Below are 55,235 nucleotides of genomic sequence, written 5' to 3' on the forward strand. Positions count from 1 at the left end.
TTGGCACCTCGATGTCGGCTCATCACATCCTGGGGCTGAAGCCGGTCCCAAGGGTATGGCTGTTCGCCATTTAAAGTGGTACGCGAGCTGGGTTTAGAACGTCGTGAGACAGTTCGGTCCCTATCTGCCGTGGACGTTTGAGATTTGAGAGGGGCTGCTCCTAGTACGAGAGGACCGGAGTGGACGAACCTCTGGTGTTCCGGTTGTCACGCCAGTGGCATTGCCGGGTAGCTATGTTCGGAAGAGATAACCGCTGAAAGCATCTAAGCGGGAAACTTGCCTCAAGATGAGATCTCACTGGAGCCTTGAGCTCCCTGAAGGGCCGTCGAAGACTACGACGTTGATAGGTTGGGTGTGTAAGCGCTGTGAGGCGTTGAGCTAACCAATACTAATTGCCCGTGAGGCTTGACCATATAACACCCAAGCAATTTGCTCACGCAGATTGCGGTGGTGAAGACGAAACGAACCGAAAGTTCGCGACGAACCACAAAGATCACATATCCGAATTGGCTGGCATGTCTGCAAGGACGTACTGGCAACCGAATTTCTTGACGACCATAGAGCATTGGAACCACCTGATCCCATCCCGAACTCAGTAGTGAAACGATGCATCGCCGATGGTAGTGTGGGGTTTCCCCATGTGAGAGTAGGTCATCGTCAAGATTCATTTCGCAAAACCCCTATCTGCGCGAGCAGGTAGGGGTTTTGTCTTTGCGCGTTTGGCAAGTCAACCTCCTCCGTTGTGGGAACGAGCTTGTTGGAACGCCGCTCCCACGAATATTCAGGCCGGGCTTCATCGCCTTGTCAGTGACGATCTCCAAGCAGCGCCACCAACTCATTGAAGGCAGGACGGGCCAATACGTCGGTCTGCTGGCAGCGTTCAGCCAGTCGCTTCAGTGTTGTGTCCTGCTCGTCGCAGCACGCCAGCAATTCCTCCACAAGAATGCCAAATGCCCTCGCTTCCAGTCGTTCGAGGGCCGATGCCGCAAGACTTTGCTCCTGAGGGTGGAACGAGGCGGCACCGAAGTCGCCCAGCAGGCACTGGCCATCTTCGTCGAACAGGATGTTGTGGGCGTACAGATCACCATGGCTCAAGCCACGCCCATGCAGGTGGGCACAGACCGAGGCAATACCTCTTATAAGGCGACTTAGGGCCGACTTGGTCAACTGCCGGTCCGCCGGGTAGCGGTCGCGGGTGCAACTGTCGAGGCTAGGCGGGCCGCCCAGGTTCGACCAATGCGCGTCGATCAGTTGCATCACCAAGGCGGGTAGCTGATCTGGATGATCGTCAATGCGCCCAGCCAGGCGCACCAGCTGTGGATGGTGGCCGGCAGCGATACAGGCGCTCATCTCCGCCAACGGCGAACCATCGCTGGTGATCGCACCCTTGTACAGCTTGACCGCAACCGGCGCTTCCTGACCACGCCAGTGGGCACGGTGAATCACCCCTGAGGCGCCACGGCCGAGTTCTTCTTCTAGGTGGATATCCTGCCAGTGAAGGGTAGGGCAATGGTCGTCCGTGGCAGGTGCGACAAAGCCATGGGGTAATGGATTGTCCGCATAGGCCAGCCAGGCTAGGCGTGGCATGAGCAGCAACCAATCAGGTAGGGCGCCCAGGCGGTTGCTGGCGATGCGCAGCAGTTCCAGGCGGTGGCAGCGCGCCAGGCTTGCGGGCAGGTCGGTGAGGCGATTGCCGGCAAGCATGAGCTTTTGCAGGTGTGCGCAGTCCCCCAGTGCCTCGGGCAGTTGCTCCAATACGTTGTCGGTGAGCACCAGTGAGCGTAGCGAAGGTGGCAGGGCCTGGGCATCGACCCGGCTGATGCGGTTGCTTCTGAAGCCTACGGTTTCCAGGGCCTGGCAGCTGCCGATGGCGTGGGGCAGGTGGGTGAACTGATTGTTGGAGCAGAACAGCACCTTGAGCCGGTTCAGGCGGTGCAGGTCCTCGGGCAGTTCGCTCAGCCTGTTGCCGCTCAGGTCCAGCACTTCGAGGCTGTCGCCAAGTGTGAAGATCTCCTGGGGAAAATGGGTCAGGTTCTGGCAGAGATTCAGTCGCGTGATGCCGTGCAGGCGACCGGTGCGCAGGTCTTCGAGGGTATGCATGGGATTGTTCGCTTAACGTGACCGGCCATTGTAGGTGCTTGGGTGCGGCAAATCTGCATATGGGTTGCGACTTAAGTCCGATGGCGGCTGGCCGGCCCCGGTCCATACTCAAGATTCGCCCTTCTATAACAACAAGTACCGGGTTGCGAACCAATGACCTATGAGCACAGCTACGCCCATTCCATTTCCGAACCCGTCAGCTTCTGGCAGGCCCAGGCCGAACAGCTCGCCTGGCAGCGCAAGCCGACCGTCACCTTGCAGCAGAATGCCGATGGTACCCACCGTTGGTTCGCCGATGGCCGTCTCAACAGTTGCTACCTGGCCCTTGACCATCAGATCGAGCAGGGGCGTGGTGAACAACTGGCGCTGATCTACGACTCGCCAGTGACTGGCGTGCAACAGACGTTCACCTATCACCAACTGCGAGATGAAGTGGCCCGTTTGGCGGGGCTGTTGCGTTCGTTGGGTGTGCGCAAGGGTGACGGCGTGATCATCTACATGCCGATGGTGCCCCAGGCCGCCATGGCCATGCTCGCCTGTGCCCGCATTGGTGCGGTGCATTCCGTAGTGTTCGGTGGCTTCGCCGCGAACGAGCTGGCCTTGCGCATCGACGATGCGCGGCCGACCTTGCTGCTGACGGCTTCCTGCGGCCTGGAGTTCGACCGCGTGATCGAGTACAAGCCGTTGGTCGATCGCGCCCTGCAACTGGCCCGCCACCAGCCGCGGCATGTGCTGGTGTTGCAGCGCCCGCTGGTTAGCGCCGAACTGCAGCCCGGGCGTGATCTGGACTGGCAGCAGGCCTTGCTCGGGGCGGCGCCGGTCGCCCCCGTTGAGCTGGATGCGGGCGATCCGCTGTACATCATGTACACCTCCGGCACCACCGGCAAACCCAAGGGTATCGTCCGCGAAAACGGCGGCAACGCAGTGGCGTTGTGTTATGCCATGCGTCATGTCTATGGCATGCGGGCAGGGGATGTGTGGTGGGGGATCTCGGACGTCGGCTGGGTGGTGGGCCACTCGCTGATCGTGTACGGGCCACTGATGAACGGGTGCACCACGGTGTTCTACGAGGGCAAGCCGATCCGCACGCCGGACGCCTCGGCCTACTGGCGGGTGGTGGAACAATACCAGGTCAATGGCTTGTTCTGCGCGCCCACCGCCATGCGCGCCATCCGCAAGGAAGACCCGGAAGGCGCGCTGATCCGCCGTCACAATCTCGATTCGTTGCGCCAGCTGTTCCTGGCCGGGGAGAAACTCGACTCCAGTACCCATGAATGGCTTGAGCGGGTCAGCGGCAAGCCGGTGCACGACCATTGGTGGCAGACCGAAACCGGCTGGCCGGTGACTGCGCCCTGTGTCGGGCTCGAAGGCAGCGCGGCGCGGCCGGGCTCGAGCAACCGGGCGGTGCCGGGGTACCACGTGCAGGTGCTGGATGACGAAGGCAAGCCGTTGGGGCCCAATCAGCAGGGTGCCATCGTGATCGCCCTGCCATTGCCACCGGGTTGCAGCCAGACGCTCTGGGGCGATCACCAACGTTACCTGCAGGCCTACCTGCAGAGCTACCCCGGTTACTACCACACCGGCGACGGCGGCTACCTGGATGAAGACGGCTTCGTCTACATCATGGGGCGCACCGATGACGTGATCAATGTCTCCGGGCATCGCTTGTCGACCGGTGAAATGGAGGACCTGGTGGCGCGTCATCCGGCGGTGGCCGAGTGCGCGGTGATCGGTGTGCACGACGAGATCAAGGGTCAGGTGCCATTGGCGCTGGTGGTGCTCAAGGACGGGCAGGGCATTGGCGAGGCGCAACTGCAGGGCGAATTGGTGGCGGATGTGCGCGAACGAATCGGCGCACTGGCCTGCTTCAACCGCGTGCGCCTGGTCAAGCGCCTGCCCAAGACCCGCTCTGGCAAGATCCTGCGGGCGGTGCTGCGCAAGATCGCCGATGGCCAGGACTACACGGCGCCATCGACGCTGGATGATCCGGCGGTGCTAGGGGAGATCGAAGGGGTGTTGGCCGATTTGCCCAGAGCGGGCTGACGTCATCGCGAGCAGCATTGCCTGTGGGAATCGGCTTGTCGTGCCGACGAGCCGAGGCAAAAGGGCCGCCTGGCGGCCCTAGGCTGGATGCCTTACGACTTGAAGCGTCCCACCAACCCGTTCAGCTCATCCGACAGCTGTGCCAGCCTGCCAGAGTCGGCCTGTGCAGAGCTGGCCAGCCCCTCCACCAGTCTTGCCTCGTCGTAGATCTGCTGGATATGCCGATTGATCTCCTCGGCCACGCTGTGCTGCTCCTCGGCGGCCGCTGAAATCTGCAGGTTCTGGTCGCGGATCTCGTTCACCGAGAGCTGGATGCCTTCGAAGCTGTCGCGGGCATTCTCGATCGACGACACGCTGGCCCGCGACAGGTCCAGGCAGCTTTCCATCTTCTGCGAAACTTCATGGGTCTTGCCACCAAGGGTATTGAGCAACTGGTCGATCTCGCCGGTGGAGTCGGCGGTGCGTTTGGCCAGCGCCCGTACCTCGTCGGCCACCACGGCAAAACCACGGCCCTGGTCGCCGGCCCGGGCGGCCTCGATGGCGGCGTTGAGCGCCAGCAGGTTGGTCTGCTCGGCGATGGCGCGGATGGTGCCGAGGATCTGGTTGATGCTGCGGCTGCCTTCCTCCAGTTCGACCATGGCCTGGGATGACTCGCTCAGGCGTCGGCCCAGGCGATTGACGTTGTCGGTGGTCGCTTCGATCTGCTGCTTGCCCTCGGCCACGCGACGGTGGCCCTGTTCGGCGGCGTCGGCGGCGCTGCTGCACGAACGCGCCACTTCGTTGGCGGTGGCGACCATCTCGTTGAAGGCGGTGGACACCAGCTCCACCGCCTCGCGCTGGCGCCCGGCGGCCTCGTTCATGTTGCCGGCCATCTCGCTGTTGCTACGCGAGGCTTCGTGCAGGTTGGTCGAGGCCGCGCCGATGCGCTGGATCAGTTGGCGGATGGCGGCGAGGAACTTGTTGAACCAGCCGGCCAGCTCGGCGGTCTCGTCCTTGCCCTGGACCTGCAGGTCGCGGCGCAGGTCGCCTTCACCCTCGGCGATCGACTGCAGGCCGGTGCTCACCTGGCCGATGGGTTTGACGATCACCCGCGAGAACGCTGCCGCCATCCCGGCGAAGATCAGCGCCAGCAGCACCACGATCACTGCCGTGACATAGGTCATGCGCGTGGCTGCGGCCATGACCTCGTCGTACTCGATAAGCCCGACGAAGCGCCAGCCCAGGCCTGGAGAGGTCCATACATTGGCCATGTAGCGCACGCCATCGATCACCACCTCGGTGGCGCCTTGCTCGGTGGCGGCCAACGCCGCGTACGGCGCGCCGAGGTCCTTGAGCTGCTTGAAGCTGTGCCCGGCGTTGCGCGGGTCGACCAGCACGGTGCCGTCCTCGATCAGCATCACGTAGCCGCTGTCGCCCAACCTGATGCTCTTGACCAGCTCGGTGAGGTTCTTCAGCGACACGCTGACCACGAACACGCCCTTGGCCTTGCCGGCCGCGTCGAGCAGCGCGCGGGCGGTGCCGACCAGGGCCACGTCGTCCTTGTCGTAGTAGTACGCGGCGGTGCGCACCGTCTTGTCCGGGCTGGCCATGGCGGCCTTGTACCAGGGGCGGGTGCGCGGGTCGTACTTGGCCAGCTGTGGGTCATCCGGCCATTTCGCGTAGCTGCCGTCTTCCAGGCCGATTGAAAGGATCGCCGCTGCCGGGTGCGTGGTGCCGTAGCGTGCGAAGGCGTCGATGACCCGCTGCGCAGCCTCGGGCATCGGCTGGCTGGCGGCATCGGCGCCGGTGTAGTCCTTGAGCGAGGTGACCGAGGTGTATACAGGATCCTTGGCCATCTGATCGACGTTCTGCAGCGTGCCATCAAAGAACTGGCGCATGTTGCCGTCGATCTGGCGAATTTCCCGGGTGCTGCCGTCGAGGAACTGATCGACCGCCTCGCTGCGGATGTTCAGCACCGAGATGCCGCCAACCAGGGCGACCGGGATAAAGGCCACCAGTACAAAGGCCAGGATCAGTTTGTTTTTTATTTTCATCGTGACGCCCATCCGTGAGTGTGAAGGGTGTACATGGCCGCTTCGCTAGGGTGGTGGCCACTTGCTACCTTTTCTGTTTCGGCGGGCGGAATATAAACCTTTAGTGGATATTTCGTGTACAGGAAATTCAGAAATTGTCCTGACTTGCGGGCAAAGTGCAACTGAGGCGTGGGAGCGGGCTTGCCCCGCGATGAGGTGAGAACTGTTGTTTCAAGCGGATTACTAAGACTTTCTCTATTTCATGTAGGACGTTTCCCAATCATGCTTTCACGGCCTTTCAGCTGTTGTTCTGGCCAGCCGCATTCCTTAGTCTGGACCTGTCGTTGCCAATTCAACGACCGGGTGTGCAAGCCCGAGGATGTGGTCCAGGTCGCTCAATGGCGGCTATACGTGGGAGGCCTTCGGGCCAGCCGGGTTCCTACTCCACGGTCTTGCACACCCGCGTATAGCTGCCTCCCTCGCGCTGAGCGAAAGCGGATATCGAAAGCTCCCATGGCTAGCTTCAGCGATCGAGCACCTTGTGATAGGTCACGAATTCCTGCTCGGCCTCATACCCCAGCGATTCATACAGCGCCTGGGCGGCAAGGTTGCTCCTGGCGGTGTCCAGGCTCAACCGCTGCGCGCCCTCGGCCTGGAAGATCCCGATCAGTTGCTGCATCAGGTAACGGGCATGACCGCCCCTGCGGGCGTGGGGGACGACGAACAGGTCATACAGCCAGTAGAAGCGCTTCATTGCCAGCGAGCAGGTGGCCGGGTACAGCTGGGCAAAGGCGATGGCCTGACCCTCGTCGTCCAGCAGCAGGTAGATCCGCGAGTTGCCGGTTTCGAGGTTGGCCTTGAGGAATGCACGGGAAGCGGGGAGGTCATCCGCCTCCTGGTAGAACATTCGGTACTGGTTGAAGAGGTCCGCGGCGGCGTCCAGGTAGTGCAGGTCACAGGCGATGACGTTCATGTCGTGGGCTCGCTATCAGGCTGTCCAGCGCCCTTGCTATGGGGGCAGTCCTGCAGGATTTCATGAAACACATCCGCTCGTACAGATGCCATATGCAGCGGCGTACGTGCGGCTTCCGAAGGTGTGCGGCGGCCTTGTTTCCTGTGTGCCGCAAAGCCGGAAAATCAGGCCTTTGTCACGAGTGTTTGCCGACCAATGGGGCTGCGGCTTGCTGGCGTCTATTCAGGGCATTAGCATCCGCTTTCCTCACTCACGGCCATGCGCAACCTTTGGCCGACTCCAGGATCAAGGACGAATGTTGCCGCTGCTTTCCCGCTTCCTGCTGCACGCACTGGTGTGTGTGGCTTTTCCCTTTATCTTGAGCCTTGGCTTCGATCTCTACCGGCAGCATGTCGGCCAGCCGATGGCGCGAGGTGTCAGCGTCGGCTTGGCGACGATGCTGGTGTTCTACGCCTTCGTGCTCTTCAACCTGTTGATGGTGGCCATTCCAAGGGCGGCAGTTCGCTACTGGCTGGCGCTGGTGCTGGTGCTGCTGGTACTGGCGTTCTTCAATACCTTGCACCCGTTGCGGGCGCTGGGCTTTGCGCTGTTGTGCGGTGGCTTGTGCGCGGTGGCCATCGCGATGACGCCACTGGTAACGTCGCTGTTGCACCAGTGCCGTCGGTGAAGGAGTTCAGCAGGCCAGCACCCGTCGTTTTTCGAGCCACCTCTCGAAGCAGGTGAAGGTGTCGACAGCGGCTTCTACCGTCCGGGCCTGGGCGGCAGGCTCCGGAGCGGCGGCAGCCAGCCGTTCGAGGAAACTGCGCCAGCGTGCGCCGGTCAGCGGGCCGTAGACGTCGAGGAACGCGCCACCGTTGTCGGCGTCGATACCCAGACGTTCGGCCATGGCCCGCTTGAGCACCTGGCCACCGAGCGTGGAGCCTTCCAGTACATACATCACCCCAAGCGCGCTGGCTTCGTCATCGATGCGAGGCAGGGCGTGGCACCGGGGCAGCGCTTCGATGTCGATGGCCAGGGCGCCCAGGTCGCGTGACAGGGTGGGTGTCTTGTGGCGTTCGGCGCTCTGGTAGGCGCCCAGCAGTAAATCCAGCGGGGCATGAAAGCCATGGTAGGCCCCGAGCAGATCGGCGTAGGCCGCGCGGTCGAAGCCCTCGCTGAAGAAAGGCAGCCGCGCTTCCAGCCTCTGGTGGCAGGCGCGGGTACCTTCGCGCAGGGCAAGCAGCAACGGGCTGACGGTAGCGGACATGATGGCGGCTCTGGCGTTAGGGCATTCGATACTGCCAGATCAGGCGGCGCAATCACCACTGCCGATTTTGCGCACCTGGCCCGTGAACTGTGGAATCATTGCGCCGCCTCTGGAACGAGGCTTTCACAGCCAAGACAGGAATGCAGCACGATGCGCGCAACAACATGGAACTGGCTGGCCCTGGGGCTGGCGTTGCTGCCGGGCCTGGCCACCGCGGCGGAACCAGAGCCGGTACCGGTATACCGGGAGATCAAGGACTGGATTGTAGGCTGCGACAACACGCGTTTCTGCACCGCGGTCCTGGCCGATCACCCGGAGCGGATGCGAGTGGGCATGCTGGTGCAGCGTGAGGCGGGCGCCTGGGGCAACCTGCACCTGACCCTGGTGGGGAGCACCGACTGGTCGGGCGAGCCCATGCTCGACGGCCAACTGCTGGTCGCCCCCTGGCGCATGACCCGCGGTGTCGAGACCACCCTGGAACTGGAGGGCGCCGATGCCTATGCCGTGTTGCGGCAATTGCGCAATGGCCAGCGCCTGGTGGACGACACCCGGCCAGGGGAGCGGGTGAGTTCGCTGCAGGGGCTGAGCGCCGCCTTGCTGCTGATGGATGCGGTGCAGGGCCGGGTCGGCCACTACAGTGCTCTGGTGCGCCCTGGCGACAGCGTTGCCGATGCGCAGTTGCCGACTCCGGCCAAGCCACAGGTGCCGGCCTTTGTGGCAGCTACGGCCCTTGGCGCGCAGGAGCAAGCGGGCATCACCCAGGTGGTGATGGCCAAGGCGGCCGCCGAGAACCAGTTGATCAACGAATACGATGTCGCTCCCAAGCTAGAGCTGCATGCCCTGGACGACCAGCATGCGCTGGCATTGCTCAGCTACAACTGCAACGACTTCCATTGCCTCTACGCACTGTACAAGGTGTCGCGTGAAGCGCCTTACACCCTTGGGCCCCTGGAGTTCGAGGCGCCATCGAGCCCGGTGGTGATCAGCCGGATGCGCGACGCCATCGAGTTCTACCCTGGCAAAGGCGAGCTCCACAGCTATGCCAAGGACGACTATCCCGGCAGTTGCGGGGTGGAGGAAAGCTGGCGCTACGATGGCATGCGCATGCGCTTGCTCAAGCTGTCACGGATGGACCGCTGTGCCGAAGTGGGCACCGACAGTTGGCCGGTACTCTGGCGCAGTCAAGGCTGAACGCATGAAACGGACTTCAGGGATAACGCCATGCAATGGATGAAACACCCGCGTGCGGCATTGCTGCTGGCGCTCATGACGCCATCTGTCGTGCAGGCCGAGAACGCCCAGGCACCGCTCGAAGCAGTGCCGATGTACCGGCAGATCAAGGACTGGGCGGTTGGCTGCGACAACACCCGTGCCTGCACGGCGGTAATGGCGATCGACGACGACCTGATGGCCGGGCTACAGACCATCATCAGGCGCGAGGCGGGGCCACAGGGCGCGCTTGAGCTGACCCTGCGCGTGGGCCCGGCGTTTGCGGAACAGGTGCTGCTCGATGGGCAGGTACTGTCGGCCAACTGGCAGCGCATCCAGCTTGAATACGACTTCGACCTGCTGTTGGAAGACGATGAGGCGCTGGCGCTCATACGTCGGTTGCGCAACGGTGCACGCCTGAGTTCATTGACCGAGGATGGCGAGCTGGTCGCGTCCTTGCAGGGGCTCAGTGGCGCGCTGTTGGCCATCGATGCCGTGCAGGGCCGGGTCGGGCATGCCGATGCCCTGGTCAGAGTGGGAGATGCGCCCGCTGCCGATGTGCCTGGCGCTCCCGATACCGTGGTGCTGCCACAGTTCGTCGCCGCGTCGCGCATGAACGACGAGCAGGCCCATGAAATCGGCAGGATGGTAAAACGCCAGGCGAATGTCGAAGGCGATGTGCCGGGGATGAGCAACAGCCATTACGAGGTGCACCCGCTGGACGCTGCCAATGTCCTGGTCATTCTCAACGTGGGGTGCAGTGGCGAGTTCTGCGCCAATTTCCTGTATCGGGTGTCCCGCGCCGCGCCCTACCAGATCAGCGAAATGGCCTTCGAGGCGCCGACGCCGCTGCTGGCGCCGCGTCTGAGTGGCTATGTAGCGTTCGATGCGCAGAGCGGTCAATTGTTTGCCGCTGACAAAAGCCAGGTAGAGCGTGGTTGCGGGGTGATCCAGCAGTGGCGTTACGACGGTGAGCGCATGCGCCTTGAGCGCGTGGCGCGGCTTGATCGCTGCGGGTATGTGAAACCGCAGTTCTGGCCGGTGCTATGGCGTGTGCGGGAGTAGGTCGAGGCGAGCCGAGTGCCCATAGGCGCCGCTGACGCGCCGCATCGCCGGCTTGCCGGCGATGGGCGCGTAGCGCCCTCTGTCAGTGAGGTGTGGCTCAGAACGCCAGCTTGTAGCCGATCAATAGCAGCATGGTCGCCAGGCAAGGCCGCAGCACGCGGTCGGAGATGCGCCCGGTCAGGTGGCTGCCCAGGTAGATCCCCGGCAGTGAGCCCAGCAGCAGGTAGCCCAGCAGCGACCAGTCCATGTTGCCCATGCCGGCATGACCCAGGCCGGCCACCAGGGTCAGCGGCACGGCGTGGGCGATCTCGGTACCGACCAGGCGGCGGGTGACCAGGAACGGGTAGAGCAGGAACAGCGCCACGGTGCCCAGCGCACCAGCGCCGATAGAGGTGAGGGTGACCATCACGCCCAGCACCACGCCGGTGATCACGGTTAGGATGTTCAGGGTACGGTCGCTGAGGTGGTAGTGATCGCCCGCATGCTTGCTGGCGAAGGCCTGCAGGCGCGACTTGAACAGGATCGCCAGGGCGGTGAGGATCAGCACCACCGCCAGGCCCTGCTTGATGATGGCGTTGAGCGCCGAGGTGTCGGTGTGCAGTGTGCTGAGGAACCACAGGGTCAGCGCGGCGGCCGGGACGCTGCCCAGGCTCAGCCAGCCGGTGATCTTCCAGTCGATGTTCTTGTTGCGGCCATGCACCCAGACGCCGCTGGCTTTGGTGATGGCGGCGTAGAGCAGGTCGGTGCCCACGGCAGTGGCCGGGTTGATGCCGAACCACAGCAGGATCGGGGTCATCAGCGAACCGCCGCCGACGCCGGTCATGCCGACGATGAAGCCCACAACCAGGCCCGCAATGGTAAAACCGAAAGAACCTACATCCATACGCTACTCGACGCCCAGCTTGCCCGTGATCGGATGAGTGCCAGCATATAGATTTTTTTATAGCCAAATAGACTTGTTCGTTATTAGGTTATAACCACCCAGTGGCGGCACGCTCCTGTAAACTCACGGTCAACCAGAGTGGGTTTACCGGGAGCTAGCCCGCTCGACTGTCCCGGGCACGATTCGGCCAACCATGAAAGGAGCGTTCCATGAGCAATGACATCCAGCGTTTTCCCAGCAGCCTGCCGTTTCCATTTTCTCGTGCAGTGAAGGCCGGGGGCTTCCTGTTCCTGTCCGGCCAGGTGCCGATGAGCGCCAGTGGCGAAGTGGTACGCGGTGATATCCAGACACAGACACGAGCGGCCTGCGAACGTATCGCCGAGAGCCTGGCAGTGTGTGGGGCGCGTTTCGACCAGGTGGTGAAATGCACGGTCTGGCTGTCGGACATGAGCCATTTCGCCGGCTTTAACGAGGTCTACAAAGAGTTCTTTGGCGCAGCGCTACCGGTGCGATCGACGGTGGCATCGGCGCTGGCGCTGGGGGTCGATGTGGAGATCGAGGTGCAGGCGTTCGTCGGCGAGTGAGGAGTAGCTGAAGAATGCTTGCGTAATCGCCGATGTGATCGAAGGCGTGATCGCGCAGGGAGCCCGCTCCTGCAACACGTACAGGAGCGGGCGGCAGGTCAGATGCGGAAGCTGCCCACCAGTTGCTTCAGGCGCCCGGCCTGCTGGCTCAGGGCGTCGCAGTGGCGCAGGGTGTCGTTGAGGTTCTCCACCCCTTGCTGGTTCAGCGCGTTGATCTGGGTGATGTCCAGGTTCAAGCTCTCGACCACGGCGGTCTGCTCTTCGGTGGCGGTGGCCACCGACTGGTTCATGCCGTCGATCTCGCCGATACGCTGGGTGACACTGGCCAGGCGCTCACCGGCCTCGTTGGCCACCTGCACGGTCTCTTCGCTGGAGACCTGGCTGGTGTTCATGGTGTGTACCGCCTCACGCGAGCCGACCTGCAGGCTGGTGATCATGCGGTGGATTTCTTCGGCCGATTCCTGGGTGCGGTGGGCCAGGTTGCGCACTTCGTCGGCAACCACGGCGAAACCACGCCCGGCTTCACCGGCACGGGCGGCCTCGATGGCGGCATTGAGCGCCAGCAGGTTGGTCTGCTGGGAGATGCCCTTGATCACGTCGAGGATCTTGCCGATTTCGTCGGTGCTGGCGTTGAGGGTCTCGATCTGCTCGCAGGACTCGCTGATGCGCTGGGACAGGGCGGTCATGGCGCTGATCGCCTCTTCCACCACCTGGCGGCCACCGTTGGCCTGTTCGCTGGCGCCGCTGGCGTGCTGCGAGGCGTCGGCGGCGTTGCGGGCGATTTCCTGAGTGGCGGCGCCCAGCTCGTTGATCGCCGCGGCGACGCTGTTGGTGCGCATGCTCTGCTCTTCGGAGCCGGTGAGCGAGGCATTGGAGGCGACCACGACCTTTTCCGACAGGTCATGCACCAGGCGGGTGGCCGAGGACACTTCGCTGATCGAGGCGTGGATACGCTCGACGAAACGGTTGAACGAGGTGGCCAGCTCGCCGAACTCGTCCTTCTGCTCGACGGTCAGGCGGCGGGTCAGGTCGCCTTCGCCTTCGGCGATGTCCTGCATGGCGCGGCCCATGGTGGTCAGCGGGCGCATCAGTACCGGGATCAGCAGGCCGAGCAGTCCGGCGATGACGGCCACCGCGATGAGCATGGCGATGATGGCCGAGGTACGGAACTGGCTCAGCGGGGCGTAGGCTTTTTCTTTATCGATCGACAGGCCGATGTACCACTGCGCCGACGGCAGGCCGTCCACCGGGGCGAAGGAGATGATGCGGTCCTTGCCGTCGAGGCTGACTTCCTGGATGCCGGATTCGACACGCAGCGGGGAGCCTGGGTAGATGTCCTTGAGGTTCTTCATCACCCGGTCCTTGTCCGGGCTGACGATCACCTGGCCATTGCGGTCGACCAGGAAGGCGTGGCCAAGGCCGCCGAAGTCCACGGCATTGATGATGTCCACCAGGGTGTTCAGGCTCAGGTCGCCGCCGACCACGCCGATCAGCTCGCCGCTGGATTTGGCCTTGACCGGCATGGCGATGGTCACCACCAGGCCACCCACTGCAGCCATGTAGGGCGGGGTCAGCATCGTCTGGTTGGCGGCCACGGCCTGGGTGTACCACGGGCGCTGACGCGGGTCGTAGCCGTCAGGCATCTTGGCATCGGGGCGTTGGGTGAACAGGCCGGTGTTCTGGCCGAAATAGGTGAATTGGAAGTTGCTGGTGTACGACGGCTGGTCGACCAGGCCCGGCACGTTGCTGCCGGCGCCTTGCTGGGCGATGTCCTGGGCCAGGTTTTCCAGGACCAGGATGCGTCCGCTCATCCAGTTCTGCACGCTGCTGGCGGTCTGTGCGCCGGCCTGGCGCACCGAAGACTCGATGTTCTGGCGGATGGTGTTGCGTTGCAGGTAGTCGTTGTACAGGGTGAACAGGGCGAAGGCCAGTACGACGACGGCGCAGGCACTGAGCAGGATCTTGTGGCGGAATTTCAGGTTCATGTTTCGAGACCTTGAGCCAGTGAAAGGAGGGCGCCGCGTGCTTGTGGCACGAGTGGCGGAGCCTGTTGCAACGGTATCGGCCGATTCTGAAAAATGTTGAAAGACTAAATGTCGCAATAGTTGGCCGAATCGACCTCACAGGGTGACAAATCATTTCGAAGCCAACAGGCCCACCAATGTTCTGGCCGCTTGGCCGAGGGGTTGCTGTTTAAGCCAGAAGGCGTTCACCGGCAGTTGCAGTTCATTGCGGGTGTTCTGGAATCGCAGTCGCACCAGGCGTCCGTCCGCAAGCAGCGGCGCCACCCGCGCCAGCGGCAAGTCGCCCCAGCCCAGGCCGGCCTCGACCATCTGCAGGGCCAGGTCCAGGCTATCGGTACGCCAGTGCGAGGTGCCGATCAGCGAGCGGGGATCGCTCAGCGGCAGGTCGCGGCTGCACACCAGGATCTGCCGCAGGTTGACCAGGTCTTCGAGGTTGCGGATGCGCCCTTCGCGTAGTGCGGGGTGATGCGGCGACAGGGTGGCCACCAGCGATTCCAGGGCGATGTGCTGGAAGCTGCGTCGCGGGTCCACCTGCAGCCCGGCGAAGGCCAGACACAGGCGCACCCGACCACTGTCGAGCAGTTGCAGGGCCTCTTCCTGCGGGGCGGCGAGCAGTTCGATGTCCAGCAGCGGGTAGCGCTCGCCCAGGCGGGTGATGGCCCCGAGCAACGGGCGCTGGTCGATATCCGGCACCACGGCGATGGCCAGGCTGCTTTCCAGCCCTCGCGACAGCTCCAGCGCATGCACCTCCAACAGCCCCAGCTGTTCGGCGATCAACCGGGCATGGGGCTCCAGGGCCTGGGCCTGGGCGGTCGGGCGTGCCTCCCGCGACCCACGCTCGAACAGCGTGTAGCCAAGCTCCGCCTCGAGGTTGCCGATGGCCATGCTCACCGCCGAGGGCACGCGCCCGAGCGCCCGCGCGGCAGCTGAGAACGAGCCGCGGTCGAGCACGGCGAGAAACAGCAGGATGGTATCGCTGGAAAAGTTCATGGCAGTCTCCTTTCAGTAAATCTGAAAGCTGCCGACTTTTTCTGTCAAGCATGTTGATGCATTCTGCGCGCCTTCGTCATATCCGCAACAAGGTAATCCCGTGCAAGGACTCAAACGCAAACTGGTCTACGTGACCTTCTATGAACTGATCGGCCTGTGCATGTCGACCCTGGGCCTGGCCTACCTGTCCGACACCCAGGCTTCGCACACCGGCCCCCTGGCAGTGATGATCACCACCATCGCCATGGCCTGGAACCTCATCTACAACAGCCTGTTCGAGTATTGGGAGAGCCGCCAGGCCACCCGCGGGCGCAGCCTCGGGCGGCGGGTGGCGCATGCCATCGGCTTCCAGCTGACCCTGGTGGTGTACCTGATCCCGCTGATCGCCTGGTGGCTGGACATGACCCTTGTGGAGGCGTTGATGGTGGATCTGGCGTTCATCGTCCTGGTGCCGTGCTACACCTTCGTCTACAACTGGGCGTTCGACCGCATCTTTGGGCTGCCGACTTCGGCGCTGGCGACCGCCTGAACGTGCTGCGTGCGCGGGGTCATGGCGGCAGGCGAATCAGCAACGGTTCCTGTGAGCGGCTTCCGAGCAAGCTGTCCTCCACCTGCCCCGACAGGTAATACACCCCGGCCATGGCGCCGCTCTGGCGATTCTCCATCAGCTCCTGCCATTCCTGGTTCAGCGCCACATTGAGGATCACCCGCAGCTGCTCGACCATCTGCGGCTGTTCACGGTCGTGGGTGATGATGCCGTAGCCGGTTGCCGCCACCGAGATCAACGCCCCTGCCGCCTTGCCCACCGCCGCCGCGATGGCACTGGCGGCACCGCGTGGCGCCAGTGTGGCGCCGAGTTTCTCGCTGGCCTGGGTGGCCACTGACGACAATCCGGCCTCGGTCTGCCCGGGGGCCTTGGCGGCCTGTTGGTGCAGGTGCTGGCGCAGGGACTGCCAGGCCAGCTGTTGGTCAAGCGACTTGGCCCGCAGCAGTTGGTAAAGCGAGGCATTGCGTGCATCCGGCGGGCCCAGGGCGATGATCGGGATGCGGTTGAGGCGCTGGCTGAACTGCTCGGGCGGGGCGTTGTAGCGCTGGATGATGGTCGCCAGTTGCTGGCCGAGCAGTTGCAGGTACAGCTCGCTGGCGCGGTCGCGGATACCCTCGGGGTTGATCTGTTCGGCCACCGGGTCGATGACCCGTTCGCGATACTGTTCCTGCAGGTACAGGCCCAGGCGCTTCTCCGCGGGTTCCTGGCCATTGCCATTGTGCATCTTGTACCAGGCTACCTTGAGCGTGAGCCACTGCTGAGTCCAGTAACCGGTGAACCAGGGGATGAAGTCGTTCTCGGTGCGTTGCTGCACTTGCTCCTTCCACACGCGCATGGAGCGGCGGGCGTAGTCGTTGGCCGATCCCGCAGCGGCGACCGAGGCCTCGATGATGTCCTGGTCGATGCGCTGCCAGACGGTCGGTGGCAGGTTCTGCGGCGGGGGCGGGGCGGGTGGGCGTTTGCCGGCGCAGCCGGCGAGGGCCAGCAGCAGGCAGAGCGGAACCATCGCGAGGATCGATTTCACGCGGATTGCCCCCTTGGCCAGAGGCTGGGTGATTTACCGAAGTATAGGTTTGTCTTGAGGGCATCATCGCGGGGCAAGCCCGCGGCAGCGCGTCAGCCCACCCGTTTCAGGTGCAGCAACGGGAATGGATCGCCTTGTCCATCCACCTCGCTGCGCCCGACCTGGACGAAGCCGTGTCTGAGGTAGAACCCCACGGCCTGTGGGTTCTGTTCGTTGACATCGACTTCTCGTACGCCCAGCTCATCGATCACATGGGCCAGCAAGGATTTGCCGATGCCCTGGCCACGGCAGGCCGGGTCGACGAAGAGCATTTCCAGCTTGCCCTCATGCACCCCGGCAAACCCTTGTATGTACCCTGCGATGTCCGACCAGGCACGCAGCTGGACAAAACCCAGGTACTGCTCGCGCACCAGCGGGCGCAGGTGCTCGATGTATCCCGCCGGCAGGAAGTCGTGGGTCGCCCGCACCGAGGCTTCCCACAGATCGGCCAGCCGATCGTAGTGTTGCGCGCCGACTGGCGCGATAGTGAAGTTCATAGGCCCTCCAAGGCATTTTGGTAATCGGCGACAGGGTACGGCATTGCGCTATGCTCGGCATTGCGTCCGCGAACAGGAGAGCTGCTGATGAAGGGTGCCAAGGCCGATGCCTTGCTGCTGGTGGATGTGCAGTGCGCTTTCATGGAGGGCGCCGATGCGGTGCCTGGCCACCTGGCCCTGCAGCAGAGCATCGCCCGCTTGCTCGGCCGCGCCCGCCAGGCCGGGGTGGCGGTGATCTTCCTGGAGAACGACGGTGCGCCGGGCAGCCCGGATGCCCCGCACAGTGCCGGCTGGCAGTTGTATTTTCCGCCTGCGCGGGGCGAGCACGTGCTGTTCAAGACCGAGGACGATGGCTTTCTCGAAACCGCTTTGCAAACCCTGCTCAACGACCTCGGGGCCCGGCGCCTGGTCCTGTGTGGCGTGCTCTCGGAAATGTGCCTGGCTGCCACTGCCCGTGCCGCGCTGCACAGGGGCTTCGATGTGTTGCTGCCCCACGATGCCCACGCCACCTACGACGTGCCCCCCGGCCCTGGCGGCTCGCCGGGTGTGCCCGCCGCCCTGGCAGCCCGGGCGGCGGAGTGGTCGCTGGGGGACGAAGTGCAGATCCTGCCCGGCGTCGAGGCCGTGGCGTTCGCTTGATTCAGCCGGCCTGATCCAGATCGAGTTTGGCCTCGAGGCGGTCCAGATGTTCATGCATCAGGCCCAGCGCTGCCTGGCCGTCGCCGTTTTCCACCGCGTCGATGATCGCCGCATGTTCCTGCCAGGCGCAGTGCTCGCAGCAGGGCGCTTCGTAGCGGGCGATGATCAGCGAAGTCATGGGTACCAGGCCATTGAGGAAACGCGCCAGCGGCGCGTTGGCGGCCATCTGCGCCAGCTTCATGTGGAACTCGCCGCCCAGGCGAATGGCCGTGCAGCGTTCGCCGCGTTCATGGTGCTGGCGTTCGCGTTCGACCAGTTGGCGTAGTTGGCGGATCTGTGCCGGGCGCGCGCGCTGGGTGGCCAGGCCGATCAGCGTGGTCTCTGCCAGGCGCCGGGCGCTGAGCACCTGGCGCGCCTGCTCAGGGTCGGGAGCGGCCAGGTGCGCGGTATGGCTGGGGCGCTGCACCACCACCTGCTGGTCGGACAGGCGCCCGAGCACCCGGCGGATAACGGTGCGGCTGACGCCGAAGGCATTGCCCAGCGCCTGCTCGGGCAGGGCGCTGCCCGGTGGCAGGCGCTGTTCGAGGATGGCATCGAACAGGCGGGGGTAGATCTGTTCCGCCGACAGGCGGGTCTCGCCGGCACCGAGCAGGGCAGGCAGGCGGGGGGCGGCTTGGGCGCAGGCGGTCATGGTCGCTCTCCTTCTTTGTTCAGTTGCCTGGTTGGTCGTCCGGGATATTCAGGGCGATGCCCATGCGCTGGCCCTCGGCGAGGATGTGCTGGCGCATCTGCTGGCTGGCCTTGGCGCTGTTGCGCTCACGGATGGCACGCACCACCGCCTCGTTTTCGCTGAGGCGCGCGGCCAGATGCTCGGGCGAATTGCGCAGCATGTCGGCACTCTGCTTGAGGGCATTGCCGGTCTGCTGCACGACACTCTGGAAGATCGGATTGGTGGTCAGCGCGAACAGCGCCTCGTGGAAGGCGATATAGGCATTGATGCCGGCCTCGCTGTCGCCGGCGTCGAGGGCTTCGCGCATGTCCATCAGGGTCAGGCGCAACTGGCCGATGTCCTGGCTGCCGGCCGATTGCGCCACCAAGCCGGCAATGAAGGGCTCGAGGGTGTAGCGCAGCTCGAGCACGTCGGCCAGGCTGGCCTCGGCGATGGTGTCCGGTTCTTGCGCCTGGCTGGCGTCGGCATCGAGCACCAGTACGCCCTTGCCCGGCATCGAGCGCACCAGGCCCAGGGTTTCCAGCACGATCACCGCCTCGCGCAGGCTGGGCCGGCTGATGCCCAGCTGTTCGGCCAGCTCGCGCTGGCCGGGCAGCATGTCACCGCTGCGCCACTGGCCACGGGCCAGGGCCTGGCGGAGTTTCTCCACCACTGAATTGACTACGGTCGAAGAGCTGATCACGGTTCGCTCCTTGGTTGACGCTGCATCTTGGCCCTTGGCGGGCCGGCGCGGGGCGCCGGCGGCCTTGGGCTTAGAATTCCTGTTGATGGGGTTGGCCCTGCTTGCGGGTGGCCGGGGCGAAGCCGGGTTTATTGGCCAGCACATTGTTGGCGCGTTCGAGGTCGATGTCCTTCTCCCAGCGGGCGATGGCCACGGTGGCGACGCAGTTGCCGATCAGGTTGGTCAGCGCCCGGCCGATACCCATGAACCAGTCGACTGCCAGCACCAGCACCAGGCCGACCACCGGGATCGCCGGGACCGCGGTCAGGGTGGCGGCGAGGATCACCAGGGCCGAACCTGGGATGCCGTGGGCGCCTTTGGAAGTCACCAGCGACACCAGAAGAATGGTCAGCAGGTCGGTCATGGCCAGCGGCGTGCCGGTGGCGTTGGCGATGAACACGATGGCCAGGGTCAGGTAGATCGAGAAACCATCGAGGTTGAACGAGTAGCCCGTGGGGATCACCAGGCCGACGGTGGAGCTGCCGATGCCGAGGTGCTCGAGCTTGCGCATCACCTGGGGCAGCACGGCGTCAGAGGACGCAGTGCCGAGGACGATGGACAGTTCTTCGCGCAGGTATTTGATGAACGGCAGCAGCTTGAGCCCGGACAGACGCATTACCGTGCCGAGGATGATCAGCACGAAGCCGGCGCAGGTCAGGTAGAACAGTGCCACCAGGCCGCCCAGGTGCTGCAGCGAGCTCAGGCCGTATTTGCTGGTGGTGAAGGCGATGGCGCCGAACACGCCGATGGGGGCCAGGCGCACGATCATGCCCATGATGCGGAAGATTACATGGCTGAGCTCATTGATCAGCCGCGAAATGCCCGAGGCCGACTCACCGACCAGGTTCAGCGCGCTGCCGAACAATACCGAGAACAGCAACACCTGGAGGATGTTGTTGTCGGCGAAGGCGCCCACCACCGAAGTGGGGATCAGGTCCATGAGGAAAGTGGTGGTGCTGTGGATATGCGCGCCACGGTCGGCCAGGGCGCCGGCGTCCGCGCTGGACAGCTGGTCGAGGTGGATGTTGGCGCCGCTGCCGATGCCGGTGGAGAAGGCGAACACCAGGCCGATGACCAAGGCCAGGGTGGTCAGCACCTCGAAGTAGATCACCGACTTCAGGCCGATGCGCCCGACCTTCTTCAGGTCGCCGGCGCCGGAAATGCCGCTGACCACCACGCAGAACACGATCAGGCCGATGAGCATCTTGATCAGCTTGATGAAGCCGTCACCCAGGGGTTTGAGTTGCAGGGACAGGTCGGGGAAGCTCAGGCCGCAGATCACGCCGAGAGCGAGGCCGAGCACAACCTGGAGGAAAATCGAACGCGAACACCATTTGAGCATGGGAGGAGTCTCTGGTCGGTGTCCTTGCCCCCCAAGCCACACGGAGCGAAAGAGTGCAGGACTTAATTATTGTGGTCTTACCGGTTTGTTCACTGCGTGGGCTATAAAACGCCGATTTTCCGCATAATGCAAGGTTTTTTGGCCTTACCGGTCTGACCAGTTATGGTGCAGTGATAGGCAATCTGCTCTAGGGTGGTGCGCGGGGGATTTCACAGCTTGGCGAGCACCTGATCGACGGCTGCGATCAGCTTGCCGAGGTCCTTGGGGGGGCACTGTGGATGACGCCGAAAAGATAGGCGCGTTGTTCATCTTCGTCATCGGGGTCGCTGAAGAACACTTTCGGCTTGACCCCCAACGCCTCGGCAAAACTTATCAGTGACTCGATGCTGGGGGTATAAGTGCCGGTTTCGAAACGGCTGATGGTCTTGGGGTCGAAGCCGGTTCGCTCGCCCAGTTGTGCCTGAGTGAAGCCTGCCAGTTTGCGGTAGCGGCGCAGGGCAGGACCTAGACCTGTTCTCGTCATCGCTTAATTCCCATTTAGAATCAAGCACTTAACGATATATGTCGATATAGCGCAACGCCATGATTCATCACCTTTATTTGCAAAATGTGATGGAATTCGTAGAATTCGCCACTTTGATTGATCAGTCATTCAAGTAGTCATCCAGGGTGATCCGGTCATCCACCGGCCCGCGTGCAAGCGGTGTCGGAAATTGGAACTGATCCAGGATGAACGGTTCCGGCGCCGCTGGCCTTCTGTCAGGCCGCGTGTCGGGCGGTGTATGAAGGGAGTCTTGTCGTGCGTCAAAACCTGCCGGTGAATCCGGTCGAGCAAAGTTTTCCCGAGCACCAGCGGCTCATTTCGGCCACCGACACGGCCAGCCTGATTACCTATTGCAACGCCGAGTTCGCCGCCATCAGCGGCTTTAGCCAGGAAGAGCTGATCGGCAGCCCGCACAACCTGGTGCGCCATCCGGACATGCCAGAGGCGGTGTTCGAACGGATGTGGCAGTACCTCAAGGCGGGCCACAGCTGGATGGGCATCGTCAAGAACCGTTGCCGCAACGGCAACTTCTATTGGGTCAACGCCTACGTCACGCCGATGCTCGAGAATGGCCAGGTGATCGGCTACGAGTCGGTGCGTGTGCGCCCGACCCGGGAGCAGGTGGCCCGTGCCGAGGCGTTGTATGCCCGGCTGCGCGACGGCAAGGCAGCGCTGTCGCCGGCCCGGCGTGTGGCATTGCTCGGCCGGGCCATGGTGCTGCCAGTGTTGGCTGGGACCCTGGCCATTGCCGGCCACCAGCTGCTCCCAGATCTACCTGCACAGGGCTTGACCTTGGCGTTGTTCGCCGGCGTCGGGCTGTGGGCGCATGGCCGCATGGGGCTGCACTTGCAGCGCATCGTCCGGGTGGCCGACAACGCCTTCAGCGACCCGGTTGCGGCCTTGACCTACAGTGACCTGCCGGGCGCCGCCGGGCAGTTGGAGTTGATCCTGGTCAGCGAGGAGGCGCGCCTGAAGACCGCGCTGACTCGTTTGAGCGACCTTGCCGCGCAGATGGCCGGCGCCGCCCAGGATGCCGGGCGGCTTTCACGCAGCACCGAATCGGCGTTGCTGGAACAGCGTGCCGAGACTGACCTGACCGCCACCGCCATGACTGAGATGGCGGCCTCGATCGGCGAGGTTGCTGGCCACGTTCAACTCACCGCCGAGCAGGCGCAGACCGCGCACCTGCTGGCCGGGCAGGGCAGCCAGGTGGCCGACGCCACGGGGGCTGCGATCCAGAGCCTGGCCGGTACGGTCGGGCAGATCAACCAGGCGGTCAACGATCTGGCCGGTCAGACCGGCGCCATCGCCGAGGCGGCCGGGATGATCCGCGCCATTGCTGAGCAGACCAACCTGTTGGCGCTCAACGCCGCCATTGAAGCTGCCCGCGCCGGGGAGCAGGGCCGTGGCTTTGCGGTGGTCGCCGACGAAGTGCGGGCCCTGGCTGACAAAACCCGCCAATCCACGCTGCATATCCAGTCGATCATCGACAGTTTGCGCGGTGGCGCCGAGCAGGCGGTGAGCATCGCCAGCCAGGGTATCGAGGGCGCGCAACAGGGCGTGACCCAGGTCGCCCTGACTCAGGAAGCGTTGCAGGGCATCCGCCACGCCGTGCAGCGCATCAGTGACATGAGTCAGCAGATGGCCGCTGCTTCGCATGAGCAATCCAGCGTTGCCGAGGATGTCTCGCGGCAAATCAATGGGGTGGCGGGCACGGTCCAGCAGAGCGCGCACCGCGCCAATGCCGCCGCCGTGCGCGGCGCGGAGCTCGAGCAGGTGTGCGCCGGGCTGCGCGCCCTGGTGGAACGCTTCAACCGCTAGGTTGCGAGGCTTATGGACGACAATTACCGCGCGGCTGTCGATGCGGCCGCGATCTTTTCCGAAACCGATTTGCGCGGTTGCATTACCTACGTCAACCAGCAGTTCTGCAGCATCTCAGGCTATAGCCGCGAGGAGCTGCTGGGTGCCAACCATCGCATCCTCAATTCCGGGCTGCACGAGCCGACCTTCTTCCTCGAGATGTGGCGCGCCTTGGCAGCTGGCCGGGTATGGAAGGGCGAAATCTGCAACCGGGCCAAGGACGGCTCGCTGTACTGGGTGGACAGCACCATGGTACCGCTGATCGACCCGCAGACCGGCAAGGTGCGCAAGTATGTGTCGATCCGCTTCGACGTCACCGAGAAGCGTCAGTTGTTGCACACCCTGCAGTGGCGCGTGGGGCACGACGTGCTGACCGGGCTACCCAACCGCGCCTATTTGTCCGACCTGCTCAACCAAGCCCTGGCGTTCTCTCGCCGCGAAAGCATTCCCCTGGCGGTATGCATGCTCGACCTCGATGGTTTCAAGGCGGTCAACGATGGCTATGGCCATGCCACTGGCGACCTGCTGCTGGTGGAGGTCGCCCAACGCCTGCAGCACATCCTGCGTGGCGGTGATGCCGTGGCGCGCCTGTCAGGGGACGAGTTCGTGCTGATCCTGCGGCATATCGAAGGTCCGCAGCAGCTGGATGCCGCGTTACGGCGCATTCTCCAGGCGCTGGCCGCGCCCTACACGGTACGCGAGCAGCCGTTGAGCCTGAGCGCGAGCATTGGTGTCACCCTGTTCCCGCAGGACGACGAGGATGCCGACACCCTCGTGCGCCACGCCGACCAGGCCATGTATGTGGCCAAGCAGCGCGGACGCAATCGCTACCACCTGTTCGACGTGTCCCAGGAACTTGAGCTCAAGGCCACCCACCAGACCGTGGCGCGGGTGCGCCAGGCCCTTCGCCAGGGCGAGCTGTGCCTGCACTACCAGCCGAAGGTGAACATGCGCAGCGGACAAGTGATCGGTTTCGAAGCCTTGCTGCGCTGGATGCACCCCTCCAAGGGGCCGGTACCGCCGGGGGAGTTCCTGCCCTTTGTGGAGCAGACCGACCTGATCGTCGAGCTGGGCGAATGGGTCATCGACCAGGCTTTGACCCAGTTGCAGCAGTGGCAGCTGTCCGGACGCGATTGGTCACTGAGCGTCAACATCGCCGCCCGCCAGTTGCAGCGCGGTGACTTCGCCCAGCGCCTGGAGCGCTTGCTGGCGCGCCATCCCGGGGTGTCGCCAGCGCGCCTGGACCTGGAGATCGTCGAGTCGGTGGCGATCGACAACCTGCCGCGGGTCGGCCGCTGCCTGGATGCCTGCCGTGCATTGGGCGTGCGATTTTCCCTGGATGACTTCGGCACCGGCTACTCCTCGCTGAGCTACCTCAAGCGCCTGCCGGCGCAGACCATCAAGATCGACAAGTCCTTCGTGCGCGACATCCTGCATGACCATGACGACCTGGCCCTGACCGGCGCGGTGATCGGGCTTGCGCGGGCGTTCGGGCGTGAGGTGATCGCCGAAGGGGTGGAGAGTGTCGAGCATGGCCGGATACTGATGGAACTGGGGTGCGAGCTGGCTCAGGGGTATGGCATTTCCCGCCCCATGCCGGCGGATGAGTTGGCAAGGTGGGTGACCGATTACCGCCCACCTGTACAGTGGCAAGAGTTCTCCTGAGCGAAGGCGCCGGTCTGTCTATCGGCGGCGGAAGGCGGTTTGATGATTCTCGTGAAATTGGTCATTGGCGAACCCGTGCTTTCAGCAGAGCGCCGTCAACCCGTTCGAGCGCGACCGGTACGCGGTGGTTGAAGCGTCCGGCGCTCAGGTCGAACCTTTACGCAATGCCACCCAGGCGAGGCGGGGGAAGCAGTTAGCGAGGGATCGCTGCTGCTTCATGCATGAAAAGAATAGCGAGCCTGGTGGTGCGCGCCTGGCCGGGGCTACATGGATAGCACCCGTTCAGGTCATGGGCGCCGTGCTCTTCACCGCCGCCAGCTCCGGATGCGCCACCAGTTTGTCGATATGCAGCTCGTCGTTGTTCATCCAGGTCTCGGTCAGCACCCGGTAGTGCTCCATGTCGCGGCAGCGCATGCGCAGGCTGTAGTCGAGGTGCCCGCTGATCAGCTGGCACTCGTAGACCTGCGGGCAGGTGCGCACGGTGGCTTCGAAGGCCCGCTGCGCCGAGCGCCCGCTCTGGTTGGACAAGGCCACCAGTACCAGCAGCGACAACCCCGGGGAGACCTGCTGCAGGTCGATGATTGCCCCATATCCGCGGATCACTCCGCGCCGCTCCAGCTTGCGCACACGCTCCAGGCAGGGCCTGGGGGTCAGGTGCACGAGGGTGGAGAGCTTTTCATAGGTGATCCTTCCGTGGTGGCGCAGCACGTCGATGATCGCTTCATCGATGCGATCCAGCGGTGTGGCGGCAGGGGTGATGGCCTTGGTATCCATATGCGGCGTGACTTCACTTGAGGCGGTTGGAGAGGAACTGCCGCAGGCGCTCGCTCTGTGGCCGGTCGAGGATCTCGGCGCTGCCGCTTTCCTCGACCAGGCCCTGGTGCAGGAACAGCACCTGGCTCGATACCTGGCGGGCAAACCCCATTTCATGGGTGACCATGAGCATGGTACGTCCTTCCTCGGCGAGCGTCTGTATCACCTTGAGCACTTCGCCGACCAGCTCCGGGTCGAGTGCCGAGGTGGGCTCGTCGAACAGGATGATTTCCGGCTCCATGGCCAGCGCCCGGGCGATGGCCACGCGCTGTTGCTGGCCGCCGGAGAGAAACGCCGGATACTGCTCGGCGGCGCGGGCCGGCAGGCCGACCTTGTCCAGGTACTTGCGCGCCCGCGCCTCGGCTTCGCTGGCGCTGATCCCCAGCACCTTGCGTGGCGCCAGGCAAATGTTTTCCAGCACGGTCAGGTGGCTCCACAGGTTGAAGTGCTGGAACACCATGGCCAGACGCGTGCGCAGGTTCTGCAACTGGGCCGGTGGCGGGGTGCGGGTGCCGGGGTGGATCTCCAGGGTCTGGCCGTCGAGGGTGATGCTGCCGGCATTGGGCTGCTCGAGGAAGTTGATGCAGCGCAGGAAGGTGCTCTTGCCCGAGCCGCTGGCGCCGATCAGGCTGATCACGTCGCCCTTGCGCGCCTGCAGCGAGACGCCCTTGAGCACCTGGTGCTCGCCGTAGTGCTTGTGCAGGCCCTCGACGCTGAGCTTGATCGCGCCAGTATGGGCGTGCGCCCTTGGAGCCTGGGCGAAGGTGGAAAGTGGTAGTGCGGTAGCAGTCATGTTTTCAGCCTCGTACAGGGTCAAGGAAGCGCATCCAGCGCCGTTCGGCCACGCGGAACAGGCCGACCAGGGCGAAGGACAGCAGCATGTACAGCAGGGCGGCCACGCCGAAGGCCTGGAAGGTCAGGAAGGTCGCGGCGTTGGCGTCACGGGCCACCTTGAGGATGTCGGCGACGGTGGCGGTGAAGGCCAGCGAAGTGGCATGCAGCATCAGGATCAGCTCGTTGCTGTAGGTCGGCAGCGAGCGGCGCAGGGCGGCGGGCAGCACCAGGAACAGGTTGAGCCTCCAGCCGCGCAAGCCATAGGCCTGGGCCGCCTCCAGCTCGCCGGCGGGCAGGTTGCGGATGGCCCCGGCGAAGATTTCCACGGTGTAGGCACAGGTGTTGAGCACGAACGCCAATAAGGTGCAGTTGAGTGCGTTGCGGAAAAACTGGTCGAGCAGGGCATGGTCGCGCACCACCTGCAGGCTGTAGAGCCCGGTGTAGCAGATCAGCAGCTGGATATAGAGCGGCGTGCCGCGGAACACGAAGGTGTACAGTTGTACCGGCAGGCGCAGCCAGGCATGACGCGAGGTGCGCGCCAAGGCCAGGGGTAGCGACAAGGCGAAGCCCAGCACCATGCTGGCCAGGAACAGCCAGAGGGTCATGGCCAGGCCCGAGAGGCCGGTGCCATCGCTGTAGAGATAGGCCAGGCCGTATTCCTGAAGGAGTTCGATCATCGCGCCAGCTCCTTGATGCCGGTGTTGTAGCGCCGCTCGAGGTGCTTGAGCAGGCGGTTGGACAAGGTGGTGATGACCAGGTAGACCAGGCCCGCCAGGCACAGGAAGAACAGCATGTCATTGGTGGTCTTGCCGGCGTTCTGCGCGGCCTTGACCAGGTCGGCCAGGCCGATGATCGACACCAGCGCGGTGGACTTGAGCAACACCAGCCAGTTGTTGCCCAGTCCCGGCAGGGCGAAGCGCATCAGCTGCGGGAACAGCACCAGTCGAAACCGCTGTGCCCGGCTCAGGCCATAGGCGGTGGCGGCCTCCAGTTGCCCGGCGGGTACGCTGAGGATGGCGCCGCGCAAGTTCTCGGTGAAGTAGGCGCCGTAGATGAAGCCCAGGGTGACCACGCCGGCGCTGAACGGGTCGATTTCGACATAGTTCCAGCCCAGCATCTCGGTCAGGTCGTTGAGCCAGATCTGCATGCTGTAGAAGATCAGCAGGATCAACACCAGGTCGGGAACGCTGCGGATCAGCGTGGTGTAGAGGGTGGCCGGAAGACGCAGCAGCCTTGATCGCGACAGCTTGGCGCTGGCGCCGATCAGACCCAGTGCGAGGCTGAGCGCCAGTGACAGCAGGGCCAGCTTGAGGGTCATCCAGGTGCCCTGGGCCAGCAGCGGGCCGAAGCCTTGCAGGCCGTGAGAGAGGAGGTCGTTCATGACAGGATCTCGCGGGGAGGCCGTCGCGGGGCAAGTCGGGTCGCCGCATCGCCGCTCCCACGCAGTCGTCAACCCGTGGGAGCGGGTTTGCCCCGCGATCGGCGCATTAGGTCACTCGTTGTAGATATCCACGTCGCCGACATACTTCTTCTGGATCTCGGCGTAGGTGCCGTCGGCATGGATCATGGCGATGCCCTTGTCGAGCAGGGCCTTGAGTTCGGGATCGTTCTTGCGCAGGCCCATGGCGATGTCCAGCGGCAAGGTTGGGTCCTTGATCGCCGGGCCGCTCTTGAAGTCGGCACCTTCGGGCTTGGAGAGGAAGTTGAGCTGGGCTTCGAGCTTGTCGGTGACGGTGGCGTCGAGGCGGCCATTGATCAGGTCGGCGTAGTTCTGGTCCTGGCTCTGGTAGGCCTTGACCTGCGCGCCCTGCGGCGCCAGCACGGCGCGGGCGTAGGCTTCCTGCAAAGAGCCCTGGAGCACACCGACCTGCTTGCCCTTGAGCGATTCGGTGGTGTCGCCGAAGTCGGCCGACTTGCGCACGATCACCGAGGTGGGGCTGAGGAACAGGCGGCTGGTGAAGTCGATCTGCTTCAGGCGTGCCGGGGTGACGGCCATGGACGACATGATGGCGTCGAACTTGCGGGCGCGCAGGGCCGGGATCATGCCGTCGAACTCGTTGTGCACCCAGGTGCACTTGACCTGCAGCTTGGCGCAGATGGCATTGCCCAGGTCGATGTCGAAGCCTTGCAGGCTGCCATCGGCGGCGACGGATTCGAAAGGTGGGTATTCGGGGAAGACGCCGAAGCGGATCTCGGTCCACTCCTTGGCCTGGGCAACGCTGGTGGCACACAACGAGAACAGCAGCACGCCGAGGCGTTTTCGCATGGAGAACATGGTCTTGGGTCCCTGGGTGTTGTTATTGGTAGTAGGGCGGTTGATGCGTGTAGGTCCGTCAGTGACTCATGGGTCGCGCTCAGAATGCGCGAGATAGACAGGTTTTTTGTGTCGTTTGCCAGCGCGTGGGAGGCCGGATTCGGCTGTTAGTGGGCCACTTGCAGCCGAAACGGCTGTTCCGACAAAGATTTATGGATGTGCGACAGCCGTTTCGGTCATTGGGGCCGCCAAGCGGCCCCGCGTGTAAGGTCAGGCAGCACTGGCCTTGCGCTCACGCCCTTTTGGCTGCAGCAAGGCAAACAGGTCCTTCGGGTTCTCGAGTTCAGGCACCAGCGCAATGTCGTGCCCGATGTCCAGGGCGCGGGCCACGTCGAGTACATAGCGCAGCGCCGAGTAGTCCTCCAGGGCGAAGCCGACCGAGTCGAACAACGTGACTTGCCCGACGTTCTCGCGGCCTGCGGCGCTGCCCTCGACCACCTGCCAGAACTCGGTGGTCGGTGAGTTGGCGGGCATCTGCTGGATCTCGCCTTCGATCCGGCTCTGCGGTTCGTACTCGACGATCACCCGGGCACGCTCGACGATGTCGCGGTGCAGTTCGGTCTTGCCCGGGCAGTCGCCGCCCACGGCATTGAGGTGCATGCCCGGTTCGATCAGTTCCGGGGTGAGGATGGTGGCGTAGGCCTTGTCGGCGGTAACCGTGGTGACGATGTCGGCCCCGCGCACTGCCTCGGCCACGTTGCCGGCGATGGTCAGCTTCAGTTGCGGGTAGCCGGCCAGGTTGGCTGCCAGTTTCTCCGAAGCCTTGCGGTCGATGTCGAACAGGTGGATCTCCTCGATGCCCAGCAGGGTATGGAAGGCGATGGCCTGGAACTCGCTTTGCGAGCCGTTGCCGATCAGCGCCATGCGCTTGCTGTCCGGGCGCGCCAGGTAGCGGGCGGCCAGGGCCGAAGTGGCGGCGGTACGGATGGCGGTGGTCAGGGTCATCTCGCTGAGCAGCACCGGCGCGCCGGTATCGACATCGCCCAGGGCGCCGAAGGCCATCACGGTGAGCAGGCCGTTGTGGGTGTTCTTCGGGTGGCCGTTGACGTATTTGAAGGCGTACAGGCTGGCGTCGGACACCGGCATCAGTTCGATCACACCGTCCGGCGAGTGGTTGGCCAGGCGCGCGCATTTCTCGAAGTCGTGCCAGCGCAGGTAGTCCTGGCGGATGTATTCGGCCATCTCGGCCAGACAGGTGGGCAGGCCCTTGCGGTTGACCAGGCGGGCGAGGTCATTTACGTCGATGTAGCGGGTCATGATGGTTCTCCTTGACGGGTCAGTGGCGCGAGGGCAGGTGGATTTCGGCGAGCATGCAGCGGGCGCTGCCGCCGCCGATGCGTTCGATATGGTCGATGTTCACCACCAGCGGATGGCTGTGGCGTTCGACCTGGCGGCGCTGCTGCGCATCGAGCGAGCGCCAGGCGCTGCGCGACATCACCAGCAGCGAGCGGCCGTCACGGTCGTGGACCTCGAGCATGTTGCCGGCGAAGTTCTCCAGCTGATCGAAGTTCAGCGCCAGCACTTGCTTGTCGGTGTCGCGCAGCGAGTGCTCCAGTGCACGGCGTTCGTCTGGGTGGGGCAGGGCATCGAGGCAGGCCACGGCGAGCTGGCGGCCGACATTCATCATCACGTTGCTGTGGTAGATCGGCGCCTGCTGGCGGTCCACGGCGTGGAACAGGCACAGGCGGTAGTCCAGGTGCTCGGCGAACTGGCGCAGGGCGCGTTCGTGGGTGCGCCCGGAGTGACAGGCGTAGCTGATGCGGTGCTCACGGTCCAGGACCATGCTGCCGGTGCCTTCGAGGAACAGATTCTGCTGTTCCAGCGGGCTCAGGTCGACGGTGCGCTGGATGGCGAAGCGCTCGCTCAGCACGCCCAGTACGCCCTTGCTGCGTTCCAGGCGGCGGTTCTTGCCCTCCATCGGGTAGAGCACCAGGCTGCCGTCGGCATGGCTGCTCCAGCAGTTGTTGGGGAAGATCGAGTCAGGGGTATGAGGTTCGGGGGTGTCCTGTACCACCAGTACGTCGACGCCGTGCTGGCGCAGGCAGTCGACGTAGCCGTCGAACTCTTCCAGGGCCTTTGCGCTGGCGGTCTCTGGGTCCAGCGGCGCTTGCTGGAAGCGGTTGTTGGCGGCGGTGTCGGGGTTGAAGGCGAACCGCGCCGGGCGAATCATGAGGACGGTATTTGTTGTTTGCATTGGGCACGCATCCGCGGGTGGGCTGTGTGACCATTGTCGGGGGGATCGGGAAGAAATCCCGGCTGAAGCGTGAGTGGGGAGCAGCCAGAAACAGCTGAAGTGGATGGGATGGCAGCCGAATCGGCTGTATGCAGCTATGGTGGGGGAGTCAAAGAGAAACGGCGCCTCGAAGGGCGCCGTTTTCTTTATTGCCGGAACACAGTATTACTTGTGCAGCTCTTCAGCCGCATACAGGGTGTTCTCCAGCAGGCATGCCCGGGTCATCGGGCCCACGCCGCCCGGCACCGGGGTGATCCAGCCGGCCCGGGGCAGGGCGGTCTCGTAGACCACGTCGCCAACCAGCTTGCCGTCTTCCTGGCGGTTGATGCCGACGTCGATGACGATGGCGCCTTCCTTGACCCACTCACCCTTGACCAGCCCCGGCTTGCCGGCAGCGACCACCACCAGGTCGGCACGGCCGACATGGCCGGGCAGGTCCTTGGTGAAACGGTGGCAGACGGTGACGGTGCAGCCGGCCAGCAGCAGCTCCATGGCCATTGGCCGGCCGACGATGTTGGATGCGCCGACGATCACCGCGTTCATGCCGTACAGGTCCTGGCCGGTGCTGTGCAGCAGGGTCATGATGCCTTTCGGGGTGCAGGGGCGCAGCAGCGGGATGCGCTGGGCCAGGCGGCCGATGTTGTAGGGGTGGAAACCGTCCACGTCCTTGTCCGGGCGGATGCGCTCGAGCAGCAGCGAGGCGTCCAGGTGCTCCGGCAGCGGCAGTTGCAGGAGAATACCGTCGACTGCCGGGTCGTCGTTGAGCCGGTCGATCAGATCGGCCAGGGCTTGCTGCGTGGTATCGCTGGGCAGGTCGAACGCCTGGGAAATGAAGCCGACCTCTTCACAGTCCTTGCGCTTGTGCGAGACATAGACTTGGGAGGCCGGGTCGCTGCCGACCAGGATCACCGCCAGGCCTGGCGTGCGCAGGCCCTGCTGGCGGCGCTCGGCGACACGTTGGGCGATCTGCTGGCGCAGGTTGGCGGCGATCGCCTTGCCATCGATAAGGTGTGCAGTCATAGACGCGTGATTAACCATCGAGAAGGGAACATATATAAGAAGCCCACATTCTCGCACGACATGGCCCAAGGGCAAAGGCGGGTGGTCGGGCAAATCCCCTAACCCCTTCAATAATTTAAATTTTTTTGCGAAAGGTGTTGACGCCTCTCAGGGTCGCCTATAAGATTCGCCGCACTTGTCGGGCACTGCCTGGCACGGGTTGGCAAAGCCGGGCAGAATAAGTGATTCGCTTGTTCGGTTTGGCTGGAAGCTTAAGCGCCCGTAGCTCAGCTGGATAGAGCATCCGCCTTCTAAGCGGATGGTCGCAGGTTCGAGTCCTGCCGGGTGCGCCATTAGGCTCGGGCAAGTAAGCAGTAACGCGTTATGGTGGGCGTAGCTCAGTTGGTAGAGCGCCGGATTGTGATTCCGGTTGTCGTGGGTTCGATTCCCATCGTCCACCCCAGATTTTTCAGGGGCGCCTCGATTGAATGATCCGGCGCCCTTGTTCTAAGCGTTTTATGCGGACGTGGTGAAATTGGTAGACACACTGGATTTAGGTTCCAGCGGCGCAAGCTGTAAGAGTTCGAGTCTCTTCGTCCGCACCATGTTTCTGTAAGGCTGTACCGCAACACTGCATTATGGTGGGCGTAGCTCAGTTGGTAGAGCGCCGGATTGTGATTCCGGTTGTCGTGGGTTCGATTCCCATCGTCCACCCCATATTTTCAGAAGGCGCCCGGATCGAATGATCGGGCGCCTTTTTTGTTTCTGTCATCCGGTGCCTGTGGCTACTGGTGGTCAGGCGATAAAAGCTGTTAGATTTCAGCCGGTTGAATGCCTGGCCGAACAGGCTGCCAGAGGAGTAGCGCAAATGATTGCAAAAGAGGCGCGCCAGGCCCTGGCGCTGCAGCGTTTTGCCGAGGCCAATCCGCAGTTGCTCGAAGAAATCCGTGAGCTGGATGCCCGCGAGCAGGCCCAGCAGATCGAGTGGGCGTTCGAGGATGCAGCCCAGGAGCAGGGTGTCCAGCCCTGGGAGTACGCGTTGCAGTTGATCGCCGAGTCGCCGGAGCAGTTGCAGGCCATGCGCCTGGAAGTGCACCGCGAGGTGGCCGAGGCGTTGGGCCTGGCTTGGGAAGAATACTGCCAGTTCAACGATATCGAGCCGCAATAAAACTGGCGATCGCCCAGGCTGTTGTTTGTTTGACAAGGTTTTACAACTGCGCGGCATTCGAGGTGGCGCGCGGTCGTTATATGAATAGGCTCGACGCCCCGTCGTGCGGGCCTTCCAGGGAAATCGACCGGCGTGTTTCGCCGACAATCCGGGTGGGGTGACTTCTGGTGCGCGAGTCACTAGAATGTTCGCCCTTGATTCTGGAGTCGGGTTATCGCCGGCTAACGTCTGTGCAACGAGGAATATCCATGCAAGTTTCTGTTGAAAACACTTCCGCTCTCGAGCGCCGCATGACCATCGCCGTTCCGGCCGAGCGCGTCGAGAACGAAGTCAACAAGCGTCTGCAGCAGACTGCCAAGCGCGCCAAGATCGCGGGCTTCCGCCCGGGCAAGGTGCCGATGAGCGTGATTCGCCAGCGTTTCGAGGCCGATGCCCGTCAGGAAGCCTTCGGTGACCTGGTCCAGGCGTCCTTCTACGAAGCCATCGTCGAGCAGAAGCTGAACCCGGCCGGCGCGCCTGCCGTCGAGCCAAAGTCGTTCGAAAAAGGCAAGGACCTCGAGTTCGTCGCCATCTTCGAAGTCTTCCCTGAGTTCACCGTTGCCGGTTTCGACTCGATCGCCGTCGAGCGCCTGAGCGCCGAAGTGGCTGACGCCGACCTGGACAACATGCTGGAAGTCCTGCGCAAGCAGAACACCCGCTTCGAGGCCGTCGAGCGCGCCGCGCAGAACGACGACCAGGTCAACATCGACTTCGTCGGCAAGATCGACGGTGAAGCCTTCGCCGGTGGTTCGGCCAAGGGCACCCAGCTGGTGCTGGGCTCCGGCCGCATGATCCCAGGCTTCGAAGAAGGTCTGGTTGGCGCCAAGGCTGGCGAAGAGCGCGTGGTCAACGTGACCTTCCCAGAGGACTACCAGAACCTGGATCTGGCCGGTAAGGCTGCTGAGTTCACCATTACTGTCAACAGCGTTTCTGCCCCTGTGCTGCCAGAGCTGAACGAAGCCTTCTTCGCCCAGTTCGGCATCAAGGAGTCGACCCTGGAAGGCTTCCGCGCCGAAGTTCGCAAGAACATGGAGCGTGAACTGCGCCAGGCCATCAAGACCAAGGTCAAGAACCAGGTCATGGACGGTCTGCTCGCCGCCAACCCGGTCGACGTGCCGAAGGCCCTGGTGGAAAACGAAGTCAACCGTCTGCGCGTGCAGGCCGTTCAGCAGTTCGGTGGCAACATCAAGCCTGAGCAACTGCCAGCCGAGATGTTCGAAGAGCAGGCCAAGCGCCGCGTGGTCCTGGGCCTGATCGTTGCCGAAGTGGTCAAGCAGTTCGACCTGAAGCCGGACGAAGCCAAGGTTCGCGAAGTCATCGAAGAGATGGCCTCGGCCTACCAGGAGCCTGAGCAGGTCATCGCCTGGTACTACAAGAACGACCAGCAGCTGAACGAAGTGCGTTCGGTTGTACTGGAAGAACAAGTTGTAGATACTGTCCTGCAGAAAGCGACTGTGACCGACAAATCGGTCTCGTACGAAGAAGCCGTGAAACCAGCCCAGGCAGCTGCCGACGCTGAGTAACAGGCTACTCTCGTAGGAAACCCCCACAAGCCAGCCTTCGCGCTGGCTTGTGCGTATTCAAGCCATGACTATTTGGGAGTGAGCGCAGGACATGTCCCGCAATTCTTATATTCAGCAGAGCTCTGACATCCAGGCCGCGGGCGGCCTGGTCCCGATGGTTATCGAGCAGTCCGCCCGTGGCGAACGCGCCTACGACATCTATTCGCGCCTCCTGAAGGAGCGCGTGATCTTCCTGGTCGGCCCTGTAGAGGACTACATGGCCAACCTGGTAGTGGCGCAACTGCTGTTCCTTGAGGCGGAAAACCCGGACAAGGATATCCATCTTTACATCAACTCCCCAGGCGGCTCGGTGACCGCTGGCATGTCGATCTACGACACCATGCAGTTCATCAAGCCGGACGTCTCGACCATCTGCATTGGCCAGGCCTGCAGCATGGGCGCCTTCCTGCTCGCGGCAGGTGCCGCCGGCAAGCGCCACTGCCTGCCCAACTCGCGGGTGATGATTCACCAGCCGCTGGGCGGCTTCCAGGGCCAGGCGACCGATATCGAGATCCACGCCCAGGAAATCCTCAACATCAAGGCGCGCCTGAACGAGCTGCTGGCCCATCACACCGGCCAGCCGCTGGAAACCATCAAGCGCGACACCGAGCGTGACAACTTCATGAGCGCTGCGCGCGCGGCCGAGTACGGCCTGATCGACTCGGTCTACGACAAGCGGCAACTGGCATCCTGAAGCAATGCGCCAGGGCGGGTGGGTGCAGAATGCGCCTACCCGCGGACTTGAAAAAGCCAGCGATTGCCTTCATCTTGTGTTTCAAGCCTACCGGATTGGATCGATCGAATGACTGACACCCGTAACGGCGAGGACAACGGCAAATTGCTCTATTGCTCCTTCTGCGGCAAAAGCCAGCACGAAGTGCGCAAGTTGATTGCCGGCCCCTCGGTATTTATCTGCGACGAGTGCGTCGACCTGTGCAACGACATCATCCGTGAGGAGGTGCAGGAAGCCCAGGCCGAGAGCAACGCGCACAAGCTACCCTCGCCGAAAGAAATCAGCGGTATCCTGGACCAGTACGTCATTGGTCAGGAACGCGCGAAAAAGGTGCTGGCAGTAGCGGTGTACAACCACTACAAGCGCCTGAACCAGCGTGACAAGAAGGGCGACGAAGTCGAACTGGGCAAGAGCAACATCCTGCTGATCGGGCCGACCGGCTCGGGCAAGACGCTGCTGGCCGAGACACTCGCGCGCCTGCTGAACGTACCGTTCACCATTGCCGATGCCACCACCTTGACCGAAGCCGGTTATGTTGGTGAGGACGTCGAGAACATCATTCAGAAACTGCTGCAGAAGTGCGACTACGATGTGGAAAAGGCCCAGATGGGCATTGTCTACATCGACGAGATCGACAAGATCTCGCGCAAGTCGGACAACCCGTCCATCACCCGTGACGTCTCGGGCGAGGGCGTGCAGCAGGCGCTGTTGAAGCTGATCGAGGGCACCGTTGCCTCGGTACCGCCGCAAGGCGGTCGCAAGCACCCGCAACAGGAGTTCCTGCAGGTCGATACCCGCAACATCCTGTTCATCTGCGGTGGCGCGTTCTCTGGCCTGGAAAAGGTCATCCAGAACCGCTCCACCAAGGGCGGCATCGGTTTCAGTGCCGAAGTGCGCAGCAAGGAAGAGGGCAAGAAGGTCGGCGAGTCGCTGCGTGAGGTCGAGCCGGACGATCTGGTCAAGTTCGGCCTGATTCCGGAGTTCGTGGGCCGTCTGCCGGTTCTGGCGACGCTGGACGAGCTGGACGAGGCTGCGCTGATGCAGATCCTCACCGAGCCGAAGAACGCGCTGACCAAGCAATACGCCAAGCTGTTCGAGATGGAAAGCGTCGACCTCGAGTTCCGCAGTGATGCGCTCAAGGCCGTCGCGCGCAAGGCCCTGGAGCGCAAGACCGGCGCCCGTGGCCTGCGTTCGATCCTCGAGGGCGTGCTGCTCGACACCATGTACGAGATCCCTTCGCAGAAGGATGTCAGCAAGGTGGTGATCGACGAGAGCGTCATCGAAGGCTCTTCGCAGCCGCTGCTGATCTACGAGAACAGCGAGCCGCAAGCCAAGGCCGCTCCCGACGCCTGATCGGGAACGGGGTAGCAACAGGAAGGGGCCTTTTGGGCCCCTTTTTGCATTTCATGGCCTGGGCGCTTGTAATTTCCCAGGGCTGCCCCCACATTAGCCCCAAGCACCATTTCCAACGGTTTCCGGCCACATGGCCGCTGTAGAGGCGAAATCATGAAGACCACCCTCGACTTGCCTCTTTTGCCATTGCGTGACGTTGTCGTCTATCCGCACATGGTCATCCCACTGTTCGTGGGGCGTGAGAAGTCCATCGAGGCCCTCGAGGCCGCGATGACGGGCGAGAAGCAGATCCTCCTGCTGGCCCAGAAGAATCCTGCCGACGACGATCCAGGCGAAGACGCCCTGTATCGCGTGGGCACCGTCGCCACCGTCTTGCAACTGCTCAAGCTGCCCGATGGCACCGTCAAGGTGCTGGTCGAGGGTGAGCAGCGTGGCGCTGTCGAGCGCTTCAACGAAGTCGATGGCCATATCCGTGCCGAAGTCAGCCTGATCGACGAAGTCGAGACCGCCGAGCGCGAGTCCGAGGTCTTCGTGCGCACCTTGCTGTCGCAGTTCGAGCAATACGTGCAACTGGGCAAGAAAGTCCCGGCCGAAGTGTTGTCGTCGCTCAACAGCATCGAAGAGCCTGGCCGCCTGGTCGATACCATGGCCGCGCACATGGCGTTGAAGATCGAGCAGAAGCAGGAGATCCTCGAGATCGTCGAGCTGCAGGCGCGTGTCGAGCACGTGCTGGCGCTGCTCGATGCGGAGATCGACCTGCTGCAGGTCGAGAAGCGCATCCGTGGTCGCGTGAAGAAGCAGATGGAGCGCAGCCAGCGCGAGTACTACCTGAATGAGCAGATGAAGGCCATTCAGAAGGAGCTCGGCGATGGCGACGAAGGTCACAACGAAGTCGAGGAGCTGAAAAAGCGCATCGACGCCGCAGGCCTGCCCAAGGATGCCCTGGCCAAGGCCCAGGCCGAGCTGAACAAGCTCAAGCAGATGTCGCCGATGTCGGCCGAAGCCACCGTGGTGCGCTCGTACCTCGACTGGCTGGTGCAGGTGCCGTGGAAGGCCCAGAGCAAGGTGCGCCTGGACCTGACCAAGGCCGAGGAGATCCTCGACGCGGACCACTACGGCCTGGAAGAGGTCAAGGAACGCATCCTCGAGTATCTCGCCGTGCAGAAGCGGGTGAAGAAGATCCGTGGCCCGGTGCTGTGCCTGGTCGGTCCACCTGGCGTGGGCAAGACCTCGCTGGCCGAGTCGATCGCCGCCGCCACCAACCGCAAGTTCGTGCGCATGGCCCTGGGGGGCGTGCGTGACGAAGCCGAGATCCGTGGTCACCGTCGTACCTACATCGGTTCGATGCCCGGTCGTCTGATTCAGAAAATGACCAAGGTCGGTGTACGCAATCCGCTGTTCCTGCTCGACGAGATCGACAAGATGGGCAGCGACATGCGCGGCGACCCGGCCTCGGCGTTGCTTGAGGTGCTCGACCCCGAGCAGAACCACAACTTCAACGACCACTATCTGGAGGTCGACTACGACCTCTCGGACGTGATGTTCCTGTGCACCTCGAACTCGATGAACATCCCGCCGGCGCTGCTTGACCGCATGGAAGTCATCCGGCTGCCGGGCTACACCGAGGATGAGAAGATCAACATCGCGGTCAAGTACCTGGTGCCCAAGCAGGTCAAGGCCAATGGTTTGAAGAAGGATGAGCTGGAGGTCGACGTTTCGGCCATCCGCGACATCATCCGTTACTACACCCGCGAGGCCGGCGTGCGTGGTCTGGAGCGCCAGATCGCCAAGGTCTGCCGCAAGGTGGTCAAGGAGCACACCGGCGCCAAACAGGTGAAGGTCAAGGTGACCGGCGAGCAGCTGGAGCAGTTGCTGGGCGTGCGCAAGTTCCGCTATGGCCTGGCCGAGCAGCAGGACCAGATCGGCCAGGTCACCGGCCTTGCCTGGACCCAGGTCGGTGGCGAACTGCTGACCATCGAGGCCGTAGTCATTCCCGGCAAGGGGCAATTGATCAAGACCGGTTCGCTCGGCGACGTCATGGTCGAGTCGATCACTGCCGCGCAGACGGTGGTGCGCAGCCGCGCTCAAAGCCTGGGGATCGCTGCAGACTTCCACGAGAAGCGCGACGTTCACATACACATGCCCGAAGGTGCCACGCCCAAGGATGGCCCTAGCGCCGGTATTGGCATGTGCACCGCGCTGGTGTCGGCCCTGACCCAGATCCCGGTTCGCGCCGATGTGGCGATGACCGGTGAGATCACCCTGCGTGGCCAGGTTCTGGCCATTGGCGGGCTCAAGGAAAAACTCCTGGCGGCACACCGTGGCGGCATCAAGACGGTGATCATTCCGGAAGAGAATGTTCGGGACTTGAAGGAGATTCCGGAAAACATCAAACAGGATCTTCAGATCAAACCGGTCAAATGGATTGACGAAGTCCTCCAAATTGCGCTGCAATACGCCCCGGAGCCCTTGCCAGATGTGGCTCCGGAGATTGTCGCGAAAGATGAGAAGCGCGACGGCGATGCTAAGGAAAGAATCAGCACGCACTAGTACGTATTTCGCTGGGGGGCTTTGGTTGACAGCATTTTCGGCCCCTTGCTATAAAGCGGCACGCCAGTGTCAACAGGCCACCCAGCGCTCGTTTCATAAGCTTTTCATTACATACTTAGAAACAAACTCAATAGAGAAATAAGGGGACTTAGAGTGAACAAGTCGGAACTGATTGACGCTATCGCCGCATCCGCTGACATCCCGAAAGCTGTAGCCGGCCGTGCGCTGGACGCAGTCATCGAATCCGTCACCGGCGCCCTTAAGCAAGGTGACGATGTAGTACTGGTAGGTTTCGGTACTTTCTCGGTCAAGGAGCGCGCTGAGCGCACCGGCCGCAACCCGCAAAGCGGCGCAGCCATCAAGATCGCTGCCGCCAAGGTTCCTGGCTTCAAAGCTGGCAAGGGCCTGAAAGACGCCGTCAACTAAGTCGTCTTTCAGCCGGCCCAGGCGTCGCCAGGGCCGACCGCGTGACGGCGGGTCGCAAACGTTCCCGCTGGCACGCTCGCTTCGAAAAGGCGCATCCACTGGATGCGCCTTTCTTCTATCAGGATTCTACCCACGCTCCGCGGTTGTCGACGCAGTGGTACAGCCGTTTCTGGGGGACGCATGCTGCAGAATATCAGGGACAATTCACAAGGTTGGATTGCCAAGACCATCATCGGCCTCATCGTCGTACTGATGGCGTTGACCGGTTTCGAGGCCATTTTCCAGGCCGCCAGCCATAGCCAGGACGCCGCCAAGGTGAACGGCCAGACCATCAGCCAGAACGAGCTGAGCCAGGCCGTGGACATGCAGCGCCGCCAGCTGATGCAACAGTTGGGCAAGGATTTCGACCCTGCGCTGTTGGACGAGAAGATGCTGCGCGAGGCCGCGCTCAAGGGGCTGATCGATCGCAAGCTGCTGTTGCAGGGTGCCGAAGACGCCAAGTTCGCTTTTTCCGAGGCAGCGCTGGATCAGCTGATCCTGCAGACGCCTGAATTCCAGGTCGATGGCAAGTTCAGCGCCGAGCGCTTCGATTCGGTTATCCGCCAGATGGGCTACGGCCGCATGCAGTTCCGCGAGATGCTCGCCCAGGAAATGCTCATCGGCCAGCTGCGCACCGGCCTTGCCGGCAGCAGCTTCGTCACCGACAAGCAGGTCGAGGCCTTCGCCCGCCTCGAGAAGCAGACCCGTGATTTCGCCTCGCAGACCTTCAAGGCCGATCCGGCCGCGGTCAAGGTGAGCGATGACGAGGTCAAGGCGCACTACGACCAGCACGCCAAGGAATTCATGACCCCGGATCAAGTGGTCATCGATTACCTCGAGCTGAAGAAGTCGGCCTTCTTCGACCAGGTCAAGGTCGACGACGGCGAGCTCAAGGCCCTGTACGAGAAGGAAATCGCCAATCTGGGCGAGCAGCGCCATGCCGCGCACATCCTGATCGAGGTCAACGACAAGACTGACGATGCCAAGGCCAAGGCCCGCATCGAAGAGATCCAGCAGCGCCTGGACAAGGGTGAGGACTTCGCCAAACTGGCCAAGGAATTCTCCCAGGACCCGGGTTCGGCCAACACCGGTGGTGACCTCGGCTTCGCCGGCCCTGGCGTGTACGACCCGGCCTTCGAGGACGCGCTGTACAAGCTGAACAAGGACCAGGTATCGGCACCGGTGCGCACCGAGTTCGGCTACCACCTGATCAAGCTGCTGGGCGTGCAGGCGCCGGATGTACCGAGCTTCGCCAGCCTGAAGGACAAACTGACCCACGAGCTGAAGACCCAGCAGGTGGAGCAGCGCTTCGTCGAGGCCACCAAGCAGCTTGAAGACACCGCCTTCGAAGCTTCCGACCTGGCCCAGCCGGCCCAGGATCTGGGCCTGAAGGTACACACCTCCGCTGCCTTCGGTCGCGAGGGCGGCGAAGGCATCACTGCCAACCGTGCGGTGATCCAAGCCGCGTTCAGCGAGCAGGTGCTGGAAGAGGGCGCCAACAGCAACGCCATCGAACTCGACCCGGAAACCGTGGTGGTCGTGCGCGTCAAGGAGCACCGCAAGCCCGAGCAGCTGCCGTTGGAGGCCGTGGCCAAGAACATCAGCGAGCACCTGGCCAAGGAGAAGGCGATTGCCGAACTCAAGGCCAAGGCCGACAAACTGATCGCTGGCCTGCGCGATGGCTCGGTCAAGGCCGAAGGTCAGGGCTGGAAGCTCCATGAAGCGGTCACTCGTGGCCAGGACGGCATCGATCCGGCCGAGCTGCAGGCGGTGTTCCGCCTCGGCAAGCCAGCGGCCAAGGACAAGCCGGTCTACGGCAGCGTGGTGCTGGGCGATGGCAGCCTGGTGGTCCTGCAGTTGAAGGGCGTCAACGAAGGTGCCGCCGCCACCGATGAAGAGAAAGCGCAGATCCGTCGCTACCTCGCATCGCGTGCCGGTTCGCAGGACTTCGCGGCCTATCGCAAGCTGCTGGAAGGCAGTGCCGACATCACCCGCTACTGAGTCGTGTGCTGATCGCGAAACAGGCCGCTTAATGCGGCCTGTTTCGTTTGTGTGCTTGATGGCGCCATCGCGATGGCCTCAGGAGCGCCGAACCCCTTCATGATTGTCCAGCGTGTCCCGGGCAATCTCCCGCCCCAGGGCGATCAGCTCCGGCGCCTTGTAGAACTCGAAGAAGCGGCATACCCGCTTGGGAACGTTGATCAGCACATCCGGCGGATACCCGGCGATCTTGTACTGCGCCAACGACGTCTGCATCACTTCGAAACTCTGGTTGATCAGGTCCAGCAAGGACGCCGGGCCGACGTTGTCGACGATGAACGAGCCGGTGGCCGACTTGGGCGCGCCTTCGCTCTGCGGCGCCGCCGCCGGCTGCTGGCCTTGCGGTTCGGCGCTCTCGCCTAGCCAGGGGTTGGATGCGGCGAGCCCTTCGGCGACGATCTCCTGCTCCAGGCGGATCAGCTGTTCGGCCGGCTTGCGCCGGAACGGCAGGCGCGACCCTAGCGAGCTGATCAAGGCGTCGAAACGCATCTTGAACGCCGCCGGACGCTCGATCACCGGCAACTGATACTGCATCTGGTTGGTGGCGTTGAGGTTGACGGCGATGATCAGGTCGCAGTGGCTGGACACCACCGGGACGATCGGCAGCGGATTGAGAATGCCGCCATCGACCAGCATGCGATTGCCTTGCACCACCGGGGTGAACAGGCTGGGGATGGCCGCCGAGGCGCGCATGGCCTGGTGCAGGCAGCCCTCCTGGAACCATATTTCCTGCTGGTTGGTCAGGTCAGTGGCGACTGCCGTGTAGGGAATGCGCAACTGTTCGATGTTGATCTCGCCGACGATCTTGCGAATCTGCCCGAATACCTTGTCGCCACGAATGGCGCCCAGGCGAAAGCTGACATCGACCAGGCGCAGCACGTCGAGGTAGTCCAGGCTCTCGATCCAGCTGCGGTACTCGTCGAGCTTGCCGGCGGCGTAGATGCCGCCTATCACCGCGCCCATGGAGCAACCGGCGATGCAGGCGATCTCGTAGCCGCGCCGTTCGATTTCCTCGATCACGCCGATGTGCGCATACCCTCGGGCGCCACCGGAGCCCAGTACCAATGCCACGCGTTTGCCCATGACTATTCCCCCTGCAGCTGTGCAACCATGGTCCAACAATGCACCTAATGGCACCTGTGCTTCAATGTAGCCCGCGCTGAACTACGCTGAGCAGGGCACTTTTCGTTTGCTGTGCCGTCGAACGGCCACCTTAGTTTTTCACCCTCGAGGTATTACCGATGAAAGCCTGGATCACCCTTCCTCTGATTGCCCTGGCCCTGGCCGGCTGCGCGGGCAAGACGGCCTATCGCGACAGTTGCGCGACCCAGCTCGATGCCGCCTGGAAGGAACTGGATCTGGCCAAGGCCGAAGGCTTTGCCGGCACCGTGAGCTATTCCAAGGCGTTGTCGCTGCTGACCGGCGCCAAGACCCAGCAGCAGTTCGAAGGCTTTGAAGGTTGCACCCGCAAGGCCGAGAAGGCGCGTTTCTACATTCGTGAGTCCCGCGCCGGGCGTTGAGTGAGGAGCGTCACATGCCGAGCATGATCGACCATGTGGTTTCCAGGGTCCTGGCCCTCCAGGTGGGAATGCTGGCCTGCCGCGAGCGTCTCGCTGCCGATACCGACAGCGAGGCGCTGCACGACCTGCGCACCACCCTGCGCCGGCTGCGTAGCTTGTTGCGGCCCTTGCGTGGCTTGCCGGGTGTCGAGCAGTTGGAGGAAGCGGCGGGGGCACTGGGCACGCTCACCACACCGTTGCGTGACCGCGAAGTGCTGGCCGCGCAACTGGTCGGGCGCGGTCATGTGCGGGCCGGCGAGCGCCGCCAGGAGGGAAGGGCACGGACCTTTGCCGGCGTCGCGTCCAGTGCCCAGCTTACTCGGGTACTGGCGATCCTCGACGCCTTCCCGCTGTTCTTGCGTGCTGCCGACCGCGAAGGCTTGATGCAAGGCATGCGTAGGCGCATCGACAAGCGCCTGGAGAAGCAATGGCGCAAGCTGGCCAAGGCGCTGGATGATCCGGCCCATGATCGGCATCGTCTGCGCCTGCTGATCAAGCGCGTTCGCTATGGGGACGAGGCCTACCCGCAACTCGAGCATGCCGGCAAGAAGCTGCAGCGTCTGTTGAAGAAGGCGCAAGGCGATCTTGGCGACTGGCATGACCGCGTGCAGTGGTTGCTGCAGGTGCGTGAGCACAGCGACCTGGCGGGCTGCAAGGTGGCCTGGGAGCATGAGCTGCATGCTGCCGAGGGGCGCTCTGATCTGACTCTCGAGGCATTGCAAAAAGCCCTGGCGCGCCGTTAGTCCCGGTAAATGACCGAAATGCGGGCTGTGGCTGGCGTGATCGCTGGTTACTATCGGTTCTTTTCGCGCAGGAGCCCTGGCACATGAACTTCACAGAATTGCTGACAGCCGCGCGCGCTCACCCCGAGGCGGTCAGCGTGCCGGCTGGCTGGGCCCAGGGGCGGGCGGTGTTCGGCGGCCTGATGGCGGCGATGGTGCTCGAAGCGATGCGCCAGAAGCTCGACGACAACCGCCCGGTGCGTTCGCTGGCCATCACCTTCGTTGGCCCGGCGGCGCCGGATGTACCGATCAGCCTGGAGGTGGAAGTGCTGCGCGAGGGCAAGGCGGTCAGCACCTTGCTGGGACGCGCCGTACAGGATGGCCAGGTGGTGACCCTGGTGCAGGGTAGTTTCGGTGCCGGTCGTCCTTCCGTGGTGGCGGTCGACGCGCCAGCCGCGATGCCGATGAAGCCGCTGCACGAGGCGGCACCGGAGCTGCCCTTCATCAAGGGCATTACACCGGAGTTCATGCAGCACGTGGCGTTTCGCTGGGCGCTGGGCGGCCTGCCGTTCAGTGGCAATGACTCACGGCATATGGGCGGTTGGGTACGCCTGCGTGATGTCGCCGAGGAGCCGGTCGGGGTGGCGCACCTGCTGGCGCTGGTCGATGCCTGGCCGCCCAGCCTGCTGCCATATCTCAAGCAGCCCGCCGCCGGCAGCACGCTGACCTGGACGATCGAGTTCGTGCAGCCCACGCCGCAGCTGTCGACCCTCGACTGGTGCCGCTATGTGGTCGAGACCGAGTACGCCAGGGATGGCTATGGGCATGCGGCCGCTGCGTTGTGGACGGCGGAAGGGGAGTTGCTGGCGTTGAGCCGGCAGACGGTGACCGTGTTCGCCTGAGCCATCTTCATCAAGTCAATCGCGGGGCAAGCCCGCTCCCACGCCGTTCAATGGCGCTTGCGGGCTTGCCCCGCGATGTTTTCTGTCAGTGGCGATGCTTGTGCCGCTCGCGCCAGGCCCGCCACCAGGCGCCGCTCAGCACGAAGCGCGGGAAGGTGATGAACTGCTCGGTGAGTAGCCGCTGCACGGCATCCTGGCGATTGGTGAAAGGCTCGGGCTGCTCGGCTTCCAGGCGGTGCCCCTGGCGTTGCAGGCCGAGGCCGGCTACCAATGCGATGATACCCACGGCGATCTGCGACAGGTCCAGCCCGAACAGCCCCGACAACACCAGCAGCGCGCCCAGGATGAACAGCGGCACGGCGATCAGATGCAGCACCAGGTTGGTGGGATGGCGATGATTGTGGTGGTAGCCGCGCCATTGCCAGGCGGGCAGGTTGGGCAGTCGTTTGCTCATGGACAGATCCTCGGGGGCCTGTGCAAAGCTTAGTGCGGCCCCCGCATGGGGGCCAATCGAGGCTGGCTATGGTGACCATAGCCAGTGAGGGTCAGAGCTTGAGCTGGCCGATGGCCTTGTTCAGTTCGCCGGCGAGGGTCGCCAATTCGCTGCTGGTGGTGGCCGAGCCCACGGTCTGCTGCACGGTCTCTTCGGTCACGTCGCGGATACTGACGACGGCGCGATTCATCTCCTCGGCCACCTGGCTCTGCTGCTCGGCGGCCACGGCGATCTGCGTGTTGCTTTCGCGCATCTGCGCCACGGCGCTGGTGATCTCGGCCAGGGCCTCGCCGGCCTCGCGCGCCTGCTTGACGCAATCGTCGGCCTTGTACGAGCTTTCCTGCATGAAATCCACTGCGTCGCGGGTGCCGGCCTGCAGGTCGGCGACCATGGTGGTGATCTCGTCGGTGGAGGTCTGCACACGCTTGGCCAGGTTGCGCACTTCGTCGGCGACCACGGCGAAGCCCCGGCCCAGGTCGCCGGCCCGGGCGGCCTCGATGGCGGCGTTGAGGGCAAGCAGGTTGGTCTGTTCGGCGATGCTGTGGATGACCCCCACCACGCCATTGATCTTCTGGCTGTCGTCAGCCAGCTGGCGGATCATCTCGGCAGTCTGCTGCACACCGCTGGACAGCCCGGCAATCGAGTCCTGCACGCGGCTGACCACCGCCTGGCCGCTGCCGGCCAGGGTGTCGGCGGTCTGCGACAGGTCGCGGGTGGCGCCGGCGTGCTGGGCGATATGGTGCACCGTGGCGGTCATCTCGTTGATCGCGGTGGCCGCCTGGTCAGTCTCGCTCTGTTGGCCGATCATGCCGTGGCGCACCTCGTCCATGCTGCCGGCAAGGCGCGCGGCGCCCGAGTCGAGCTGCGCGGCGGTGCGCGCGACGGTGCTGACCACGCGGTGGTAAGTGGTCTGCATGGCGTTGAAGGCACCGGCCATCTGGCCGACTTCGTCGCCGCAGGCCAGCGGTACCCGGGCCGACAGGTCGCCGGTTTTTTCCACGTGCAGCATCACGTCCTTGAGGGTGTTGAGCTGGCTGAGCAGGAAGCGGATCAGCAACTGCGAGGCGCACAGCATCGCCAGCATCAGGATCAGTACGCACACGGCATAGTTGCTGAAGCGATCGAAATAGACCTGGCGCAGGCTGGGGGACTGGGCAAGCACGGCGATGTGCTGCTCGTCCCGGCGCAGCACCTGGGCGCCGCGCAGCGGGTTGTCGCCGAGGATCCAGGCACTGGGCAGCTCGACCCAGCCCTGGGCATCGCGCAGAGCCTCGAGTGGTTCGCCGGCAAACTGCGGCGTCTGGCCGTTGCGCCAGGTGATCAGGTTGGCCTGCGTTGGCAGCGCCTGCCCGGCGGGCCAGGCCGCGAGCAGTTCGGCCTGGGCCTGCGCTTGCGCCTGGGCGCCGCCGGCGCGGGCCTGCTGCTCCAGGTGCACGGCATAGAGCACCAGCATCAGCGTGGTGACGAAGGCCACTGCGTTGACGGCCCAGAACTTGTATTTGAGGGAAACGTTGCTAAGCCAGGCACCCATGGTAGGTCTTCTCTGAGTTGGCGGAAACATTATTGGCAAGGTGCCATCATTGTGCCCGCCAAGGCCAGGGACCTCGTTGATATGCGTCAAGAAACCTCAGGCAGGCCAAAGAACGCGCGGGCGCAGGCGCTGGTGTGGGCAGCGGTGTGTTCCACCGTTTCGCCGCGGTGCAGCGCCACCTCGCGGAGCACTTCGGGCAGGAACGCGGGCTCGTTGCGGCCGTTCTTCGGCTTGGGCCTGAGGCTTCGTGGCAGCAGGTAGGGCGCGTCGCTTTCCAGCATCAGGCGGCCTTCCGGGATGTTGCCGACCAACGGGTGCAGGTGGGTGCCACGGCGCTCGTCGCAGATCCAGCCGGTGATGCCGATGTGCAGGTCCAGGTCGAGGTAGGCGAACAGTGCCTGGCGTTCACCGGTGAAGCAGTGCACCACCGCCGCGCTCAGGTGGTCGCGGTAGTTCCTGAGGATCGCCAGCAGGCGTTCGCTGGCCTCGCGCTCGTGAAGGAACACCGGCAGGCGCAACTCGACCGCCAGCGCCAGCTGCGCCTCCAGGGCCTTTTCCTGGGCGGGGCGTGGGGAGAAGTCGCGGTTGAAGTCCAGGCCGCATTCGCCCACGGCCACGACCCGCGGTTGGGCGAGCAGTTCGCGCAGCTGACGTTCGCTGTTAGCGCTCCAGTGGCTGGCATCGTGGGGATGCACGCCGGCAGTACTGAACAGACGCTGGCCAGGCTCGTCCAGGCGTTGGCAGAGTTCCAGCGCTTCGGCGCTGACATCCAGACTGGTGCCGGTGAGGACCATCTGTGCCACGCCGGCTTCCACGGCACGCTCGACGATAGCGGCCTGCTGGTCGCGGAAACTGCTGTTGGTCAGGTTGACGCCGATATCGATCAGTTGCATGGTGCTACCTCTTGCCGCGGGGCGGCCAGCATAGCAAAAACCGCGATATCGCGAAAAAACCAAGAACTTCAAACGTTTGCCGTGGTCTGTTGCGGTCATTTATCACGGATCGATCACAGCGCATGGTGCCTGCCAACCGCCCTCGGACCCTTACCGCCATGGTGCGAACCCTTTTCACCAGCCTGTTGCTGTTCGGGTTGCTGGCCTCCGGGCCGGTCGCTGCCGGCGAAGCGGGGCCGCAACAGCATGTGCCTGCCAGCCCGGCCCGTGACCTGGCGCAGATCCGCTCGAGCAAGGTGCTGCGGGTGCTGGTCAACCAGAGCCGCAACAGTTCCGGCGAGGTAAAGGGTGAACCGGTCGGGATCGAGTATTACCGCCTGCGTGCCCTGGAGCACGCCCTCAATGCCCGGGTCGCCGACGGCCAGGAAATCACCCTGAAGATCATCCCCCGCGCCAAGGAGCAGTTACTCGGTGCGCTGCAGCGCGGCGAGGGCGATCTTGCCGCGCCCGGTGAACTGCTCGACCCTGGCGTGGTGCGCGGCGTCGAGGCCAGCGCCCCGGTGCTCGACCAGGTTCCCCTGCAACTGGTCGGGCGCAAGGGCGAGCGCGGCTACAACCGTGCCGAACAGCTGTCCGGGCGCACCATCGCCCTGACCACCGCCAGTGCCGCGGGGCCGGCGATCGAGGCGATCAACCGGCAGTTGGCGCTGCGCAAGCGGGCACCGATCAAGGTGGAGTGGGTTGACCCGACGCTGGCGGTGGAGGATGTGCTGGAGATGGTCCAGGCGGGCATCTACCCGCTGACCGTGGTGGAGCGTCCCATCGCCCAGCGCTGGGCGCGGGTGATGCCGCGCCTGCGGGTCGACAGCAAGCTGCAGCTGGCTCCGCCCCAGGCCATGCGCTGGTATCTGCGCAAGGATGCGCCGATGTTGCGCACGGCGGTGGACCGCTTCCTGGCCACCTACCGCGCTCCCGACAACCAGGACGCGGCGTTCGAGCGTATCTACCGGCGCCAGTACCGGGTGCACAACCCATTGGCCCGTCAGGACCGCCAACGCCTGGCCGCGTTGCGCCCGGTGCTGCAGAAGCATGGCGGCGACCAGCAGTTCGACTGGCTCAACCTGGCTGCCCTGGCGTTCAAGGAGTCCACCCTCGATCCCAAGGCGCGAGGCACCGGCGGTGCCCACGGGCTGATGCAGATCACGCCGTCGGCGGCCCAGCGGGTAGGCGTGAGCAACACCGCCACGGTGGATGGCAACGTCCAGGCCAGCGCCCGCTACCTGGCGCTGATCCGCCGCAAGTTCTTCGCCAGCCCCCGGCTCAACGAGCGCGAGCGCATGGCGTTCATCCTGGCCGCCTACAACCTCGGGCCGGAGCGAGTCCAGGCCATGCGCGCCGAAGCCCGGCGCCGGGGGCTCAATGGCAACCAGTGGTTCTTCCAGACCGAGCGCATCGCCATGGAGCAGGTGGGCATGGGGCCGGTGAACTTCGTCAACAGCGTCAACAAGTACTACCTTGCGTTCAACCGCGAGCGTGCCTCCCTGGAGCGGGTGGCCAAGCGCTAGTTAATCTAATTATTCGATATGATTTACGCGATTATTGCGATTTTCTTATTCGATGGTTTGATTATGATGGCGCCCATCCAACACACACCTGCTCAAACAAGGAAGCACTCATGAACAACTCCCTGAAAGCCCTTTTCACCACTCGCGCCGGCTACGGCCTGAGCGTCGTGCGCATCCTGGTCGGTGTCATCTTCATGGCCCATGGCGCGCAGAAACTCTTCGGCCTGTTCGGTGGCTACGGCCTGGAAGGCACCGGCCAGTGGATGGAAAGCATCGGCCTGGCTCCGGGCTACCTCATGGCCCTGCTGTCCGGTAGCGCCGAATTATTTGGCGGCCTGGCGCTGGTGGTCGGCCTTTTGGCCCGCCCGGCTGCGCTGGCGCTGAGCGTGACCCTGGTAGTGGCGATATTTTCGGTGCATATCGGCAACGGGCTGTTCATGTCCAACAACGGTTATGAGTTCGCCCTGGCGCTGCTGGCCGGCACCGTGGCGGTGCTGATCGAAGGCGCGGGCCGCCTGTCGCTGGACCGTGTGATCGCACGCTGAAACAAAGCTGCAAGCTTCAAGCCTCAAGCTGCGAGTGGTCAAAGCGATCGACTTGCAGCTTGTAACTTGCGGCGTGTCCCTCTAGCATACCGATTGCGCCGATTTAAACAGCTACTTGCGGGGCGCAGGAAGGGCCCCGACGGGTCTTCCGAAATACCGCTAAAGCGCTGGTTCGGTGACGCCTCCCACCGCTGCCCAGCGGGATCAGCGAGGCGGAGAGAGACTCCATGAGTTGCCCACGTACCAGTGTCTGTTTGACCCCCCTGGCCAATAACCAGGCTTCCCGTACCCCGCGCATCCTGCTCGGCGGCCAGCATCAACCCACGCTTTTGCGCAATCTCGATGGTTTCTCCCGGCGCAAGGGCCAGGCCTGTGCCTTCCTCATCCAGTTCTCCGACAGCTGTGACCAGCTCGATCAGTACGGCAACGACCGCTTCGACCTGGCCGTGATCCAGGCTCCCGCGGCGCAGGATGCCGACGAGGTCATCGGCCAGCTCATCCGCATCGCCCGCCAGGGGTTGATCACCCGCCGTTGAGCGGCGTGTCGCGGCCAGGCGTTTTTCGTTAAGCTCGGTCTCTCGGTGGGCGCCTTGCGCCTGCCGTGGATGCGCTGAGGAGACAGTCGTTGAGCACCAACATCATTACCATCGAAGGTCACGCGGCTCTGAAAAAGGAGCTCGATCACCTGTGGCGGGTCTATCGTCCGGAAATCACCCAGAAGGTTACCTGGGCTGCCTCGCTGGGCGACCGCAGCGAGAACGCCGACTACCAGTACAACAAGAAGCTGTTGCGCGAGATCGACCGCCGCGTGCGTTACCTGCGCAAGCGCCTGGAAGACGTCAAGGTGGTCGAGTATTCACCCCAGCAGGAGGGCAAGGTGTTCTTCGGCGCCTGGGTGGACATCGAGAACGACGACGGTGAACAGTTGCGCTTTCGCATCGTCGGCTATGACGAGATCCACGGACGCAACGACTACATCTCCATCGATTCGCCCATGGCCCGGGCATTGCTCAAGAAAGCCGAGGGCGACGAGGTGGTGGTGCGTACGCCCACGGGCGAAGCGACCTGGTACGTCTGTTCGATTTGCTACAACCCTTGACACAACGAGCCGGGGCGCGCGCCTTTACCCCTCGCGCAGCACTGCCAACGGGCTAGCGTTGAGTGCGCGGCGGGTGCCGACCACGCCAGCTCCGCCCACCAGCACCGCCCCGGCCAGTGGCAGCGCCAACAGCCACGGGTGTGGTGCCCAATGCAGATCGAAGGCATAGCGGTACAGCGCCCAACTGATCAGTTCGCAGCCCAGCGCCGCGAGCAGGCCGCTGGCGGCGCCGAGCAGACCGAACTCGATGCGTCTTGCCTTGACCAGCAGCGGGCGTGCCGCCCCCAGCGCCCGCAGCAGGGCACCTTGGCGAATGCGTTCGTCGAGGGTTGCCTGCAGGCCAGCGAACAGTACCGCCAGCCCTGCGGCCAGCACGAACAACAGCACGTACTCCACTGCCAGGGTGACCTGGGCGAGGATGCTGCGCAGCTGGGCGAGCAGTGCATCGACCTGCAGCACGGTCACTGCCGGGAAGGCCCGGGATAGCGCGACGATTTCCTGGTCGTGGCCCGGCGCCAGGTAGAAGCTGGTGAGGTAGGTGGTGGGCAGGTCTTGCAGCGTGCCCGGCTGGAAGATCATGTAGAAGTTGGGCTGGAAACTGTCCCAGTGCACGCTGCGCAGGCTGCTGACTCGAGCCTGGCGTTGCTGGCCGCCGATGTCGAAGGTCAGCAGGTCGCCCAGTTGCAGGTGCAGGCTCTGCGCCAGCTCCGCCTCCACTGAAACCCCGGGGGCTTCATCGTTGGCGGGTGCCTGCTGCCACCATTGGCCGGCGCTCAGGGCGTTGCCCTGGGGCAGCTCGGCGGCCCAGGTCAGGCTGAGGTCGCGCTGGATGGCGCGTTCGCCGGTGGACTCCTTGCTGACCAGCTGGCGTACCGGCTGCTCGTTGATATGGGTCAGGCGGCCGGGAATTACCGGGTATAGCGGCGCGGCGGTGGCGTTGATCTGGGCCAGGCGCTCGGCGAACGGCTGGCGCTCGTCGGGCAGGATGTTCAGGGCGAAATGATTGGGTGCGTCCTTGGGCAACTGCGCCTGCCAGGTGTCGAGCAGTTCCGCCCGCAGCAGGGCGACCAGGCCCATTGCCAGGAGGATCAGGCCGAAGGCCAGGGCCTGGCCGGCGGCGGCCAGCGGGTGGCGCAGCAACTGCCCGAGCCCCAGCCGCCAGGCCAGCGGCGCGCCGGCCAGCAACCGGCGCAGGCTGCGCAGGCCGAGCAACAGTAATCCACCCAGCAGCAAGGCGGCGATCAGCCCCCCGCCGAGCAGGGCGAAGGTCAGCAGCAAGTCCAGGCTCAGGCGCCACATGATCAGGCCCAGGGCAAGCAGTGCGGCGCCGTAAACCAACCAGCTGCTCGGTGGCAGTGGCAGCAGGTCGCGGCGCAGCACGCGCAGCGGCGGCACGCGACCCAGGGCTGCCAGTGGCGGCAAGGCGAAGCCGGCCAGGGCAACCAATCCAGTGCCGATGCCGGCCAGCGCCGGGGTGAGGCCACCGGGTGGCACCTGGCTGGGCAGCAGGCCTTCCAGCAGGCGGAACAACCCCAACTGGGCGAGCCAGCCGAGCACCGCGCCGATGACCGCGGCGGCGACACCGAGCATTGCCAGTTGCAGGCTGTAAAGGCCGAGGGCTTGGTGCCGAGACAAGCCCAGGCAGCGCAGCAGGGCACTGGCATCCAGGCGCCGCGCGGCATAGCGGCTGGCCGACAAGGCCACGGCGATGCCGGCCAGTAGCACCGCCACCAGGCTCGCCATGTTCAGGTAACGCTCGGCCTTGCCCAGTGCGCCGCCGATCTGCCGGTTACCATCGCGGGTGTCGAGCAGGCGCTGGTTGGCGGCCAGGCTTTTCTCCGCCGTCTGCCGGTACTTTTGCAAGGCATCGATATCACCACGCCACAGATCGCGGTAGCTGACTCGGCTGCCAGGCTGGATCACGCCGGTGGCGTCCAGATCGGCGAGGTTCATCAGCACTCGCGGCGTAAGGCTGTAGAAGTTGCCGGCGCGGTCAGGCTCATAGGTCAGCACGCGGCTCATGCGCAGGGTCTTCATGCCCACGTCGATGCTGTCGCCGATGGCCAGGCCAAGCGCCGCGAGCAGGCGCGGTTCGACCCAGGCTTCACCCGGCGCCGGGCCACCGCCGGGCGCTTCCTCGGCGTAGGGAGCCGGGGCGCTGCGCAATTGGCCGCGCAGCGGGTAGGCGGGGTCGGCCGCCTTGATGCTGGAAAGCTGGATGCCGCTGTCGCCACCGACGACGCTGGTGAATTCCACCACTCGCGCATGGTCCAGGCCCAGCGCGGTGCCATCGGCAATCTGCTGGGCGCTGGGCGGGGCGCTGCCTTGCAAGACCAGGTCGGCGCCGAGGAACTCGCTGGCGCGCAACTGCATGGAGCCGTTGAGGCGGGCGCCGAAATAGCCGATGGCGGTACTGGCCGCTACCGCCACCAGCAATGCGAAGAACAGCACCCGAACTTCGCTGGCGCGAGTGTCGCGCAGCAACTGACGCAGTGCCAGGGCACACATTCGCGGGAATGATAGACCGGTCATCAGGGCTCCAGGGGCGCCACCAGGCGTCCGGCATCCAGGCGGATCAGGCGGCGGCAGCGCATGGCCAGGCGTTCGTCGTGGGTTACCAGCACCAGGGTGGTGCCGCGCTCCTGGTTCAGTTCGAACAACAGGTCGCTGATGCGCTCGCCGGTGTGACTGTCGAGGTTGCCGGTGGGCTCGTCGGCGAACAGCACTGCGGGCTGCGCGGCGAAGGCACGGGCGATGGCCACCCGCTGCTGTTCGCCACCGGAGAGCTGGCGCGGCGTGTGGCTCAGGCGTTTACCCAGGCCGACCCGCTCGAGCAGGTCGCGGGCATGCTCGCGGGCATCGCGCCGTCCGTCGAGCTCCAGCGGCAGCATGACGTTCTCAAGGGCGTTGAGGCTGTCGAGCAACTGGAACGACTGGAACACGAAGCCGACGTGCTCGGCGCGCACCCGGGCGCGTTGGTCCTCGTCGAGGGGGCCGAGGTCGTGGCCGGCGAGGATGACTTTGCCGGCGCTGGGGCGGTCGAGCCCGGCGAGCAGGCCCAGTAGCGTCGACTTGCCGGAACCGGAGGCGCCTACGATAGCCAGGCTGTCGCCCCGGGCGAGGTCAAGGGAGAGGGCGTGGAGGATGGTCAGGTCGCCTTCCGCGCTGGGGACCACTTTGCTAAGGTTCTGCGCAACGAGAATGCTGGGGCCCATGGAGAATCCGATGCGAATGTGGTGGTTGAGTGCCGGCCTCGCCCTGTGTTGCCTGGCCCAGGGCGCGGCGGCGGGAACATTGCTGGTCGTAGGGGATAGTATCAGCGCTGGTTTTGGCCTGGATACCCGCCAGGGGTGGGTCAGCCTGTTGCAACAACAATTGAAGAAGGAGGGTTTCGACGATCAGGTGGTCAATGCCTCGATTAGCGGCGACACCAGTGCAGGCGGCCAGGCGCGGCTGCCTGCGCTGCTTGCGACGCACAAGCCGGATCTTGTGGTTCTGGAACTTGGAGGCAACGACGGCCTGCGCGGACAGTCGCCGCAACAATTGCAACAGAATCTTGCCACGATGATCGACCAGTCCCGCCAGTCCGGTGCCAAGGTGGTGCTGCTGGGCATGCGCCTGCCGCCGAACTACGGCGTGCGCTACACCACGGCGTTCGCCCAGGTCTATGAACAACTGGCGGTCGATAAGAAGGTGCCGCTGGTGCCGTTCTTCCTCGAGGGCGTTGGCGGGGTTGCGGAGCTGATGCAGGCCGATGGCATCCATCCGGCTGCGGCCGCCCAGCAGCGCCTGCTGGAAAATGCCTGGCCGGCGATAAAACCCTTGCTGTGACGCTTTTATCGGGGGCCGCTTTCGGATAATGTTGCGCCCCCCGTTTCGAGTGCCCCCAATGCCGCGCCCCGCCTGGTCCCTTTACGCCTATCAACTGATCGAGCCCGATGAGCAGCTCGACCTGTTTGCCTGCCAGGAAGTGCGTATTCACCTCGCGGCCCGCCAGCTCGAACTCGGCGTGCCCGTCGACCGTACCTTGTGCGGCAGCCTGCTGCCCGCGCAGCCGCGTTGGTCAGGGGTCGAGCGAGCCATCTA

At 64.0% G+C, this 55,235-nt stretch carries 51 protein-coding genes, 4 tRNA genes, 2 rRNA genes and 3 pseudogenes (2 of these 60 cut by a window edge); 32 read left to right on the plus strand and 28 right to left on the minus strand.

The features are described from left to right. Positions 1-413 (plus strand): 23S ribosomal RNA (locus tag C3F42_RS26795) (it extends 2,481 nt beyond the left edge of the window). A 134-nt stretch (positions 414-547) separates the two neighbouring features. Then, a 5S ribosomal RNA gene (gene rrf, locus C3F42_RS26800) occupies positions 548-663 on the plus strand. 141 nt (positions 664-804) lie between these two features. On the opposite strand, the gene C3F42_RS26805 is transcribed toward rrf, so the two are convergent. Then, the gene (locus C3F42_RS26805; RefSeq protein ID WP_094011263.1) at positions 805-2,100 is read right to left on the minus strand and encodes a leucine-rich repeat-containing protein kinase family protein; all 1,296 of its coding nucleotides are present in this window, start codon (positions 2,098-2,100) and stop codon (positions 805-807) included. Between the two features lie 153 nt (positions 2,101-2,253). Between C3F42_RS26805 and C3F42_RS26810 the strand changes: the two genes are divergently transcribed. Continuing rightward, the gene (locus C3F42_RS26810) at positions 2,254-4,143 is read left to right on the plus strand and encodes a propionyl-CoA synthetase (protein ID WP_094011264.1); all 1,890 of its coding nucleotides are present in this window, start codon (positions 2,254-2,256) and stop codon (positions 4,141-4,143) included. 92 nt (positions 4,144-4,235) lie between these two features. On the opposite strand, the gene C3F42_RS26815 is transcribed toward C3F42_RS26810, so the two are convergent. Then, entirely contained in the window at positions 4,236-6,176 is a 1,941-nt protein-coding gene (locus C3F42_RS26815) for a methyl-accepting chemotaxis protein (RefSeq protein WP_094011265.1), read from the minus strand. Between the two features lie 502 nt (positions 6,177-6,678). Then, positions 6,679-7,128, minus strand: coding sequence for a GNAT family N-acetyltransferase (locus C3F42_RS26820; RefSeq protein WP_094011266.1), 450 nt, complete (start codon positions 7,126-7,128; stop codon positions 6,679-6,681). A gap of 295 nt (positions 7,129-7,423) precedes the next feature. Here C3F42_RS26820 and C3F42_RS26825 point away from each other — a divergent pair, with 295 nt between their 5' ends. Beyond that, the gene (locus C3F42_RS26825) at positions 7,424-7,795 is read left to right on the plus strand and encodes a hypothetical protein (protein ID WP_094011267.1); all 372 of its coding nucleotides are present in this window, start codon (positions 7,424-7,426) and stop codon (positions 7,793-7,795) included. Positions 7,796-7,801: 6 nt separating this feature from the next. On the opposite strand, the gene C3F42_RS26830 is transcribed toward C3F42_RS26825, so the two are convergent. After that, positions 7,802-8,374, minus strand: a complete 573-nt coding sequence (locus C3F42_RS26830) for a biliverdin-producing heme oxygenase (RefSeq protein WP_094011268.1) — start codon at positions 8,372-8,374, stop codon at positions 7,802-7,804. A gap of 150 nt (positions 8,375-8,524) precedes the next feature. On the opposite strand from C3F42_RS26830, the gene C3F42_RS26835 reads away from it, so the two are divergent. Beyond that, positions 8,525-9,565, plus strand: a complete 1,041-nt coding sequence (locus tag C3F42_RS26835) for a DUF1176 domain-containing protein (protein ID WP_094011269.1) — start codon at positions 8,525-8,527, stop codon at positions 9,563-9,565. A 30-nt stretch (positions 9,566-9,595) separates the two neighbouring features. Continuing rightward, positions 9,596-10,648 (plus strand): DUF1176 domain-containing protein, encoded by a 1,053-nt coding sequence (locus tag C3F42_RS26840; protein WP_094011270.1) that lies wholly within the window; start codon positions 9,596-9,598, stop codon positions 10,646-10,648. Between the two features lie 97 nt (positions 10,649-10,745). Here C3F42_RS26840 and C3F42_RS26845 read toward each other — a convergent pair whose 3' ends face one another. After that, entirely contained in the window at positions 10,746-11,531 is a 786-nt protein-coding gene (locus C3F42_RS26845) for a sulfite exporter TauE/SafE family protein (RefSeq protein WP_023630744.1), read from the minus strand. Between the two features lie 209 nt (positions 11,532-11,740). Here C3F42_RS26845 and C3F42_RS26850 point away from each other — a divergent pair, with 209 nt between their 5' ends. Next, the gene (locus C3F42_RS26850) at positions 11,741-12,115 is read left to right on the plus strand and encodes a RidA family protein (protein ID WP_094011271.1); all 375 of its coding nucleotides are present in this window, start codon (positions 11,741-11,743) and stop codon (positions 12,113-12,115) included. A gap of 98 nt (positions 12,116-12,213) precedes the next feature. Here C3F42_RS26850 and C3F42_RS30405 read toward each other — a convergent pair whose 3' ends face one another. The 3 genes and pseudogenes from C3F42_RS30405 to C3F42_RS26860 form a co-directional block, all read right to left on the minus strand. Next, entirely contained in the window at positions 12,214-12,954 is a 741-nt protein-coding gene (locus tag C3F42_RS30405) for a methyl-accepting chemotaxis protein (protein WP_371041608.1), read from the minus strand. Positions 12,955-13,116: 162 nt separating this feature from the next. Continuing rightward, positions 13,117-14,100 (minus strand): annotated as a pseudogene (locus C3F42_RS30410) (cache domain-containing protein); the annotation flags it as partial. A 150-nt stretch (positions 14,101-14,250) separates the two neighbouring features. Further along, on the minus strand, positions 14,251-15,129 hold the full coding sequence (locus C3F42_RS26860; RefSeq protein WP_094011272.1) for a LysR family transcriptional regulator: 879 nt from the start codon (positions 15,127-15,129) through the stop codon (positions 14,251-14,253). Between the two features lie 100 nt (positions 15,130-15,229). On the opposite strand from C3F42_RS26860, the gene C3F42_RS26865 reads away from it, so the two are divergent. After that, positions 15,230-15,658 carry a PACE efflux transporter gene (locus C3F42_RS26865; RefSeq protein WP_094011273.1) on the plus strand — a complete coding sequence of 143 codons (429 nt, stop codon included), beginning with the start codon at positions 15,230-15,232 and terminating at the stop codon, positions 15,656-15,658. A 19-nt stretch (positions 15,659-15,677) separates the two neighbouring features. Here C3F42_RS26865 and C3F42_RS26870 read toward each other — a convergent pair whose 3' ends face one another. Both C3F42_RS26870 and C3F42_RS26875 read right to left on the minus strand, forming a co-directional pair. Next, positions 15,678-16,682 (minus strand): hypothetical protein, encoded by a 1,005-nt coding sequence (locus C3F42_RS26870; RefSeq protein ID WP_094011274.1) that lies wholly within the window; start codon positions 16,680-16,682, stop codon positions 15,678-15,680. Between the two features lie 110 nt (positions 16,683-16,792). Continuing rightward, positions 16,793-17,236, minus strand: coding sequence for a GNAT family N-acetyltransferase (locus C3F42_RS26875; RefSeq protein WP_094011275.1), 444 nt, complete (start codon positions 17,234-17,236; stop codon positions 16,793-16,795). Between the two features lie 87 nt (positions 17,237-17,323). Between C3F42_RS26875 and C3F42_RS26880 the strand changes: the two genes are divergently transcribed. Then, positions 17,324-17,875, plus strand: coding sequence for an isochorismatase family protein (locus tag C3F42_RS26880; RefSeq protein WP_094011276.1), 552 nt, complete (start codon positions 17,324-17,326; stop codon positions 17,873-17,875). A gap of 1 nt (position 17,876) precedes the next feature. Here the strand turns inward: C3F42_RS26880 and C3F42_RS26885 are convergent, their stop codons facing one another. The 4 genes and pseudogenes from C3F42_RS26885 to C3F42_RS26900 all read right to left on the minus strand — a co-directional run bounded on the left by C3F42_RS26885 (position 17,877) and on the right by C3F42_RS26900 (position 21,191). Then, positions 17,877-18,566 carry a GntR family transcriptional regulator gene (locus tag C3F42_RS26885; protein ID WP_094011277.1) on the minus strand — a complete coding sequence of 230 codons (690 nt, stop codon included), beginning with the start codon at positions 18,564-18,566 and terminating at the stop codon, positions 17,877-17,879. A gap of 19 nt (positions 18,567-18,585) precedes the next feature. Beyond that, positions 18,586-19,287: a FadR/GntR family transcriptional regulator gene (locus C3F42_RS26890; protein WP_094011278.1), complete on the minus strand. Its 702-nt coding sequence runs from the start codon at positions 19,285-19,287 to the stop codon at positions 18,586-18,588. 70 nt (positions 19,288-19,357) lie between these two features. Beyond that, positions 19,358-20,668 (minus strand): C4-dicarboxylate transporter DctA, encoded by a 1,311-nt coding sequence (locus C3F42_RS26895; RefSeq protein WP_023631150.1) that lies wholly within the window; start codon positions 20,666-20,668, stop codon positions 19,358-19,360. 209 nt (positions 20,669-20,877) lie between these two features. Further along, positions 20,878-21,191: pseudogene (locus C3F42_RS26900) on the minus strand (helix-turn-helix domain-containing protein). 294 nt (positions 21,192-21,485) lie between these two features. Between C3F42_RS26900 and C3F42_RS30415 the strand changes: the two are divergent. From C3F42_RS30415 to C3F42_RS26910, 3 genes and pseudogenes are all read left to right on the plus strand, one after another. After that, a pseudogene (locus tag C3F42_RS30415) lies at positions 21,486-21,749 on the plus strand (PAS domain-containing protein); the annotation flags it as partial. A gap of 174 nt (positions 21,750-21,923) precedes the next feature. Then, entirely contained in the window at positions 21,924-23,033 is a 1,110-nt protein-coding gene (locus tag C3F42_RS26905) for a methyl-accepting chemotaxis protein (protein ID WP_371920600.1), read from the plus strand. Positions 23,034-23,045: 12 nt separating this feature from the next. Next, complete coding sequence (locus C3F42_RS26910) at positions 23,046-24,737, plus strand: bifunctional diguanylate cyclase/phosphodiesterase (RefSeq protein ID WP_094011280.1); 1,692 nt, start codon at positions 23,046-23,048, stop codon at positions 24,735-24,737. A gap of 282 nt (positions 24,738-25,019) precedes the next feature. Here C3F42_RS26910 and C3F42_RS26915 read toward each other — a convergent pair whose 3' ends face one another. The 8 genes from C3F42_RS26915 to folD all read right to left on the minus strand — a co-directional run bounded on the left by C3F42_RS26915 (position 25,020) and on the right by folD (position 31,951). Next, the gene (locus tag C3F42_RS26915) at positions 25,020-25,511 is read right to left on the minus strand and encodes an Lrp/AsnC family transcriptional regulator (RefSeq protein ID WP_104445115.1); all 492 of its coding nucleotides are present in this window, start codon (positions 25,509-25,511) and stop codon (positions 25,020-25,022) included. 13 nt (positions 25,512-25,524) lie between these two features. After that, complete coding sequence (locus C3F42_RS26920) at positions 25,525-26,343, minus strand: ABC transporter ATP-binding protein (RefSeq protein WP_244891319.1); 819 nt, start codon at positions 26,341-26,343, stop codon at positions 25,525-25,527. A 4-nt stretch (positions 26,344-26,347) separates the two neighbouring features. Beyond that, positions 26,348-27,061, minus strand: a complete 714-nt coding sequence (locus tag C3F42_RS26925) for an ABC transporter permease (RefSeq protein WP_023629748.1) — start codon at positions 27,059-27,061, stop codon at positions 26,348-26,350. Next, positions 27,058-27,765, minus strand: a complete 708-nt coding sequence (locus C3F42_RS26930; protein ID WP_094011282.1) for an ABC transporter permease — start codon at positions 27,763-27,765, stop codon at positions 27,058-27,060. The genes C3F42_RS26925 and C3F42_RS26930 overlap by 4 nt, the downstream gene beginning before the upstream one ends. A gap of 111 nt (positions 27,766-27,876) precedes the next feature. Continuing rightward, a complete protein-coding gene (locus C3F42_RS26935) occupies positions 27,877-28,659 on the minus strand; it encodes an ABC transporter substrate-binding protein (protein ID WP_038706451.1) in 783 nt (260 codons plus the stop codon). A 249-nt stretch (positions 28,660-28,908) separates the two neighbouring features. Beyond that, entirely contained in the window at positions 28,909-29,955 is a 1,047-nt protein-coding gene (locus tag C3F42_RS26940) for an ornithine cyclodeaminase (protein WP_094011283.1), read from the minus strand. Between the two features lie 19 nt (positions 29,956-29,974). Further along, positions 29,975-30,892 carry a citrulline utilization hydrolase CtlX gene (gene ctlX, locus C3F42_RS26945; protein ID WP_031314792.1) on the minus strand — a complete coding sequence of 306 codons (918 nt, stop codon included), beginning with the start codon at positions 30,890-30,892 and terminating at the stop codon, positions 29,975-29,977. A gap of 204 nt (positions 30,893-31,096) precedes the next feature. Then, positions 31,097-31,951, minus strand: coding sequence for a bifunctional methylenetetrahydrofolate dehydrogenase/methenyltetrahydrofolate cyclohydrolase FolD (gene folD / locus C3F42_RS26950; RefSeq protein WP_023629744.1), 855 nt, complete (start codon positions 31,949-31,951; stop codon positions 31,097-31,099). Between the two features lie 255 nt (positions 31,952-32,206). On the opposite strand from folD, the gene C3F42_RS26955 reads away from it, so the two are divergent. From C3F42_RS26955 to C3F42_RS27005, 11 genes are all read left to right on the plus strand, one after another. Then, positions 32,207-32,283: transfer RNA gene (locus C3F42_RS26955), tRNA-Arg, on the plus strand. 34 nt (positions 32,284-32,317) lie between these two features. Further along, positions 32,318-32,393: transfer RNA gene (locus C3F42_RS26960), tRNA-His, on the plus strand. Between the two features lie 57 nt (positions 32,394-32,450). Next, positions 32,451-32,535: transfer RNA gene (locus C3F42_RS26965), tRNA-Leu, on the plus strand. A gap of 36 nt (positions 32,536-32,571) precedes the next feature. Further along, a tRNA-His gene (locus C3F42_RS26970) sits at positions 32,572-32,647 on the plus strand. A 151-nt stretch (positions 32,648-32,798) separates the two neighbouring features. Then, entirely contained in the window at positions 32,799-33,098 is a 300-nt protein-coding gene (locus C3F42_RS26975; protein WP_023629743.1) for a DUF6388 family protein, read from the plus strand. A gap of 248 nt (positions 33,099-33,346) precedes the next feature. After that, positions 33,347-34,660, plus strand: coding sequence for a trigger factor (gene tig, locus C3F42_RS26980; protein ID WP_094011284.1), 1,314 nt, complete (start codon positions 33,347-33,349; stop codon positions 34,658-34,660). A gap of 91 nt (positions 34,661-34,751) precedes the next feature. Beyond that, positions 34,752-35,393 carry an ATP-dependent Clp endopeptidase proteolytic subunit ClpP gene (gene clpP, locus C3F42_RS26985; RefSeq protein WP_023629742.1) on the plus strand — a complete coding sequence of 214 codons (642 nt, stop codon included), beginning with the start codon at positions 34,752-34,754 and terminating at the stop codon, positions 35,391-35,393. Between the two features lie 108 nt (positions 35,394-35,501). Then, positions 35,502-36,785: an ATP-dependent Clp protease ATP-binding subunit ClpX gene (gene clpX / locus C3F42_RS26990; protein WP_031314790.1), complete on the plus strand. Its 1,284-nt coding sequence runs from the start codon at positions 35,502-35,504 to the stop codon at positions 36,783-36,785. A 153-nt stretch (positions 36,786-36,938) separates the two neighbouring features. Then, positions 36,939-39,335 (plus strand): endopeptidase La, encoded by a 2,397-nt coding sequence (gene lon / locus C3F42_RS26995; RefSeq protein ID WP_046854889.1) that lies wholly within the window; start codon positions 36,939-36,941, stop codon positions 39,333-39,335. Positions 39,336-39,488: 153 nt separating this feature from the next. Further along, positions 39,489-39,761 carry an HU family DNA-binding protein gene (locus tag C3F42_RS27000; RefSeq protein WP_094011285.1) on the plus strand — a complete coding sequence of 91 codons (273 nt, stop codon included), beginning with the start codon at positions 39,489-39,491 and terminating at the stop codon, positions 39,759-39,761. Between the two features lie 180 nt (positions 39,762-39,941). Beyond that, entirely contained in the window at positions 39,942-41,801 is a 1,860-nt protein-coding gene (locus C3F42_RS27005; protein WP_094011286.1) for a SurA N-terminal domain-containing protein, read from the plus strand. A 78-nt stretch (positions 41,802-41,879) separates the two neighbouring features. Here the strand turns inward: C3F42_RS27005 and C3F42_RS27010 are convergent, their stop codons facing one another. Beyond that, positions 41,880-42,923 carry a patatin-like phospholipase family protein gene (locus C3F42_RS27010; protein WP_046854891.1) on the minus strand — a complete coding sequence of 348 codons (1,044 nt, stop codon included), beginning with the start codon at positions 42,921-42,923 and terminating at the stop codon, positions 41,880-41,882. 158 nt (positions 42,924-43,081) lie between these two features. On the opposite strand from C3F42_RS27010, the gene C3F42_RS27015 reads away from it, so the two are divergent. The 3 genes from C3F42_RS27015 (at position 43,082) to C3F42_RS27025 (ending at position 45,023) form a co-directional block, all read left to right on the plus strand. Beyond that, entirely contained in the window at positions 43,082-43,360 is a 279-nt protein-coding gene (locus tag C3F42_RS27015; RefSeq protein ID WP_046854892.1) for a hypothetical protein, read from the plus strand. 14 nt (positions 43,361-43,374) lie between these two features. Then, the gene (locus C3F42_RS27020; protein WP_094011287.1) at positions 43,375-44,142 is read left to right on the plus strand and encodes a CHAD domain-containing protein; all 768 of its coding nucleotides are present in this window, start codon (positions 43,375-43,377) and stop codon (positions 44,140-44,142) included. 83 nt (positions 44,143-44,225) lie between these two features. Beyond that, positions 44,226-45,023: an acyl-CoA thioesterase II gene (locus tag C3F42_RS27025; RefSeq protein WP_094011288.1), complete on the plus strand. Its 798-nt coding sequence runs from the start codon at positions 44,226-44,228 to the stop codon at positions 45,021-45,023. An 85-nt stretch (positions 45,024-45,108) separates the two neighbouring features. On the opposite strand, the gene C3F42_RS27030 is transcribed toward C3F42_RS27025, so the two are convergent. From C3F42_RS27030 to C3F42_RS27040, 3 genes are all read right to left on the minus strand, one after another. Next, positions 45,109-45,477 (minus strand): Mpo1-like protein, encoded by a 369-nt coding sequence (locus tag C3F42_RS27030; RefSeq protein ID WP_023629735.1) that lies wholly within the window; start codon positions 45,475-45,477, stop codon positions 45,109-45,111. 91 nt (positions 45,478-45,568) lie between these two features. Next, complete coding sequence (locus C3F42_RS27035; protein ID WP_038706447.1) at positions 45,569-47,047, minus strand: methyl-accepting chemotaxis protein; 1,479 nt, start codon at positions 47,045-47,047, stop codon at positions 45,569-45,571. 86 nt (positions 47,048-47,133) lie between these two features. Continuing rightward, positions 47,134-47,940, minus strand: coding sequence for a TatD family hydrolase (locus C3F42_RS27040; RefSeq protein ID WP_104445116.1), 807 nt, complete (start codon positions 47,938-47,940; stop codon positions 47,134-47,136). A gap of 158 nt (positions 47,941-48,098) precedes the next feature. Between C3F42_RS27040 and C3F42_RS27045 the strand changes: the two genes are divergently transcribed. The 4 genes from C3F42_RS27045 (at position 48,099) to greB (ending at position 51,149) form a co-directional block, all read left to right on the plus strand. Next, on the plus strand, positions 48,099-49,505 hold the full coding sequence (locus C3F42_RS27045) for a transglycosylase SLT domain-containing protein (protein WP_038707578.1): 1,407 nt from the start codon (positions 48,099-48,101) through the stop codon (positions 49,503-49,505). 110 nt (positions 49,506-49,615) lie between these two features. After that, the gene (locus tag C3F42_RS27050) at positions 49,616-50,050 is read left to right on the plus strand and encodes a DoxX family protein (protein ID WP_094011289.1); all 435 of its coding nucleotides are present in this window, start codon (positions 49,616-49,618) and stop codon (positions 50,048-50,050) included. Positions 50,051-50,277: 227 nt separating this feature from the next. Further along, complete coding sequence (locus C3F42_RS27055; RefSeq protein ID WP_023631682.1) at positions 50,278-50,586, plus strand: hypothetical protein; 309 nt, start codon at positions 50,278-50,280, stop codon at positions 50,584-50,586. Positions 50,587-50,675: 89 nt separating this feature from the next. Beyond that, the gene (gene greB / locus C3F42_RS27060; RefSeq protein WP_023631683.1) at positions 50,676-51,149 is read left to right on the plus strand and encodes a transcription elongation factor GreB; all 474 of its coding nucleotides are present in this window, start codon (positions 50,676-50,678) and stop codon (positions 51,147-51,149) included. 24 nt (positions 51,150-51,173) lie between these two features. On the opposite strand, the gene C3F42_RS27065 is transcribed toward greB, so the two are convergent. After that, positions 51,174-53,681: an ABC transporter permease gene (locus C3F42_RS27065; RefSeq protein ID WP_094011290.1), complete on the minus strand. Its 2,508-nt coding sequence runs from the start codon at positions 53,679-53,681 to the stop codon at positions 51,174-51,176. Then, positions 53,681-54,364 carry an ABC transporter ATP-binding protein gene (locus C3F42_RS27070; RefSeq protein ID WP_038706445.1) on the minus strand — a complete coding sequence of 228 codons (684 nt, stop codon included), beginning with the start codon at positions 54,362-54,364 and terminating at the stop codon, positions 53,681-53,683. The genes C3F42_RS27065 and C3F42_RS27070 overlap by 1 nt, the downstream gene beginning before the upstream one ends. A 10-nt stretch (positions 54,365-54,374) precedes the next feature. Between C3F42_RS27070 and C3F42_RS27075 the strand changes: the two genes are divergently transcribed. Together C3F42_RS27075 and C3F42_RS27080 are read left to right on the plus strand one after the other, a co-directional pair. Next, complete coding sequence (locus C3F42_RS27075) at positions 54,375-54,980, plus strand: arylesterase (protein ID WP_177182908.1); 606 nt, start codon at positions 54,375-54,377, stop codon at positions 54,978-54,980. Between the two features lie 58 nt (positions 54,981-55,038). Next, on the plus strand, positions 55,039-55,235 hold the 5' portion of the coding sequence (locus tag C3F42_RS27080; protein ID WP_023630452.1) for a hypothetical protein. It continues 85 nt past the right edge of the window; only the first 197 of its 282 coding nucleotides appear in the window; the start codon lies at positions 55,039-55,041; the stop codon falls past the right edge of the window.

It is taken from the genome of Pseudomonas sp. PONIH3, assembly GCF_002934345.1.
GTDB classification, from domain to species: domain Bacteria; phylum Pseudomonadota; class Gammaproteobacteria; order Pseudomonadales; family Pseudomonadaceae; genus Aquipseudomonas; species Aquipseudomonas soli.

Bases quoted from the DNA above. Each gene is read 5' to 3' on its own strand.
- C3F42_RS26805 (WP_094011263.1), bottom strand. From the start codon at position 2,100: ATGCATACCCTCGAAGACCTGCGCACCGGTCGCCTGCACGGCATCACG.
- C3F42_RS26810 (WP_094011264.1), top strand. From the start codon at position 2,254: ATGACCTATGAGCACAGCTACGCCCATTCCATTTCCGAACCCGTCAGC.
- C3F42_RS26815 (WP_094011265.1), bottom strand. From the start codon at position 6,176: ATGAAAATAAAAAACAAACTGATCCTGGCCTTTGTACTGGTGGCCTTT.
- C3F42_RS26820 (WP_094011266.1), bottom strand. From the start codon at position 7,128: ATGAACGTCATCGCCTGTGACCTGCACTACCTGGACGCCGCCGCGGAC.
- C3F42_RS26825 (WP_094011267.1), top strand. From the start codon at position 7,424: ATGTTGCCGCTGCTTTCCCGCTTCCTGCTGCACGCACTGGTGTGTGTG.
- C3F42_RS26830 (WP_094011268.1), bottom strand. From the start codon at position 8,374: ATGTCCGCTACCGTCAGCCCGTTGCTGCTTGCCCTGCGCGAAGGTACC.
- C3F42_RS26835 (WP_094011269.1), top strand. From the start codon at position 8,525: ATGCGCGCAACAACATGGAACTGGCTGGCCCTGGGGCTGGCGTTGCTG.
- C3F42_RS26840 (WP_094011270.1), top strand. From the start codon at position 9,596: ATGCAATGGATGAAACACCCGCGTGCGGCATTGCTGCTGGCGCTCATG.
- C3F42_RS26845 (WP_023630744.1), bottom strand. From the start codon at position 11,531: ATGGATGTAGGTTCTTTCGGTTTTACCATTGCGGGCCTGGTTGTGGGC.
- C3F42_RS26850 (WP_094011271.1), top strand. From the start codon at position 11,741: ATGAGCAATGACATCCAGCGTTTTCCCAGCAGCCTGCCGTTTCCATTT.
- C3F42_RS30405 (WP_371041608.1), bottom strand. From the start codon at position 12,954: ATGCGCACCAACAGCGTCGCCGCGGCGATCAACGAGCTGGGCGCCGCC.
- C3F42_RS26860 (WP_094011272.1), bottom strand. From the start codon at position 15,129: ATGAACTTTTCCAGCGATACCATCCTGCTGTTTCTCGCCGTGCTCGAC.
- C3F42_RS26870 (WP_094011274.1), bottom strand. From the start codon at position 16,682: ATGGTTCCGCTCTGCCTGCTGCTGGCCCTCGCCGGCTGCGCCGGCAAA.
- C3F42_RS26875 (WP_094011275.1), bottom strand. From the start codon at position 17,236: ATGAACTTCACTATCGCGCCAGTCGGCGCGCAACACTACGATCGGCTG.
- C3F42_RS26880 (WP_094011276.1), top strand. From the start codon at position 17,324: ATGAAGGGTGCCAAGGCCGATGCCTTGCTGCTGGTGGATGTGCAGTGC.
- C3F42_RS26885 (WP_094011277.1), bottom strand. From the start codon at position 18,566: ATGACCGCCTGCGCCCAAGCCGCCCCCCGCCTGCCTGCCCTGCTCGGT.
- C3F42_RS26895 (WP_023631150.1), bottom strand. From the start codon at position 20,668: ATGCTCAAATGGTGTTCGCGTTCGATTTTCCTCCAGGTTGTGCTCGGC.
- C3F42_RS26905 (WP_371920600.1), top strand. From the start codon at position 21,924: ATGGTGCTGCCAGTGTTGGCTGGGACCCTGGCCATTGCCGGCCACCAG.
- C3F42_RS26910 (WP_094011280.1), top strand. From the start codon at position 23,046: ATGGACGACAATTACCGCGCGGCTGTCGATGCGGCCGCGATCTTTTCC.
- C3F42_RS26915 (WP_104445115.1), bottom strand. From the start codon at position 25,511: ATGGATACCAAGGCCATCACCCCTGCCGCCACACCGCTGGATCGCATC.
- C3F42_RS26920 (WP_244891319.1), bottom strand. From the start codon at position 26,343: ATGACTGCTACCGCACTACCACTTTCCACCTTCGCCCAGGCTCCAAGG.
- C3F42_RS26925 (WP_023629748.1), bottom strand. From the start codon at position 27,061: ATGATCGAACTCCTTCAGGAATACGGCCTGGCCTATCTCTACAGCGAT.
- C3F42_RS26930 (WP_094011282.1), bottom strand. From the start codon at position 27,765: ATGAACGACCTCCTCTCTCACGGCCTGCAAGGCTTCGGCCCGCTGCTG.
- C3F42_RS26935 (WP_038706451.1), bottom strand. From the start codon at position 28,659: ATGTTCTCCATGCGAAAACGCCTCGGCGTGCTGCTGTTCTCGTTGTGT.
- C3F42_RS26940 (WP_094011283.1), bottom strand. From the start codon at position 29,955: ATGACCCGCTACATCGACGTAAATGACCTCGCCCGCCTGGTCAACCGC.
- ctlX (WP_031314792.1), bottom strand. From the start codon at position 30,892: ATGCAAACAACAAATACCGTCCTCATGATTCGCCCGGCGCGGTTCGCC.
- folD (WP_023629744.1), bottom strand. From the start codon at position 31,951: ATGACTGCACACCTTATCGATGGCAAGGCGATCGCCGCCAACCTGCGC.
- C3F42_RS26975 (WP_023629743.1), top strand. From the start codon at position 32,799: ATGATTGCAAAAGAGGCGCGCCAGGCCCTGGCGCTGCAGCGTTTTGCC.
- tig (WP_094011284.1), top strand. From the start codon at position 33,347: ATGCAAGTTTCTGTTGAAAACACTTCCGCTCTCGAGCGCCGCATGACC.
- clpP (WP_023629742.1), top strand. From the start codon at position 34,752: ATGTCCCGCAATTCTTATATTCAGCAGAGCTCTGACATCCAGGCCGCG.
- clpX (WP_031314790.1), top strand. From the start codon at position 35,502: ATGACTGACACCCGTAACGGCGAGGACAACGGCAAATTGCTCTATTGC.
- lon (WP_046854889.1), top strand. From the start codon at position 36,939: ATGAAGACCACCCTCGACTTGCCTCTTTTGCCATTGCGTGACGTTGTC.
- C3F42_RS27005 (WP_094011286.1), top strand. From the start codon at position 39,942: ATGCTGCAGAATATCAGGGACAATTCACAAGGTTGGATTGCCAAGACC.
- C3F42_RS27010 (WP_046854891.1), bottom strand. From the start codon at position 42,923: ATGGGCAAACGCGTGGCATTGGTACTGGGCTCCGGTGGCGCCCGAGGG.
- C3F42_RS27015 (WP_046854892.1), top strand. From the start codon at position 43,082: ATGAAAGCCTGGATCACCCTTCCTCTGATTGCCCTGGCCCTGGCCGGC.
- C3F42_RS27020 (WP_094011287.1), top strand. From the start codon at position 43,375: ATGCCGAGCATGATCGACCATGTGGTTTCCAGGGTCCTGGCCCTCCAG.
- C3F42_RS27025 (WP_094011288.1), top strand. From the start codon at position 44,226: ATGAACTTCACAGAATTGCTGACAGCCGCGCGCGCTCACCCCGAGGCG.
- C3F42_RS27030 (WP_023629735.1), bottom strand. From the start codon at position 45,477: ATGAGCAAACGACTGCCCAACCTGCCCGCCTGGCAATGGCGCGGCTAC.
- C3F42_RS27035 (WP_038706447.1), bottom strand. From the start codon at position 47,047: ATGGGTGCCTGGCTTAGCAACGTTTCCCTCAAATACAAGTTCTGGGCC.
- C3F42_RS27040 (WP_104445116.1), bottom strand. From the start codon at position 47,940: ATGCAACTGATCGATATCGGCGTCAACCTGACCAACAGCAGTTTCCGC.
- C3F42_RS27045 (WP_038707578.1), top strand. From the start codon at position 48,099: ATGGTGCGAACCCTTTTCACCAGCCTGTTGCTGTTCGGGTTGCTGGCC.
- C3F42_RS27050 (WP_094011289.1), top strand. From the start codon at position 49,616: ATGAACAACTCCCTGAAAGCCCTTTTCACCACTCGCGCCGGCTACGGC.
- C3F42_RS27055 (WP_023631682.1), top strand. From the start codon at position 50,278: ATGAGTTGCCCACGTACCAGTGTCTGTTTGACCCCCCTGGCCAATAAC.
- C3F42_RS27065 (WP_094011290.1), bottom strand. From the start codon at position 53,681: ATGACCGGTCTATCATTCCCGCGAATGTGTGCCCTGGCACTGCGTCAG.
- C3F42_RS27070 (WP_038706445.1), bottom strand. From the start codon at position 54,364: ATGGGCCCCAGCATTCTCGTTGCGCAGAACCTTAGCAAAGTGGTCCCC.
- C3F42_RS27075 (WP_177182908.1), top strand. From the start codon at position 54,375: ATGCGAATGTGGTGGTTGAGTGCCGGCCTCGCCCTGTGTTGCCTGGCC.